The following is a 52,743-nucleotide window of genomic DNA, read 5'->3' on the forward strand; positions in this document are numbered from 1 at the left end:
GGCTGGAAATGCCCCGGCCCGGTGGGCGGCCTCAGCCATGCCGGAGGGGCTGGAAATGCCCCGGCCCGGTGGGCGGCCTCAGCCATGCCGGAGGGGCTGGAAATGCCCCGGCCCGGTGGGCGGCCTCAGTCACGCCGGAGGGGCTGGAAATGCCCGGGCCCGGTGGGCGGCCTCAGCCATGCCGGAGGGGCTGGAAATGCCCCGGCCCGGTGGGCGGCCTCAGTCACGCCGGAGGGGGGTTCGCCCCGCCCGGAACGGCCGGAGGCCGGTGCTCCGCCCCCGAGCGGGGGAGCACCGGCCTCCGGTGGGGACGCGAACGCGTCAGAGGATGCGGACCGCGCCGGAAGGACGGTCCCAGTCCAGGGAGTGCTTGGCCACGCCCGCGGACGGGTTCTGCGCACCGACGTACTGGCCGCCACCCACGTAGATCGCGACGTGGTACGAGTTGCTGCGCCCACCCCAGTAGAGGACGTCGCCCGGCTGCAGGTTGCTCAGCGAGACGGCGGTGCCGCGGGAGGACTGCTCGTACGAGATGCGCGGCAGCGTGATGCCGGCAGCGCGGTACGCGGCCTGCACGAGGCCCGAGCAGTCGTACGCGGACGGACCGGTCGCGCCGCGCACGTAGGCCTTGCCGACCTGCGCCAGGGCGAAGTTGACGATGGAGGCGGCGGTGCCGCCGCCCTTGGAGGCGCTGGCCGCGCCGGAGTCCGTGCGGGTGGCGTCGTCGGCGGAGGACGAGTTGCCGCCGCCGTTGCCGAGGGTGGAGCGGGCGGCACTGCGGGAGGCGCGCTCGGCGTCCTTGCGGTCGGCCTCGGCCTGGCGGGCGGCCTCCTGGGCCTCGACCTCCGCCTTCTCGACGGCGGCGACCTTGGCCTTCTTCGCGTCGGTTGCGGCGCTCTTCTCGGCGCTCGTCTCCAGGGCGGCCAGCTCGGTGTCGAGCGCGCGGGCCTGGGCGGCGTCGGCGGACTGCGTGAGGGCGGACGAGACGTCAGCGGCCAGGTCCATGTTCAGGACCGGCATCTCGAGCGTCTCGGTCACGGGCTCGGACGGCGCGGCGCTCGCCGGCCCGGCCATCGCCAGGGTGCTGAGGACGCCACCGGCAACTCCGGCGCGGACCGCGAGCTTCGAGGCGCTGCGGCGGGGCTTCCGGTGGCTGGGTATGTGAGCGGTATGGGACATAGGGACAACCGCTATCAGGGGGTTGCGGTTCCCTTCAAGAAACGTGGCTTGCGCCACAGTTGCCCTCAGATGGCTTGAACCGGGCGTGCCGCGCGTCTTATTGACGCCGTAACGGGCGAATCGGACAGGCCCTCACAAGGCTGTGATCATGGGGTTTCCGCAATAAGTCCGAATTGACCCGAGGCCTACCACCTGGCCGGGTCGATGGCCAAGCCCGGTTTCGCCGGCCGGGACCAGGGGTGACGCAGGTCACATCGGGGCGCCGCGGGAGTCCACCATTCCGCCATCTGCGCTCCGCTCGTGAACGGATGCACGCGATCAAGCTCCCCCGGGCCCGCCCCGGCTCCGCCCGCATCCGCCCGCCGGCCGTCCACCCTCGTCCCTCCGCTGTCATCCGGTCGGGCGACCCCGGTCCCCTTAGCATCCTGGCCAACCTGTCGCAAATTTGCGTGCAGTGCGCACGATTTGATAGTGCGATCACCCTCCGACCTGCGGTAACACCCCCGGATGTCACCTTTGGTGATCACATGCGCGCTTCACGTATGAAGATCACCGCTCATCGGACTTCATGATCGTTCGTCAGGTGGTGGAGATCACAAAGTCGTTGTCGTTACCCGTGTCGCAGATCACAGATGGACAGGCATAGGATGCGGGGCAGTCCGGCTTGTGAACTGCCTCACATGTGCACGATCTTCGCGAGGCGGGACATGCGCCCGGAGATCACGCGGTCCAACGGTCAAGGACGACTGGAAGGAGCGAGGAGCGTGAATGCCTACGCACCCATCCTCGTGCTCGGCGCCCTCGGGGCAGGGTTTGCGATCTTTTCCGTGGTCATGGCCACGCTAATCGGTCCCAAGCGGTACAACCGGGCCAAGCTCGAAGCGTACGAGTGCGGCATCGAGCCCACTCCCACGCCGGCCGGCGGCGGTCGCTTCCCCATCAAGTACTACCTGACGGCGATGCTCTTCATCGTCTTCGACATCGAGATCGTCTTCCTCTACCCCTGGGCCGTCACCTTCGACGCCCTGGGGATCTTCGGGCTCGTCGAGATGCTGCTCTTCGTGCTCACCGTCTTCGTTGCCTACGCGTACGTGTGGCGGCGCGGCGGCCTGGAATGGGACTGAGGGGCTGGATTCCATGGGACTCGAAGAGAAGCTGCCGAGCGGCTTTCTGCTGACCACCGTCGAACAGGCCGCGGGCTGGGTGCGCAAGGCCTCGGTCTTCCCGGCCACGTTCGGCCTGGCCTGCTGCGCCATCGAGATGATGACCACCGGCGCCGGCCGCTACGACCTGGCCCGCTTCGGCATGGAGGTCTTCCGCGGCTCGCCGCGGCAGGCCGACCTGATGATCGTGGCCGGCCGGGTCAGCCAGAAGATGGCGCCGGTCCTGCGGCAGGTCTACGACCAGATGCCCGAACCCAAGTGGGTCATCTCCATGGGCGTCTGCGCCTCCTCCGGCGGCATGTTCAACAACTACGCGATCGTCCAGGGCGTCGACCACATCGTCCCGGTCGACATCTACCTCCCCGGCTGCCCGCCCCGGCCTGAGATGCTGATGGACGCCATCATCAAGCTCCACCACAAGATCCAGTCCTCCAAGCTCGGCGTGAACCGGGAAGAGGCGGCCCGCGAGGCGGAGGAGGCGGCCCTCAAGGCGCTCCCCACCATCGAGATGAAGGGGCTCCTCCGGTGAGCGACACCCCCGACACCCCTGCCGGCAACAACGTCCCCGCCCCCCGCACCGACCGGGGCGGCGAGGTCATCGGCGTCCGCACCGGCATGTTCGGCGCGAACAACGGCGGCGACACCAGCGGCTACGGCGGCCTGGTGCGGACCGTGGCCCTGCCCGGCCCGGCCACCCGCCCCTACGGCTCGTACTTCGACGAGGTCGCCGACGAACTCGAAGGCGCCCTGGAAGAACAGGGACTGGTCCCCGAGAACGCCATCGAGAAGACGGTCGTCGACCGCGGCGAGGTCACCTTCCACATCGCCCGCGAGCACCTGGTCCGGGTGGCGTCCACCCTCCGCGACGACCCGGCGCTCCGCTTCGAGCTGTGCACCGGCGTCTCCGGCGTCCACTACCCCGGCGACAAGGGCCGCGAGCTGCACGCCGTCTACCACCTGCGCTCGCTGACGCACGGCCGGCTGATCCGGCTGGAGGTCTCGGCCCCCGACGGCGACCCGCACGTGCCCTCGCTCGTCACGGTCTACCCGACCAACGACTGGCACGAGCGCGAGGCCTACGACTTCTTCGGCCTGGTCTTCGACGGCCACCCCGCCCTCACCCGGATCATGATGCCGGACGACTGGCAGGGCCACCCGCAGCGCAAGGACTACCCCCTCGGCGGCATTCCCGTCGAGTACAAGGGCGCCCAGATCCCGGCTCCCGACCAGCGGAGGTCGTACAGCTGATGTCCACTTCCCCCAACCCGGCCTCCCACGCAGCCTCCCGGGAGACCACCGAAGGCACCGTCTACACCGTCACCGGCGGCGACTGGGACGAGATCGTGCAGTCCGCGGTCAAGGCGGACGACGAGCGGATCGTCGTCAACATGGGTCCGCAGCACCCCTCCACCCACGGAGTGCTCCGCCTGATCCTGGAGATCGACGGCGAGACGGTCACCGAGGCCCGCTGCGGAATCGGCTACCTGCACACGGGCATCGAGAAGAACCTCGAATTCCGCACCTGGACGCAGGGCACCACCTTCGTCACGCGCATGGACTACCTGACGCCGTTCTTCAACGAGGCCGCCTACTGCCTCGGCGTGGAGAAGCTCCTCGGCATCACCGACCAGATCCCGGACCGCGCCTCCGTCATCCGGGTCCTGCTCATGGAGCTCAACCGGCTCTCCTCCCACCTGGTGTGCATCGCCACCGGCGGCATGGAGCTGGGCGCCACCACGATCATGATCTACGGCTTCCGCGACCGCGAACTGATCCTCGACATCTACGAGCTGATCACCGGCCTGCGCATGAACCACGCGTTCATCCGCCCCGGCGGCCTCGCCCAGGACCTGCCCCCGGGCGCCGTCGACCAGCTCCGCGACTTCGTCAAGACCATGAAGAAGAACCTGCCGGAGTACGACAAGCTCGCCACCGGCAACCCCATCTTCAAGGCCCGCATGCAGGACGTCGGCTACCTCGACCTCGCCGGCTGCATGGCCCTCGGCGCCACCGGCCCGATCCTGCGCTCCGCCGGCCTCCCGCACGACCTGCGCAAGTCCGACCCCTACTGCGGCTACGAGACGTACGAGTTCGACGTGCCGACCGCCGACAGCTGCGACTCGTACGGCCGGTTCCTCATCCGGCTGGAGGAGATGCGGCAGTCGCTGCGGATCGTCGAGCAGTGCCTGGAACGCCTGGAGCCCGGGCCGGTCATGGTCGCCGACAAGAAGATCGCCTGGCCGGCGCAGCTCGCCCTGGGCCCCGACGGCCTCGGCAACTCGCTCGACCACATCAAGAAGATCATGGGCACCTCCATGGAGGCCCTGATCCACCACTTCAAGTTGGTCACCGAAGGCTTCCGGGTCCCGCCCGGCCAGGCCTACGCGGCCGTCGAGTCCCCCAAGGGCGAACTCGGCGTCCACGTCGTCTCCGACGGTGGCACCCGCCCCTTCCGGGTCCACTTCCGCGACCCGTCCTTCACCAACCTGCAGGCCATGGCCGCGATGTGCGAAGGCGGCCAGGTCGCCGACGTCATCGTCGCCGTCGCCTCCATCGACCCCGTGATGGGAGGCGTCGACCGATGACCGAGCAGATCAGCCTGGGGATGCCGCAGCTCCCCGCCCCCGAGTTCCCGGCCGAGGTCCAAGGCCGGCTGGCGGCGGACGCACGGGAGGTGATCGCCCGCTACCCCGACAGCCGCTCCGCGCTGCTGCCGCTGCTGCACCTCGTGCAGTCCGAAGAGGGCCACGTCTCGCGCACCGGCATCCGGTTCTGCGCCGAGACGCTCGGCCTGACCACCGCCGAGGTCACCGCGGTCGCCACCTTCTACACCATGTACCGCCGCAAGCCCTCCGGCGACTACCAGGTCGGCGTCTGCACCAACACCCTGTGCGCGGTCATGGGCGGCGACGCCATCTTCGACGAACTCAAGGCGCACCTGGGCGTCGGGAACAACGAGACCACCGACGACGGCAAGGTCACGCTGGAGCACATCGAGTGCAACGCGGCCTGCGACTTCGCCCCCGTCGTGATGGTCAACTGGGAGTTCTTCGACAACCAGACCCCCGAGTCGGCGAAGGCCCTCGTGGACGACCTGCGGGCGGGCCGGCCGGTGGAGCCCACCCGCGGCGCCCCGCTGTGCACGTACAAGGAGACCGCCCGGATCCTCGCCGGCTTCCCCGACGAGCGCGAGGGCGCGGTCGAGGCGAGCGGCGGCGCCGGACCCGCCTCCCTGACGGGCCTGAAGATCGCCCGCGGCGAGACGCCGCACACCACGATCGTGCACCCGCGCGGCGAGGCCGGCACCGAGGGAGGGGAGTGATGACCGTGACCTCCGAACTCAACGACGGGGGACCCGGCCGGCCCGGCGCCGGCGGGACCGGCCCCGAGAAGCTGCTCGCGCCCGTCCTGTCGGCGTTCTGGGACGACCCCCGGTCGTGGACCCTGGACACCTACCGCCGGCACGGTGGCTACGAGGGCCTGCGCAAGGCGCTCGCGATGACCCCGGACGACCTCATCGCGTACGTCAAGGACTCCGGACTGCGCGGCCGCGGCGGCGCCGGCTTCCCCACCGGGATGAAGTGGCAGTTCATCCCGCAGGGCGACGGCAAGCCGCACTACCTCGTCGTCAACGCCGACGAATCGGAGCCGGGCACCTGCAAGGACATCCCGCTCCTCTTCGCCAACCCGCACTCCCTCATCGAGGGAATGATCATCGCCTGCTACGCGATCCGCTCCCAGCACGCCTTCATCTATCTGCGCGGCGAGGTCGTGCCCGTCCTGCGCCGGCTGCACGAGGCGGTCCGCGAGGCGTACGAGGCGGGCTACCTCGGCGAGGACGTCCTCGGCAGCGGCCTGAAGCTCGACATCACCGTGCACGCCGGCGCCGGCGCGTACATCTGCGGTGAGGAGACCGCCCTCCTCGACTCCCTCGAAGGCCGGCGCGGCCAGCCCCGGCTGCGTCCTCCGTTCCCCGCGGTGGAAGGCCTCTACGCCTGCCCCACCGTGGTGAACAACGTGGAGTCCATCGCCTCGGTTCCCGCGATCCTGGCCAAGGGCAAGGACTGGTTCAAGTCGATGGGGACCGAGAAGTCCCCCGGCTTCACCCTCTACTCCCTGTCCGGACACGTCGCCAGTCCCGGCCAGTTCGAGGCCCCGCTCGGGATCACGCTGCGCCAGCTCCTCGACATGAGCGGCGGGATGCGGCCCGGGCACCGGCTGAAGTTCTGGACCCCGGGCGGCTCGTCCACCCCGATGTTCACCGACGAGCACCTCGACGTGCCCCTCGACTACGAGGGCGTCGGAGCGGCCGGGTCCATGCTCGGCACCAAGGCGCTCCAGTGCTTCGACGAGACCACCTGCGTGGTCCGCGCCGTCACCCGCTGGACCGAGTTCTACGCCCACGAGTCCTGCGGCAAGTGCACCCCCTGCCGCGAAGGCACTTACTGGCTGGTCCAGTTGCTCCGCGACATCGAAGCGGGCAAGGGCGTGATGTCCGACCTCGACAAGCTCAACGACATCGCCGACAACATCAACGGCAAGTCGTTCTGCGCCCTCGGCGACGGCGCCGCCAGCCCCATCTTCTCCTCGCTCAAGTACTTCCGCGCGGAGTACGAGCAGCACATCACGGGCAAGGGCTGCCCCTTCGACCCGGCGAAGTCGACCCTCTGGGCCGACACGGAGGTGACCGCATGACCGTGACCACACCGGCCGCCGGCGGCGGGGCACCCCTTCCGCCCGAGGACCTGGTATCTCTGACCATCGACGGCGTCGAACTGTCGGTGCCCAAGGGCACCCTCGTCATCCGCGCCGCCGAACAGCTCGGCATCGAGATCCCGCGCTTCTGCGACCACCCGCTGCTCGACCCGGCCGGCGCCTGCCGCCAGTGCATCGTCGAGGTGGAGGGCCAGCGCAAGCCGATGGCCTCCTGCACCATCACCTGCACCGACGGCATGGTGGTCCGCACCCAGCTCACCTCGCCGGTGGCCGACAAGGCCCAGCGCGGCGTGATGGAGCTCCTGCTGATCAACCACCCGCTGGACTGCCCGGTCTGCGACAAGGGCGGCGAATGCCCCCTGCAGAACCAGGCGATGTCCCACGGGAACGCCGAATCCCGCTTCGAGGGCCGCAAGCGGACGTACGAGAAGCCGGTGCCGATCTCCACGCAGGTGCTGCTCGACCGCGAGCGGTGCGTGCTGTGCGCGCGCTGCACCCGGTTCTCCAACCAGGTCGCCGGCGACCCGATGATCGAACTCGTCGAGCGCGGCGCCCTCCAGCAGGTCGGCACCGGCGAGGGCGACCCGTTCGAGTCGTACTTCTCCGGCAACACCATCCAGATCTGCCCGGTCGGCGCCCTCACCTCGGCCGCCTACCGGTTCCGCTCCCGCCCCTTCGACCTCGTCTCCACCCCGAGCGTGTGCGAGCACTGCTCCGGCGGCTGCGCCACCCGCACCGACCACCGGCGCGGGAAGGTGCTGCGGCGGCTCGCCGCCGAGGACCGCGAGGTCAACGAGGAGTGGATCTGCGACAAGGGCCGGTTCGGCTTCCGGTACGCCCAGCGGCCCGACCGGCTCACCACCCCGCTGGTACGCGGCGCCGACGGCGTGCTGGCACCGGCGAGCTGGCCGGAGGCGCTGGCCGCCGCCGCCCGCGGGCTGGCCGCCGCGCACGGCCGGGCCGCCGTCCTCACCGGCGGCCGCCTGACCGTCGAGGACTCCTACGCCTACGCCAAGTTCGCCCGGGTCGTCCTCGGCACCAACGACATCGACTTCCGGGCCCGCGTGCACAGCGCGGAGGAGGCCGACTTCCTCGCCGCCACGGTCGCCGGCCGCGGCCACGACCTGTCCGGCACCGGGGTCACGTACACCGCGCTGGAGCAGGCTCCCGCCGTGCTGCTGGCCGGCATCGAGGCCGAGGAGGAGGCCCCCGGGGTCTTCCTGCGGCTCCGCAAGGCGCACCGCAAGCGCAAGCAGCGGACCTTCGCCCTCGCCCCGTTCGCCACCCGCGGCCTGGAGAAGGCGGGCGGCACCCTGCTGCCCGCCGCCCCCGGCACCGAACCCGAGTGGCTCGACGCCCTCGCCTCCCGCACCGGCCTCGAAGAGGGCGGGCACGCGGCGGCCGAGGCGCTGCGGGCCGCCGGCTCCGTCATCGTCGTCGGCGAGCGGCTGGCCGCCGTGCCCGGCGCACTGACCGCCGCCGTCCGGCTCGCCGCCGCCTCCGGCGCGCAGCTGGTGTGGATCCCGCGGCGGGCCGGCGAGCGCGGCGCCGTCGAGGCCGGTGCGCTGCCGTCGCTGCTGCCGGGCGCCCGCCCGGCCACCGACCCGCGGGCCCGCGAGGAAGTCGCCGAGGCCTGGGGCCTGGCCGAACTCCCGCACCGCTACGGCCGCGACACCGGCCAGATCCTGGCGGCCGCCGCCAGCGGCGAGCTGGGCGCGCTGGTCGTCGCGGGCGTGGAGCCCGCCGACCTGCTGGACCCGGCGCGCGCCCGGGTCGCCCTCGACGAGGCGTTCGTCGTCTCGCTGGAGCTGCGTCCCGGCGAGGTCACCGACCGGGCCGACGTGGTCCTGCCGGTGGCCGCGGTCGCCGAGAAGGCCGGCGCGTTCATCAACTGGGAAGGCCGGCTCCGCCCGTTCGAGGCGGCGCTCAAGCCCGACCAGATGACCCGCCGGCTGGCCCCCGCCGACGCCCGCGTGCTGCACATGCTCGCGGACGCCGTCGCCGAGGAGACCGGCAACTCCGCCCGCCTGCTCGGCCTCCCCGACCTGCCCGCCGTACGGGCCGAGCTCAACCGGCTGGGCCACTGGACCGGAGAGCGGGCCTCCGAGCAGTCCGCCCACCGGCAGCCGGCACCCCGCCCCGCGGCCGGCGAGGCGGTCCTCGCCGGACACCGGCTGCTCCTCGACCAGGGCCTGCTCCAGCAGGGCGACGACGCGCTGGCCGGCACCCGGCACGCGGCGGACGCCCGGCTGTCGGCCGCCACCGCCGCCGAGACCGGGGTGAAGAACGGCGACGTCCTCGCCGTCACCGGCCCCGCCGGCAGCGTGGAACTCCCGCTGCGGATCACGGAGATGCCCGACCGGGTGGTCTGGCTGCCGCTGAACTCGGCGGGCGGCGGGGTCCTCTCGGACATGGGCGCCCGGCCGGGCGACCTGGTCCGCATCGGCCCGGCGGTACCGCCGGCCGACGTCAGCGACACGACGCCGGAGGTGCGCGCGTGAACCCGGCACACAGTCACTTCGTACAGACGGCCGCCGAGGACCTCTCCCTGTTCGGGCGCGACGTCTGGTGGCTCGTCGTCATCAAGGCGGTGTTCTGCTTCGCCTTCCTGATGGTGACCGTGCTGTTCTCCATCGTGTGGGAGCGCAAGGTCGTCGCCTGGATGCAGCTGCGCATCGGCCCCAACCGGCACGGCCCCTGGGGCTTCCTCCAGTCCCTCGCCGACGGCGTCAAGCTGATGCTGAAGGAAGACGTCATCGTCAAGCGGGCGGACAAGGTCGTCTACGTGCTGGCGCCGATCGTCGCCGCGATCCCCGCCTTCATGGCGATCGCGGTGATCCCGTTCGGCCCGGCCGGCAACGAGGTCTCGATCTTCGGCCAGCGCACCACGATGCAGCTGACCGACCTGCCGATCGCGATGCTGTACGTCCTCGCGGTCGCCTCGGTCGGCATCTACGGCATCGTCCTCGCCGGCTGGTCCTCCGGATCCACGTACCCGCTGCTCGGCGGCCTGCGGTCGTGCGCGCAGATGATCTCGTACGAGATCGCCATGGGTGCGGCCTTCGCCTCGGTGTTCCTCTACTCCGGGTCGATGTCCACGTCGGCGATCGTCGAGGCCCAGCAGGACCGCTGGTTCATCGTGCTGCTGCCGGTGTCCTTCATCATCTACGTGATCACCATGGTCGGCGAGACGAACCGGGCGCCGTTCGACATGCCGGAGTCCGAGGGCGACCTGGTCGGCGGCTTCAACACCGAGTACTCGTCGATCAAGTTCGCGATGTTCATGCTGGCCGAGTACGTCAACATGGTCACCGTCTCGGCCGTCTCGGTCACCCTCTTCCTGGGCGGCTGGCGGGCCCCGTACCCGATCAGCACCTTCTGGGAGGGCGCCAACCACGGCTGGTGGCCGCTGCTCTGGTTCGTCATCAAGGTGCAGCTGCTCCTCTTCTTCTTCATCTGGCTGCGCGGCACCCTGCCCCGGGTCCGCTACGACCAGCTGATGAAGCTGGGCTGGAAGGTCCTCATCCCGGTCTCCGTGCTGTGGCTGATGCTCGTCGCGAGCGTCCGCGCCCTGCGGAACGAGAACTACGACTTCCAGTCGATCGTGCTCTACGTCGGCGGGGCCGTCGTCGCCATCCTGCTGATCTCCCTGGTCGCGGACGTGTTCCGGGACCGCCGGGCCGGAAAGGCCGGGGCCGCGGCCGCCGCGGAACCCGAGTTCGACCCGATGGCGGGCGGCTTCCCGGTGCCGCCGCTGCCCGGCCAGACCCTTCCGCCGGTACCGCGCCGACGGCCCCGCCACGAGCGGGAGCTGATCGCCAGCGGCGGTTCCAACTCCGACAGCGACCGAGAGGAGGGTGCTGGGAATGCCTGAATCCGAGGAGAAGTGGCAGAACCCGGTGGCCGGCTTCGGCGTGACCTTCAAGGCCATGTTCAAGAAGCGGCTCACCGAGCAGTACCCGGAGCAGCAGAAGACCACCGCTCCGCGCTTCCACGGCCGGCACCAGCTCAACCGCCACCCCGACGGCCTGGAGAAGTGCATCGGCTGCGAGCTGTGCGCGTGGGCCTGCCCCGCCGACGCCATCTACGTCGAGGGCGCCGACAACACCGAGGAGGAGCGGTACTCCCCGGGTGAGCGGTACGGCCGCGTCTACCAGATCAACTACGCCCGCTGCATCCTGTGCGGGCTGTGCGTCGAGGCCTGCCCGACCCGCGCGCTGACGATGACGAACGAGTTCGAACTCGCCGACTCCAGCCGCGAATCGCTGATCTACACCAAGGAGCAGCTGCTCGCCGGTCTCACCGAGGGCATGGTCGAAGCCCCGCACGCGATGGTCCCCGGCACCGACGAGGGGGACTACTACCGCGGCCTGGTGACCGGCGCCGCCCCCGGTACGGAGCGGCAGCAGGCGGTGTCGAAGGGCGAGGAGCCCGCGGACGCCGAGGGGGTGGGGGCATGAGCGCCACCGCCGCCGCCTCGCTCACCTCGACGGGTGAGGCCGTCCAGTTCTGGGTGCTGGGCATCACCGCCGTCATCGGCGCGCTGTGCACGGTCCTGATGAAGAAGGCGGTGCACAGCGCCCTGTGCCTGGCCGGGACGATGATCATCCTGGCCGTCTTCTACCTCGCCAACGGCGCGTACTTCCTCGGCGTGGTGCAGATCATCGTCTACACCGGCGCGATCATGATGCTGTTCCTCTTCGTGGTCATGCTCGTCGGCGTCACCGCGGCGGACTCCCTCACGGAGACCCTCAAGGGGCAGCGCTGGCTCGCCGCCCTCTGCGGCCTCGGCTTCGGCATCCTGCTGATCGCCGGCATCGGGAACGCCGGGCTGAAGACCTTCAACGGACTCGGCCGGGTCAACTCCGGCGGGCACGTGGAGGCCCTCGCCGCACTGATCTTCACCAAGTACGTCTTCGCCTTCGAGATCACCGGCGCGCTGCTCATCACCGCCGCCGTCGGCGCGATGGTGCTGACGCACAAGGAGCGCACCGAACGGGCCGCCACCCAGCGCGAGCTGGCCGAGCGCCGGGTCCGCGAGGGCGTCCAGCTGCCGCCGCTCCCCGCGCCCGGCGTGTACGCCCGGCACAACGCGGTGGACGTCCCCGGCCTGCTGCCGGACGGCACCCCGTCCGACCTGACCGTCAGCAAGACGCTGCGCGCCCGCGGCCAGGTCCGCGACGTGTCCGCCGAGGCCATCGAGGACCTGAAGGCGCTGGAGCAGCGCTCGGCGGAGCGGCTCGGCCGTGAGGAGGCGGCGAAGTGAATCCGGTCAACTACCTTTACCTGGCCGCCCTGCTGTTCACCATCGGCGCGTCCGGGGTGCTGATCCGGCGGAACGCGATCGTGCTGTTCATGTGCGTGGAGCTGATGCTCAACGCCTGCAACCTCGCGCTCGTCGCCTTCTCACGGATGCACGGCAACCTCGACGGCCAGATCATCGCGTTCTTCACGATGGTCGTCGCCGCCGCGGAGGTCGTGGTGGGCCTCGCGATCATCGTGTCGCTGTTCCGTACCCGCCACTCGGCCTCGGTCGACGACGCCAGCCTGATGAAGCTGTAAGGGGTCGCTGTGGAGAACCTGATCGCGCTGCTCGTCGCAGCGCCACTGCTCGGAGCGGCGGTGCTGCTCTGCGGCGGCCGCCGCCTCGACAAGGCCGGGCACTGGCTCGGCACCCTGCTCGCGGGCGCCTCGTTCGCCGTCGGCCTCGCCCTGTTCGCCGACATGCTGGGCCGGGACGCCGACGACCGGCTGATGACCCAGCACCTGTTCAGCTGGATCCCGGTCGAGGGCTTCCAGGCGGACCTCGCCTTCCACCTCGACCAGCTGTCGATGACGTTCGTCCTGCTGATCTCCGGGGTGGGCACGCTCATCCACATGTACTCGATCGGGTACATGGAGCACGACGAGCGCCGCCGCCGCTTCTTCGGCTACCTGAACCTGTTCCTCGCGGCCATGCTGCTGCTGGTCCTCGCCGACAACTACCTGCTGCTGTACGTCGGCTGGGAGGGCGTCGGCCTCGCCTCGTACCTGCTGATCGGCTTCTGGCAGCACAAGCCCAGCGCGGCCACCGCCGCGAAGAAGGCCTTCCTGGTCAACCGGGTCGGCGACATGGGCCTGTCGATCGCGATCATGCTGATGTTCACGACGTTCGGCACCTTCGCCTTCGGGCCGGTGCTGGGCGCCGCGGACGAGACGAGCGAGGGCCGGCTGACGGCCATCGGCCTGATGCTGCTGCTCGCCGCCTGCGGCAAGTCGGCCCAGGTGCCGCTGCAGTCCTGGCTCGGCGACGCGATGGAGGGCCCGACCCCGGTCTCCGCCCTCATCCACGCCGCCACCATGGTCACCGCCGGCGTCTACCTGATCGTCCGGTCCGGCGCGATCTTCAACGGGGCGCCGGACGCCCAGCTGGCCACGGTCGTGGTCGGCGCCGTCACGCTCCTCTTCGGTGCGATCGTCGGTTGCGCGAAGGACGACATCAAGAAGGCCCTGGCCGGCTCGACCATGTCGCAGATCGGGTACATGGTGCTGGCCGCGGGCCTCGGCCCGATCGGCTACGTCTTCGCGATCATGCACCTGGTGACCCACGGCTTCTTCAAGGCCGGGCTCTTCCTCGGCGCCGGCTCGGTCATGCACGGCATGAACGACGAGGTCGACATGCGCAAGTACGGCGCCCTGCGCAAGCACATGCCGGTTACCTTCGTCACGTTCGGCCTCGGCTACCTCGCCATCATCGGCTTCCCGGGCCTGTCCGGCTTCTTCTCCAAGGACAAGATCATCGAGGCGGCGTTCGCCAAGGGCGGCACCGAGGGCTGGATCCTCGGCGGCGCGGCCCTGCTGGGCGCCGGCATCACCGCGTTCTACATGACCCGCGTGATGGTCCTGACCTTCTTCGGCGAGAAGCGCTGGCAGCCCGACGCAGACGGCCACGCGCCGCACCCGCACGAGTCGCCCAGGAGCATGACCGTCCCGATGGTCCTGCTGGCCTTCGGCTCGGTGTTCGCCGGCGGGTTCTTCAGCATCGGCGACCGCTTCCTCGGCTGGCTGGAGCCCGTCACCGGCTACACCCACGGGCACCCGCCGGTCAGCGCCCTGACGGTCACCCTGGCCACCATGGTGGTCCTCGCGACCGGCGTCGCCATCGCCTGGGCCATGTACGGGCGCAGGCCGGTCCCGGTCACCGCCCCGCGCGGCTCGCTGCTCACCCGGGCTGCCCGCCGCGACCTCTTCCAGGACGACTTCAACCACGTCGTGCTGGTGCGCGGCGGCGAGCACCTGACCCGCTCGCTCGTGTACGTGGACCACACGCTGGTCGACGGGGTGGTCAACGGGACGGCCGCCTCGGTCGGCGGCCTCTCCGGCCGGCTGCGCAAGCTGCAGAACGGCTACGCCCGCAGCTACGCGGTCTCGATGTTCGGGGGCACGGCGATCCTGATCGCCGCGACCCTGCTGATGAGGGCGGTGTGAAATGAGTTTCCCGCTTCTGACGGCCACGGCCGCAGTGCCCGCGGTCGGCGCGATCCTGACGGCGGCCGTCCCGGCCGCCCGCCGGACCGCCGCCAAGTGGCTCGCGCTGCTCTTCTCGCTGGCCACCCTGGCCCTCGCGGCCGTGGTCGCCGTCCGATTCGAACCCGGCGGCGACCGCTACCAGCTCACCGAGTCGCACGCCTGGATCAAGGACTTCGGCGTCCGCTACGAACTCGGCGTCGACGGCATCGGGGTGGCGCTGATCGCGCTGACCGCGCTGCTCATCCCGTTCGTCATCGGCGCCGGCTGGCACGACGCCGACCCCCTGGAGACGCACTCCTCCCGGTGGCGGCCCACCCAGGGCTTCTTCGCCCTGATCCTCATGGTCGAGGCCATGGTGATCATCTCGTTCGAGGCCACCGACGTCTTCCTCTTCTACATCTTCTTCGAAGCCATGCTCATCCCGATGTACTTCCTCATCGGCGGCTTCGGGGACCGGGCGCACACCGGCACCGACGAGAACGCGGCCGCCCAGCGCTCGTACGCGGCGGTCAAGTTCCTCCTCTACAACCTCGCCGGCGGCCTGATCATGCTGGCCGCCGTCATCGGGCTGTACGTGGTGGCCGGAAGCTTCTCCCTCCAGGAGATCACCGCCGCCCGCGCCGCGGGCACCCTCGACATCGCGACCAACACCGAGCGGCTGCTGTTCCTCGGCTTCTTCTTCGCCTTCGCGGTGAAGGCGCCGCTGTGGCCGCTGCACACCTGGCTGCCCAACGCGATGGGCGAGGCCACCGCTCCGGTGGCCGTGCTCATCACCGCGGTGGTCGACAAGGTCGGCACCTTCGCGATGCTCCGGTTCTGCCTGGGCCTGTTCCCCGAGGCCAGCAAGTGGGCCACCCCGGTGGTCCTGGTCCTCGCCCTGATCAGCATCGTCTACGGCGCGCTGCTCGCGGTCGGCCAGCGGGACATCAAGCGCCTGGTGGCCTACGCCTCGATCTCGCACTTCGGCTTCATCATCCTGGGCATCTTCGCGATGACCTCCCAGGGCCAGTCCGGCGCCACGCTCTACATGGTCAACCACGGCCTGAGCACCGCGGCGCTGATGCTGGTCGCCGGCTTCCTGATCTCCCGCCGCGGCTCCCGGCTCATCGCGGACTACGGCGGCGTGCAGAAGGCGGCGCCGGTGCTCGCCGGCACCTTCCTGATCGGCGGCCTCGCCACCCTGTCGCTGCCCGGACTCGCCCCGTTCGTCAGCGAGTTCCTGGTGCTGGTCGGCACCTTCGCCCGGTACCCGGTGGCCGGCATCGTCGCCACCCTCGGCATCGTGCTGGCCGCGCTCTACACCCTGGTGCTGTACCAGCGCACCATGACCGGGCCCGTCAAGGACGAGTCGATCCGCACGATGCCCGACCTGAAGTTCCGTGAACTGCTCGTGGTGACCCCGCTGATCGTGTTCCTGATCGGCCTGGGCGTCTACCCGAAGCCGCTCACGGAGATCGTCAACCCGGCCGTCGAGCACACGATGTCCGATGTGAAGCAGCACGACCCCGAGCCCGAAGTGGAGGCGGCGAAGTGAGCTCCCTGACTGCTGTCCACGGCCTGTGGGCGGTGGCCGCCGACCCCGTCGAGCGGATCCCGGCCCCGCACATCGAGTACGCCCAGCTCGCGCCCACGCTGATCGTGGTGGGCGCGGCCATCCTGGCCGTCCTCGTGGAGGCGTTCGTCCCCCGCACGTCCCGTTACTACGTCCAGGTGTTCCTGTCGGTCGCCGCGCTCGCCTCGGCCTTCGCGGCCGTGGTGGCGCTGGCCGCCGGCGGCTACGGCTCCACCAAGGCGCACATCGCCGCGATGGGCGCCATCGCCGTGGACGGTCCCGCACTGTTCCTCCAGGGCGTGATCATCCTGGCCGCCGCGGTCTCCGTGTTCACGTTCGCCGAGCGGCGGCTCGACCCCGCGGCACACGGCAACCGCGTGGACTCGTTCGCCGCGCAGGCGGCCTCGGTGCCCGGCAGCGACAGCGAGCGGGCCGCCGTCAAGGCGGGCTTCACCACCACCGAGGTGTTCCCGCTGGCGCTGTTCGCGGTCGCCGGCATGCTGATCTTCCCGGCGGCCAACGACCTGCTGACCCTGTTCGTCGCCCTGGAGGTCTTCTCCCTCCCGCTGTACCTGCTGTGCGCCGTCGCCCGCCGGCAGCGGCTGATGTCGCAGGAGGCGGCCGTGAAGTACTTCCTCCTCGGCGCGTTCTCCTCTGCGTTCCTGCTCTTCGGCATCGCCCTGGTCTACGGGTACGCGGGCTCGGTCTCGTACGCCCGGATCGCCGACGTCGTCGACGGCACGGTCACCTCCGTGGACCCGGCGCTCGCCGGCACGATGGGCAACGACGCGCTGCTGCTGATCGGCGGCGCGCTGATCCTGATGGGCCTGCTCTTCAAGGTCGGCGCGGTGCCGTTCCACATGTGGACCCCGGACGTCTACCAGGGCGCGCCGACCCCGGTGACCGGCTTCATGGCGGCCGCCACCAAGGTCGCCGCGTTCGGCGCGCTGCTGCGCCTGCTGTACGTGGTGCTGCCGGGGCTGCGCTGGGACTGGCGGCCGGTGATGTGGGGCGTCGCGATCGTCACCATGCTGGCCGGTGCGGTGATCGCCGTGACCCAGACCGACGTCAAGCGGCTGCTCGCGTACTCGTCGATCGCGCACGCCGGGTTCATCCTGGCCGGTGTGATCGCCACGTCGGAGGAGGGCGTTTCGTCCGTCCTCTTCTACCTGCTGGCCTACTCGTTCGTGACGATCGGCGCGTTCGCCGTGGTCACGCTGGTGCGGGACGCGGGCGGCGAGGCCACCCACCTGTCGAAGTGGGCGGGACTGGGGCGGCGTTCGCCGCTGACCGCGGCGGTGTTCGCGGTGTTCCTGCTGGCGTTCGCGGGCATCCCGCTGACCTCCGGCTTCTCCGGCAAGTTCGCCGTGTTCAAGGCGGCGGCGGAGGGCGGTGCCGGGGCGCTGGTCGTGGTCGGTGTGATCTCGTCGGCGATCGCCGCGTTCTTCTACATCCGGGTGATCGTCCTGATGTTCTTCAGTGAGCCGAAGGCGGACGGTCCGACCGTGACCGTGCCCTCGCCGCTGACGATGACGGCCATCGCGGTGGGCGTGGCGGTCACGGTGGTGCTGGGCGTGGCGCCGCAGTACTTCCTGGATCTGGCGGGGCAGGCGAGCACGTTCGCCCGCTGATCCCGCTGATCCCGTCGGCACGTCGAAAGGCCCGGTCTCCCCTCCGCGGGGAGGAGACCGGGCCTTTCGGTGTCCGTACGGGTCAGACCGCGGGGGTGATGCGGCCGGTGACCTCGCCGAGGGCGAGGCGGGTGCCGTCCGGGCCGGGGGCCCAGGCGGTCATGGTGACCTCGTCCCCGTCCTCCAGGAAGGTCCGCTTGCCGGCGGCGAGTTCGAGCGCGTCGCGGCCGTTCCAGGTGAGCTCCAGCAGGGAGCCGCGCTGGCCGGTCTCGGGGCCGGAGACGGTGCCGGAGCCGAAGACGTCGCCGGTGCGCAGGGAGGCGCCGTTGACGGTCATGTGGGCGACCTGCTGGGCCGCGGTCCAGTACATGGTGGCGAACGGCGGGGCGGCGACCTCCTCGCCGTTGATCGCCACGGAGATCCGCAGGTCGAAGCCGCCCGGGCGGGCGTCGGCGTCGTCGAGGTAGGGCAGCAGCGGGAAGTCGCGGGCCGGCGGGGCGGTGCGGGCGGCGTCGAGGGCCTCCAGCGGGGTCACCCACGCGGACACCGAGGTCGCGAAGGACTTGCCGAGGAACGGGCCGAGCGGCACGTACTCCCAGGCCTGGAGGTCGCGGGCGGACCAGTCGTTCAGCAGGAACAGTCCGAAGACGTGGTCCTCGAAGGCGCCCAGCGGGACCGGGGTGCCCATCGTGGACGGCGTGCCGACGACGAAGCCGACCTCGGCCTCGATGTCCAGCTTGATGCTCGGGCCGAAGACCGGCGCCGGGTCGGCGGGGGCCTTGCGCTGCCCGGAGGGGCGGACGACGTCGGTGCCGGAGACCACGAGGGTGCCGGAGCGGCCGTGGTAGCCGATCGGGAGGTGCTTCCAGTTCGGGGTCAGCGGCTCGCCGTCCGGGCGGAAGATCCGGCCCACGTTGGTGGCGTGGTGCTCGCTCGCGTAGAAGTCGACGTAGTCGGCGACCTCGTACGGCAGGTGCATGACCGCCTCGTCGAGGGGGACGAGCAGCGGCTCCACGGCGGCGCGGTGCGCGGGCTCGGTCACCCAGGCGGTGAGCGCGGCGCGGACCTCGGTCCACACCGGGCGGCCGGCGGCGAGCAGCGGGTTCAGGGAGGGTGCGGCGAGCAGGTCCGCGTGCGCGGAGCCGAGGGCGGCCGCCGCGGCGCCGGCGTCCAGCACGTGGCCCCCGATGCGCACGCCGATGCGCCGGCGCTGCGGCTCGGCCGCGGTCGTGAAGACGCCGTAGGGGAGGTTGTGCGGCCCGAACGGGTCGCCCTCGGGGAGGTCGAGGGGGCTCTGCTGCGGCATGGGGTGCTGCCTCGCTTCCATCAGGTCGACGGTGGTCGCCGTGCCGGCGGGGCGCCGGGTTCCGGGGCGTCCCGGGGATTCCTGTGCAAGACCATAGGTTACGGGGCGGGCGGGGTGTGCGGGAGGCCGGATTCGCGCCCTATTTATAGGACTTGTACCGGCGGGTCCGGATCTCCGTCCGTATCCTTGGCGGGTGTCATACGCCTTGATCGCCACCGACCTCGACGGCACCCTGCTCCGCGCCGGAGACACCGTCTCACCCCGCTCGCACCGGGCGCTCGCGCGGGCGCGCGCGACGGGCGCACAGCACGTCGTGGTCACCGGGCGGCCGGTCCCGCAGGTCCGCCACGTGCTCGACGGACTCGGCTACCGGGGGCTCGCCGTGTGCGGTCAGGGGGCGCAGGTCTACGACGCGGCGACGGGGCGGATGCTGCACTCCGTGCCGATGGACCGGGAGCTGGCGGACGTCGCCCTCGGCAAGATCGAGGCGGAGATCGGGGAGGTGTACGCGGCGGTCAACCAGGAGGGGCTGGACGCGGAGATGCTGATAGGGCCGGGGTACCGGATGTGGCACCCGCACCTGCCGACCGTGCGGGTGCCGCGGCGGGCCGATCTGTTCTCCGCGCCGATCAACAAGGTGCTGCTGCAGCACCCCGTGCTCGACGACGACGCGCTGACGCGGGTGGCGCGGGCGGTGGTGGGGGACCTGGTGAACGTGACGATGTCCGGGGAGCACACGGTGGAGCTGCAGCCGCCGGGGATCGACAAGGCGGGTGGCCTGGCGCTGGCCGCCGCCGCCCTCGGCCTGTCGGCCGACACCGCGATCGCCTTCGGTGACATGCCGAACGACATTCCCATGTTCGCCTGGGCGGCGCACGGTGTGGCCATGGCCAATGCGCATCCGGAACTGCTGGCCGTCGCCGACGAGGTGACCCTCTCCAACGAAGCCGACGGCGTGGCCACGGTCCTGGAACACCTCTACCCCTGACCGTGCTCCCCACGGGAACGGGGCTCCGCCCCGGACCCCGCGCCTGGCCCTGCCCGGACTCCGGCCGAGGGCTGGATGCTGCGGGGCAAAATCCAGCCTCGCCGGCGATTGAGGCGCGGGGTCCGGGGCGGAGCCCCGATCCTTGAGCCGCGCCGGTCATCGAGGCGGCCATCGAGGCGACTAGCGCTCGCGGGGGATGCGCCGCTCCCACGTGCGGTGGAAGACGATCTCGGCCCCGTCCCGGCAGACGAGCTCGTCCGAGGTCAGGAACGCACCCCCGTCGCAGCGGATCTCCGACCGGGACTCGACACGCGTGTCCCACCCCCGGTCGGGCCGGTGGAGGCGGATGCGCCACTCGGAGCGGGTCCGGGCCGAGACCGGGTCCGACTCCTGGATCTCGTACGTCTCCAGCGCGTCCTCCGTGTACTCCAGCCCGTCCGGATACACCCGCGTGCCGCCGTACTTCGGGTCCACCTCCAGCCGCCACAGCCCGGCCGCCACATCCCGCACGACCACCCGCTCGGGCCGCGGCTCGTCCAGCGTCTCCGGGAAGACCACGCCCAGCGGCTCCGCCTGCTCCGGCGCTTCGAAACCGATCGCGCCGTCGACCTCCGGCTCCGGCGTCCGCACCGGCAGCTCCAGTGCGCTGCCCGCCGGATCCAGCGTCCACCCCGCGTCCGACCCCGGCTGGGGCCACAGCCACGGCCAGTACGCCGACGACAGCGCCAGCCGGATCCGGTGCCCGGGCGGAAACGCGTGCCCGATCCCGTTCAGCTCGAACGACACCTCCTGCACCGCACCCGGCGGCCACGACACCACCCGGTCCCGCCCCGCCCGCGCCGACAGGTTCAGCGCCCCCCGCGTCACCAGCGTGGACGAGCCGTCCGGGGCGACGTCGCACAGCCGGGCCGCGATCTGCCCGTGCGGCACGTCCATCCGCAGCCGCACCACCACCCTCGGCCGCCCCAGCACCTCCACCGGCTCACCGGCCACCGGGAACTCGAAGCACACCGACTTCGCGTCCTCCTCCCGCTGGTCCGGCGGCAGGTCGGCCGCGTTGCCGAACGGGAAGAACCGGCCCGCGTCCAGCCCGGTGTGCTGCGGCGAGGCCACCGGCACCGGCGCGCCCTGGAGCGCGTACCGGACCGGCGTGACGGCGGGGGAGGGCCACGCGGTGTCCCCGGTCCAGCGGCCCGGCAGCCGCTCGTACGTGGTGGCAGGCCGGTGCGAGCCGCTGATCCACGACCGCAGCAGCGGCTCGGCCATGATCCCGGTGTCCTCGCCCTTGAGCCAGTGGTCCCACCAGCGCAGGGTCTCCTGGAGGAAGCCGATCGCCGGCCCCGGCGGCAGCCCGCGGTCCGGGTACTGGTGCGACCAGGGACCGATCAGCCCCCGCACCCGGTCCGCCGGCAGGTGCTCGACCAGCCGCAGCACGGTGTCCCGGTACGGGTCGTGCCAGCCGCCCACCGCCAGCACGGCCGCACCGATCGCCCCGTAGTCCTCGCAGACGCTGCCGTGCCGCCAGTACGCGTCCCGGGTCTGGTGCGCCAGCCAGGTGTGGACGAGCGGCTCCACCGCGTCCAGCCGCGACAGCCACTGCTCCCGCCAGCCCTCGCCCGCGTACTCCGGGTCCGGCGGCCGGGCTGCGAACGCCAGCATGGTGGCCGCCCACGCGTGCATGTCCACCGCCAGCACCGAGCCGCCCAGGTAGTGCACGTCGTTGTCGTACCGGTCGTCGGAGGAGCAGACCGTCACCACCGCCTTCAGCGGCTCCGGGGCCAGCGCCGCGATCTGCAGCGCGTTGAAGCCGCCCCAGGAGATGCCGAACATGCCCACCGACCCCGTGCACCAGGGCTGCGCGGCCAGCCACTCCACCACCGCCACCCCGTCCGCCAGTTCCTGCGCGTCGTACTCGTCGCCCGGCCGCCCCTCGCTGTTGCCGTGCCCGCGCAGGTCGACCCGGACCGAGGCGTAGCCGTGCCCGGCGTACCAGGGGTGGCGCTGCCGGTCGCGCGGCGCCGTCCAGTCGGTCAGCCGGTACGGGAGGTACTCCAGCAGCGCCGGCACCGGAACGTCCGTCACCGGGCGCCAGATCCGCGCGTACAGCCGGGTGCCGTCCGGCAGCGGGATGCGGACGTCCTCGTGGGTGGTCTCGTGGGGGAAGGAGGTGCGGATGATCATCGGCGTCGCCTTCGCGGGGCTGAGGGGGGAGGGGACCCGTCAGTGGACGGGGTGCATCGTGCGCCGCAGCCACGGGGCCGGGGCCGTCACGCCCGGGCCCGCCCGGGTGGCGGCCGAGGTGGGGACGGCCCTCGCGCAGTGGCGGCGGGCGAGGGGGACGCCGCCGCACAGGACCGCGCGGTACGAGCCGGGGATCCGGTCGGCGAGCCAGCCGCCGCCGACGGACACGGGGTGGACCATGGTTCCGTACGCCGCCGGCTCCCCGGGTCCGGTGCCGGTCACTGTTCTCGACAAAACGCTCACTCCCGTAGCTTTCAGCTGTCATCGAACATACCGGGCTCTTCGGGCATTGCGTGTGACCGGGCGCCCGGGCCCTCTCCGTGATCGAAAATGGACCGGATACGCTGACTTGAGTGATGGCAGCGACACATCGACAATCCGTGTGATCGTCAGCAGACAGGAGTACCCCTCGTGACCGTCGTCGGGCCGTTCGGACTGAGCGTGCGGGACCAGGCTCTTGAGACCGATGTCCAGGCCGGACTGGCCGCCGTCGAGGAAGGTCTGCTCGAAGCCACCAAGAGCGACGTGCCCTTCATCACGGAGGCCGCGCAGCACCTGGTCCGCGCCGGTGGCAAGCGCTTCCGCCCTCTGCTGGTGATGCTGGCGTCCCGGTTCGGCGACCCGTACGCGCCCCGGATCGTGCCGTCCGCCGTCGTCGTCGAGCTCACCCACCTGGCCACGCTGTACCACGACGACGTCATGGACGAGGCCGACGTGCGCCGCGGGGTGCCCAGCGCGAACGCCCGCTGGGGCAACTCCGTGGCCGTCCTGACGGGTGACTTCCTGTTCGCCCGCGCCTCGCACATCCTGGCCGACCTCGGCCCGGAGGCCGTACGCATCCAGGCGGAGGCCTTCGAGCGGCTGGTCACCGGCCAGATCCTGGAGACCGCCGGCCCGCGCGACGGCCGCGACCCGGTCGAGCACTACCTCGACGTGATGGCCGGGAAGACCGGCTCGCTGGTCGCCGTCTCCTGCCGGTTCGGCGCCATGATGGCCGGCGCCGACGAGGGCGTCGTCGACACCCTCACCCAGTACGGCGAGCGGCTCGGCGTGGCCTTCCAGCTCGCCGACGACGTCCTCGACATCGCCTCCGACTCCCACGAGTCCGGCAAGACCCCGGGCACCGACCTCCGCGAGGGCATTCCGACGCTCCCGGTGCTGCGGCTGCGCGAAACGGCCGAGCGCGAGGGCCGTCCCGAGGACCTGGACCTGGTCCGGCTGCTCGACGGCGACCTCACGGACGACGCGCGGCACGCCGAGGCGCTGGCCCGGCTGCGGGTCCACCCCGCGCTGGAGCAGGCCCGCAGGGACACCGTCCGGTACGCCGAGGACGCCCGCGCCACGCTGGCCCCACTGCCCGACTGCTTCGCCAAGTCCGCGCTCGTGGAGCTGTGCGACGCGGTGGTGCACCGGGCCGGCTGAAGCCCGCCCGCAGGCAGCCGCCCGCCCGCCGGGGGACGGCCGTCCCCTACGGGAAGGGGAGGGAAACCCCCTCCGGTGTCATCCCTGCGTAGTACGCGGAGTTGAGTCCGCGGTCTGACGCCTTGCGGCGCCCGATTTGGTCAGATGGATACACCATCCCCACCGGATCAGGTGACGCAGGCGGCGCGGGGTGGACGTGTACACGTACATACGGGTAGGCGCCGCCGTACACACATAGGTAGGGCATTCCATGGCAGCGAACGCACAGACCCCCGTCGACGGCCCCGAGGCGGTCGAGGACCTCAGGGCGGGCCGCCGCAAGGCATCCCGGTACGTCGTACCCCTCGCCGTGGCGGGTGTGGCCGCCGCATCCATCGCGGCCGTCCCGGCCCTGGCCAACACCGGCAACCCGGACCTGCCGAAGGTCACCGCGCAGCAGCTGATCGAGAAGGTCGCCGCCTCCGACGTGGAGACGCTGTCCGGCACCGCGAAGATCAGCACCGACCTGGGCCTGCCGTCCCTCACCGAGGGCATGCTCGGCGGGCTGGCCGGCGGCGCCTCCCGCGGCGGTGGCGGCGGCACGGCGAGCCCCGAGCAGAAGCTGACCGAGCTGGCCACCGGCTCGCACACCCTGCGGGTCGCGGCCGACGGCCCGGACCGGCAGAAGCTCACCGTCCTCGACGGCAAGGACGAGTACAGCATCGTCCACAACGGCACCGACGTGTGGGCCTGGGACAGCAAGGCGAACGAGGTCCTCCACGAGCGCACCGAGGCCGCCCCGGCCGGCGGCCACGGCAAGAAGACCGCGGACCGGATGCCGGGCAACCCGGCCGAGATGGCCCAGGAGTTCCTGAAGGCCGCGGGCCCGACCACCGACGTGAAGGTGGGCGACACCGCGCAGGTGGCCGGCCGGGACGCCTACCAGCTGGTCCTGACGCCCAAGCAGAGCGGTTCCACGGTCGGCTCGGTGCAGATCGCGGTGGACGCGAAGAACGGCGTCCCGCTGCGCTTCCGCGTGCTGTCCTCGGGCGGCGGCAAGCCGATCGTCGACGCGGGCTTCACCAAGGTGGACTTCGGCAAGCCGGCCGCGGACACCTTCCGCTTCACCCCGCCCAAGGGCGCCAAGGTGACGGAGGGTCTGGCCGAGGAGGGCAAGGGCGCCGGCCACGAGGAGTGGAAGGGCGCCGGGCCGCTGGAGTCGCTGCCCGGCCTGGACGCGCTGACCGGCGGTGCGGCCGGCGCCGCGGGCCCGGAGGACGTGAAGGTGCTCGGCGAGGGCTGGGCCACCATCGCGAAGATCACCGTGCCCGGCGGCAAGGGCCTGAACGCCGTCGAGGAGAGCAAGGACGTCCCGAAGGAGGCCCAGCAGTTCCTCGACGCGCTCGGCGACAAGGTCTCCGGGAAGTTCGGCGAGGGCCGGGTGTTCTCGACCCGCGTCGTGAACGCCCTGATCACCGACAACGGCACGGTCTACGTGGGTGCCGTCACCAAGGACGCGCTCCTGAAGGCCGCCGACTCGGCCAGGTGATCCGGTCGGCCCGGGGCCTCGCGCCCCGGGCCGCCGCCCCCTGGGACGTCCCCTCCCGCCGTACAGCAGGGCCGCTGTACGGTGGAGGCATGTCGAGACACGTCACCATCCGCCTGGACGAGGAGTTCCACGACCGCCTCAAGGCGCGTGCGGCGGCCCTGGGGACGACCGTCACCGCTCTGATCACCGAGGTCACCGAGCGCGAGCTGGACGAGGACCGCCGGAGCTTCCTCGCCGGGGTCGAGGAGTTCGCCGACCACTGGGGCTACTTCCAGGAGCGGTTCGGGAATTGAAGATCACCATGGAGTGGGCCTGGACCGCTCTGGCCCACCACCTTCCGTCCGACCCGGCCGTGTGGGACCCCTCCGGGGTAGAGGCCGCCGTCGCAAGGCACCAGAGCGACCTGGTGCTCGTACCCGAACAGCCCGCCCCGGACACGGCCTGGCGGGCCGCGGCGTTTCTGCACACCCTCGCGGTCTGCCCGGCGCTGGCCTCGCCGATGAACGAGTTCTACGCGGCCGCCGCCACCCGCTCGTACCTCAGGGTGGCCGGCGCCCGCAACCTGCCCTCGCCGGAGGACCTCGGCGACCTCGTGGAGGCCGCCAAGCTGGGCCACGCCGACATCGCCGCGGTGGCCGAACAGCTCCGCGCCCGGATCCAGGCCCCGGAGCGGGACCCGGACCCGGGCGAGGGGATCCGTAAGTGACGGCGGATCAGGGCGCGCCGCCGGTCGGCGACCGGCGGCGGCCGCGGCTCAGAAGGTGATCTTCCAGCTGTTGATGTAGCCGACGTCCTGGGCGGCCGCGTCGCGGACGCGCAGGTTCCAGGTGCCGTTCGCGACCTCGGAGGAGGCGTTCACGGTGTAGCTCTGGACCAGGTTGTCGGCGCTGCCGCCGCTGCGGTTGTGCAGGTTGTAGACCGAGCCGTCCGGGGCCACCAGGTCGACGATCAGGTCACCGCGGTAGGTGTGGACGATGTTCACGTCCACCTTGGTGGTGGCCGGCGCGTTGCCCGTGACACCGGAGACCGCGATCGGGGAGTTCACCGCGGCCGCGGGGGAGTCCGGGATGTTCACGTCCGTGGTGCTCTCGAAGGACGGGCCGGGCGGGACCGGGGTGGCGAAGCCGAGGTTCCAGATCGCGTAGGCCACCGCGTCGCTGTTGCGGTCCAGCGCGGTGTCGTTGATGTTCGAGGTGTTGTCGCAGGAGGAGTGGTAGCACCGGTCGAAGGACTGGCCGGCGGTGCCGCCCCACTTCTGGGCCTGGGCGCTGGTCTTGGTGTTGCTGGCGCCCGTGAACAGGCCGCCCACCGGGATGCCCACGTTCTTGAACGACGCGTGGTCCGAGCGGCCGTCGCCCTCGGTCTCTATCTCGGTCGGCACGCCTATGCCGGCGAAGTACGTCTTGAAGGTCTGCTCGATCGTGGGGTCGTCGTCGTAGACGAAGTAGCCCGGGTTCGGCGAGCCGATCATGTCGAAGTTCAGGTAGCCGGAGACCTTGGCGCGTTCGGCGGTCGGCAGCTGGTTCACGTAGTACTTCGAGCCGATCAGGCCCAGCTCCTCCGCGCCCCACCAGCCGAACCGCAGGTGCTTGGTGGGCGTCAGGCCGGACCGGGAGACGGCGAGCGCGGTCTCCAGGACGGCCGCCGAGCCGGAGCCGTTGTCGTTGATGCCGGCGCCGGAGCTGACGGAGTCCAGGTGGGCGCCGGCCATCAGCACGGAGTTCGGGTCGCCGCCCGGCCAGTCCGCGATCAGGTTGTAGCCGGTGGCGCCGCTGGAGGTGAAGGTCTGGAGGGTGGTCGTGAAGCCGGCCGCGTCCAGCTTGGCCTTCACGTAGTCGATCGAGGCCTTGTAGCCGGTCCGGCCGTGGGCGCGGTTGCCGCCGTTGGCCTGGGCTATGGACTGGAGCTGCGTCAGGTGCGCCTTGACGTTGGCGACCGGGATGTCCGGCGGGGTGGGCGCCGCGGTGACCGCGGTGGGGGCGGCGAGGGCGCCGGGTGTGGCGGAGGCGAGCAGGCCGGCGGCCGCCAATGCGGCGGCAGCGGCCAGACGCCCGGAAACGGAGAGGCTCATGTGGGGGCTCCGGGATTCCGTACGGGGATGGGAACGGAACGTGCGGGGATAGAGCGTCTGTGCGAGCCCGATGTTCAGTGAGAGCGTGACACTCCGTCAAGGGCGCAATCCGGTCAGGATTGTTCGGCAAACGGACAGTCGCCCGCACCAGTGGTGGTGCGGGCGACTGACGGGGTGTATGAGGCGGTTACGCGGGCTCGTGCGCGGCCGCCGGAGCGGTTCCGGCGGGCTCGGCGGAGGGGTTGGTTCCGGAGGTCGGCCGGGGGAGCGCGGCGGTGGCTCCCGTGGCCGGTGCGGCTGCTGCGGCTTCGGCGGCGGCCGCCCGGGTGCGTCGTACGGTCCGCAAAGCGTCCCAGGTCAGCATCATCAGCGCGGCCCACACGAGCCCGAAGCCGGCCCACCGCTCGGGCGGCATCGCCTCGTGGAAGTACAGGACGCCCAGGCCGAACTGGAAGGCCGGTGCCAGGTACTGGAGCAGTCCCAGGGTGGACAGCGGTACCCGGATCGCGGCGGCCCCGAAGCAGATCAGCGGCACCGCGGTGACCACGCCGGTGGCGGCCAGCAGGGCCAGGTGGCCGGGGCCCTCGCTGGTGAGCGTGGACCGGCCGGCCGCCGACAGCCAGACCAGGTAGCCGAGGGCGGGCAGGAACTGCACGGCGGTCTCGGCGGCCAGTGATTCCAGGCCGCCGATGTTGACCTTCTTCTTGATCAGCCCGTACGTGGCGAACGAGAACGCCAGCACCAGCGAGATCCACGGCAGCCGGCCGGATCCGGCCGCCAGCACGACCACCGCGGCGAAGCCCACGCCGACCGCGGCCCACTGCACCGGCCGCAGCCGCTCGCCGAGGAGCAGCACCCCCATGGCGATCGTGACCAGCGGGTTGATGAAGTAGCCGAGCGAGGCCTCGACCACCTGGCCGGCGTTGACCGCCCAGATGTACAGCCCCCAGTTCACGGTGATCACGGAGGCGGCGAGGGTCAGGTAGGCCAGTTTGCGCGGCTGCCGGAGCAACTCGGGTATCCACGCCCAGCGGCGCACCACGAGCAGTGCCAGGGCCACGAAGCCGAGGGACCAGACCATCCGGTGGGCGAGGATCTCGATCGCACCGGCCGGCTTGAGCAGGGGCCAGAACAGGGGGACCAGCCCCCACATGCCGTAGGCGCCGAAACCGTAGAGCAGTCCGGTCCGCCGCGCTTCGGTGCCTGACTTCACGGGCCCTCCTCGGACGACTTCAAGCCAACCTGACGACCGTAGCGCCGCAGAACCTGTCCTGTCATGCCCAAACCAGCGAGATACTCATGACACTTTCGGGTCCCGCTCAAGCACCGGCCGCCTTCTCAAGCGCCGGCCGCCGTGGGGGCCGCTGCCGCTCAGGCGTTCAGGGCCGCGGTGATCGCGTCGCCCACCGGCGTGGTCGGGCGGCCGATCAGCCGGGCCAGGTCCCCGCCGGTGGCGGCGAGCCGGCCGCGCGCGATCGCCGCGTCCACGTCCACCAGCACCGCCGCGAACGGCTCGGGCACCCCGGCGCCGGTCAGCACCGAGAGGTGCGCCTCGGCGGGCAGGTCCCGGTACGCGACCTCCCGGCCGGACCGGGCCGCGACCTCGGCCGCGTACTCCGCCAGGCTCCAGGCGGTGTCCCCGCTCAGCTCGTACACCCGGCCCAGGTGGCCCTCGCCGGTCAGCACCTCGGCCGCCGCGGCCGCGTAGTCGGCGCGCGCCGCGGAGGCGATCCGGCCCTCGCCCGCACTGCCGACGACGGTGCCGTGCTCCAGCACCTGACCCAGCTGGGCGGTGTAGTTCTCGTGGTACCAGCCGTTGCGCAGGAAGGTGTGGGGGAGGCCGGAGTCGAGGACGGCCTGCTCGGTGGCCTTGTGCTCGGCGGCCAGGTCGAAGTCGGCCGCGGGCCCGCCGAGGATGCCGGTGTAGGCGAGCTGTGCCACCCCGGCCGCCCGGGCGGCCGCGATCACCGCGGTGTGCTGCGGGATGCGGCGGCCGACCTCGCTGCCGGAGATCAGCAGCACCCGGTCGCCGGCCCGGAAGGCGCCGGCCAGCGAGGCCGGGTCGTCGTAGTCCGCGATCCGCAGCTCCACGCCCCGCGCGGCGAGGCCTGCCGCCTTCTCCCGGTCCCGCACGACGGCGGCGACCTGCTCGGCGGGAACCCGGGTCAGCAGCTCCTCGACGACGAGGCGGCCGAGGGCTCCGGTGGCTCCGGTGACGACGATGCTCATGGCAGTGCTCCGTTTCGACGGGGGTGCGGCGCTACGACGGGTGCGACGGCCGCGGCGGGTCCGGCGGCAGGGCGGTCGGGCGCCGGGTCGGGCATGACACGAGCATATAGAAAGCGCTAACCGTTTGAAAGTGCAACCGGGGTCCCGTCCGGCCCGGCGGGCGGAAGGGGCACCCGCAGGCACGCGAAAGGGCCCGGACCTCCTCGTGGAGATCCGGGCCCTCGGGCGCTGCGCCGGCAGGTCAGCCGACGACGGTCCAGGTGTCGTTGCCCGTGAGCAGCCGGCCCAGGTCGCCCTTGCCGTTCTGCTCGATGGCGGCGTCCAGCTGGTCCGCCATCTGCGTGTCGTACACCGGCCGCTCCACGCTCCGGAACACGCCGATCGGCGTCCGGTGCAGGGTGTCCGGGTCGGCCAGCCGGGACAGCGCGAACGCGGTCGTCGGGCTGGCGGAGTGCGCGTCGTGCACGAGGATCCGGGACTCGTTCTCCGGGGTCACCTCGACCACCTGGAGGTCGCCGGTGGCCGGGTCCCGCACCACGCCCTTGTGCCCGCCGGCGCCGAACCGGATCGGCTGCCCGTGCTCCAGCCGGATCACGGCCTCCTGCGCCGTCTCGCTGTCCTTCAGGGCGTCGAACGCGCCGTCGTTGAAGATGTTGCAGTTCTGGTAGATCTCCACCAGCGCCGTGCCCGGGTGCGCGGCGGCCTGCCGCAGCACCTCCGTCAGGTGCTTGCGGTCCGAGTCCACCGTCCGGGCCACGAACGAGGCCTCGGCGCCGATCGCCAGCGACACCGGGTTGAACGGCGCGTCCAGCGAGCCCATCGGCGAGGACTTGGTCAGCTTGCCGACCTCCGAGGTCGGCGAGTACTGGCCCTTGGTCAGACCGTAGATCCGGTTGTTGAACAGCAGGATCTTCAGGTTCACGTTCCGGCGCAGCGCGTGGATCAGGTGGTTGCCGCCGATGGACAGCGCGTCGCCGTCACCGGTGACCACCCAGACGCTCAGGTCGCGCCGCGAGGACGCCAGGCCCGTCGCGATCGCCGGGGCGCGGCCGTGGATCGAGTGCATGCCGTACGTGTTCATGTAGTACGGGAAGCGGGAGGAGCAGCCGATGCCGGAGACGAAGACGATGTTCTCCTTGGCGAGCCCCAGCTCGGGCATGAAGCCCTGGACCGCCGCGAGCACCGCGTAGTCACCGCAGCCGGGGCACCAGCGGACCTCCTGGTCCGACTTGAAGTCCTTCATCGACTGCTTCCCCTCGGCCTTGGGCACGAGGGAGAGCAGGGAGTGGTGGGAGGCGGGTTGCGCCGTCGTCTCAGACATCGATGGCCTCCTTGAGAACCGTGGCGAGCTGCTCCGCCTTGAACGGCATGCCGTTGACCTGGTTGTACGACTGTGCGTCGACCAGGTACTTCGCCCTGATCAGGGTGGCGAGCTGGCCGAGGTTCATCTCGGGAACCACTACCTTCTCGTAACGCTTCAGGACCTCGCCCAGATTCCGCGGGAACGGGTTGAGGTGGCGCAGGTGGGCCTGCGCGATGGGCACCCCGGCGACCCGCAGCCGGCGCACGGCCGCGGTGATCGGGCCGTACGTCGAGCCCCAGCCGATGACCAGGGTCTTCGCACCGTCCGGGTCGTCGACCTCCAGGTCCGGGACCTCGATGCCGTCGATCTTGGCCTGCCGGGTGCGGACCATGAAGTCGTGGTTGGCCGGGTCGTACGAGATGTTGCCCGTGCCGTCCTGCTTCTCGATGCCGCCGATCCGGTGCTCCAGCCCCGGGGTGCCGGGCACCGCCCACGGGCGGGCCAGGGTCTGCGGGTCGCGCTTGTACGGCCAGAAGACCTCGGTGCCGTCCGCCAGCTCGTGGTTCGGGCCGGTCGCGAACTGGACGCGCAGGTCCGGCAGGTCCTCCGGGTCCGGGATCCGCCAGGGCTCGGAACCGTTGGCCAGGTAGCCGTCCGACAGCAGGAACACCGGCGTCCGGTACGTCAGCGCGATCCGCGCCGCGTCCAGCGCCGCGTCGAAGCAGTCGCCCGGGGTCTTCGGCGCGACCACCGGGACCGGAGCCTCGCCGTTGCGCCCGTACATCGCCTGCAGCAGGTCGGCCTGCTCGGTCTTGGTGGGCAGACCGGTCGACGGGCCGCCGCGCTGGATGTCCACGATCAGCAGCGGCAGCTCCAGGGAGACCGCGAGGCCGATCGCCTCCGACTTCAGGGCCACACCCGGGCCGGAGGTGGTGGTCACCGCGAGGGCGCCACCGAAGGCCGCGCCGAGCGCGGCGCCGATGCCGGCGATCTCGTCCTCGGCCTGGAAGGTCCGGACGCCGAAGTTCTTGTGCTTCGACAGCTCGTGCAGGATGTCCGAGGCCGGGGTGATCGGGTACGAGCCCAGGTAGAGCGGCAGGTCGGCCTTCTGGCCGGCCGCGATCAGTCCGTAGGACAGCGCCAGGTTCCCGGAGATGTTGCGGTACGTGCCCGTAGGGAACGCGCGGGTGGCCGGGGCCACCTCGTAGGAGACGGCGAAGTCCTCCGTGGTCTCGCCGAAGTTCCAGCCCGCCCGGAAGGCCGCCACGTTCGCCTCGGCGATGTCCGGCTTCTTCGCGAACTTCTGCCGCAGGAACGCCTCGGTGCCCTCGGTCGGCCGGTGGTACATCCAGCTCAGCAGGCCCAGCGCGAACATGTTCTTGCTGCGCTCGGCCTCCTTGCGGGTCAGGCCGAACTCCTTGAGCGCCTCGACCGTCAGCGTGGTGAGCGGCACCGGGTGGACGTTGTACGCCTCCAGCGAGCCGTCCTCCAGCGGGGAGGTCTCGTAGCCCACCTTGGCCATCGGCCGCTTGGTGAACTCGTCCGTGTTGACGATGATCTCCGCGCCCCGCGGGACGTCGCCGATGTTCGCCTTCAGGGCCGCCGGGTTCATCGCGACCAGCACGTTCGGCGCGTCGCCCGGGGTGAGGATGTCGTGGTCGGCGAAGTGCAGCTGGAAGGAGGAGACGCCGGGCAGGGTGCCGGCAGGCGCCCGAATCTCGGCGGGGAAGTTCGGCAGCGTCGACAGGTCGTTGCCGAACGATGCGGTCTCCGAGGTGAAGCGGTCACCGGTGAGCTGCATACCGTCACCCGAGTCACCCGCGAAGCGGATGATCACGCGGTCGAGGCGGCGGACTTCCTTCGCCCCCGAACCTGCGGGCGTGCGCTGCTCGCCGACTACAGCCCCTGCTGCCCCGTCGGCCTGATCGGCTGGGGTACTGACCTGGCTGGTCACTGAACTGGACCTCCTTCGAGGCGTACGCGTCCCAAAAACCACCCTACGTCGGTAAGGGTGGCCTACCCCGGGCCGCTCACATTCCGGACTGCACTTTGAGATGTTGTGCCTCAGGGAGCGGCGGTGGGTTTGTGCCATGCCACAGCTGACAGGGTGTCAGGCGGCTAAGAATTGAGATAGGTGAGCACGGCGAGCACCCGCCGGTGATCCCCGTCACTCGGCGACAGACCGAGCTTCATGAAGATGTTGCTGACGTGCTTCTCGACCGCCCCGTCACTGACGACCAGCTGCTTCGCCACCGCCGAATTGGTCCGGCCCTCGGCCATCAGGCCCAGTACCTCGCGCTCCCGGGGGGTCAGCCCCGCCAGCACGTCCTGCTTGCGGCTGCGCCCCAGCAGCTGGGCCACGACCTCCGGGTCCAGTGCGGTGCCGCCCCGGGCGACCCGCACCACCGCGTCCGTGAACTCACGTACATCGGCTACCCGGTCCTTGAGGAGGTACCCCACGCCCGTGCTGGACCCGGCCAGCAGTTCGGTGGCGTACTGCTCCTCCACGTACTGCGACAGCACCAGCACGCCGACACCGGGGTGCACGGCCCGCAGTCGCACCGCGGCGCGCACCCCCTCGTCGGTGTGCGTGGGCGGCATGCGCACGTCGGCGACGACCACGTCCGGCAGCGCATCCTCGGCCGCCAGCTCTTCTATCGTCTTGAGCAGGGCTTCCGCATCGCCCACACCCGCGACGACGTCGTGCCCCCGGTCGGTCAGCAGCCGGGTCAGGCCCTCTCTGAGCAGCACTGAATCCTCGGCGATGACGACCCGAACCCTGTCCTCCACGATCCCGTGCCCCGCATTCGCTCGTCTCTTGCCTGGTACAGCCAAGCATTCCAGCCTCAAGGTGAGATGGAGTGCAGATCGACCCACCGGAACCGGCCACCGTGCCGGAACGCGCCAGGGCCCCGCCGTGTCCCCGGGGAGCCGGGGACACGGCGGGGCCGTGGGGCCGAAGGATCAGCGGCGGCCGCCGGGGCCGCCGGGGCCGGCGGGCCGGACGCGCCAGGGCAGCTCGGCCGTGACACGGGTGCCGCCGGCCGGCGGCGAGTCCACGATCAGGACGCCGTCCACGGCCCCGATCCGCTCGGCCAGCCCGGCGAGCCCGCTGCCCGGGGCGGCCTGCGCCCCGCCGCGCCCGTCGTCCACGACCTGGATCAGCAGCCGGTCCGCCGCCCGCCACACGTCCACCGCCGCGGTCCGGGCCCGCGCGTGCTTGCCGATGTTGGCCAGCAGCTCGGAGACCGTGAAGTACGCGATCCCCTCGATCGCCTCGGCCGGCCGCTCCGGCAGGTCCACCGAGACGGCGACCCCGCCCGGCACCGGACACCGGGAGGCGATGGCCGACAGCGCCGCGTCGAGGCCGCGGTCGGTCAGGATCGCCGGGTGGATGCCCCGGGCGAGGTCCCGCAGCTCCTGGAGGGCGATCTTCACCTCGCCGTGCGCCTCGTCCACCATGCGGGCCGCGGCCTGCGGGTCCTCGGCCAGCTTCTCCTTCGCCAGCCCCAGGTCCATGGCCAGCGCGACCAGCCGGGCCTGCGCCCCGTCGTGCAGGTCCCGCTCGATGCGGCGCAGGTCGGCGGCGGCGGTGTCCACCACCACCCCGCGGTCCGACTCCAGCTCCGTCACCCGGGCCGCCATCCGCGACGGACCCAGCAGCCCGCGGATCAGGCCCCGGTCCACCGCCGCGAAACCGCGCACCAGCCACGGCGTGACCAGCACGAGGAGCAGCCCGGCCACCGAGGTCAGGGCGATCCGCAGCGGGGAGTCCAGATAGAAGGTGTGGTCGCCGTTTTGGAACAGCTGGAGCCCCGGCATGTCCGTGAACGCCGGGAACACCCAGAACCACAGCGGGTACAGCAGCGCCGCCCAGCCGTAGACCACGAACACCAGCGACACCGTGAACGTGAACACCGCCCACGGGAAGTGGACGAGCGAGTACAGCATGTGCCGCCAGGAGGCCCCGCTCTTCAGCATCGCGACCATCCAGCCGAGCGCCCCGCCCCGGGCCGCCCGCACCGGCTCCGGATCCGCCACCTCCGTGCCCAGCAGCATCCGGGCCCGTCCCCGCTCCACCGCGCCGAAGCCGCGGCACATCGCGAGTGCGGCCGCGAGAACCGGGACGCCGAGGAAGGTCACCAGCAGGCCGGCGCCCAGGGAGAGGCCGGTCAGGGCGAAGGCGAAGTAGAGGCTGCTCAGCGGCAGCCCGAGCATCAGATGCCCGAACTCGCGCCAGGTCCGCGCCTCGAACGGGGCCCGGAGCGCCGGGGGGAGCCGCCGGCGGGTCGCGCCGCCCGTGCTGGTGTCCATGTCTGAGTCCGTCCTGCGGGGGTCGTGGAGTGGTGCCTTCAGTTTCACGGCCGGGTGGGTGCCGGGGCCATGGAGCGCTCCGGCGTCCCGGACGGGGGTTATCCCCACCCTGGGGACGGGGGCGGGCGATGCGGGTACGGCGGGGGATCGGGGCAGGTCAGGGGGCAGGGGAGAAGCGGAACCGGCCGCGCCTGCCGCGCCTGCCGCGCCGGAGGCGAGCACGGCGGCGGTGTCAGTCAGGCCGTGGCCGGGCGGTCGCGCCACGGAAGCTCCGCCGTGACCACCGTGCCCCCGCCCGCCGGCGACTCCACGCGGAACACGCCGTCCACCGCGCCCAGCCGCTCCGTCAGCCCGGCCAGCCCCGAACCGCCGTCCGGCCGCGCCCCGCCGCGCCCGTCGTCCGCGACCCGGATCAGCAGCCGCGTCCCGGAGCGCCGCACCACGACGGAAGCAGTGCTCGCGCGCGCATGCTTGCTGACGTTGGTCAGCAGCTCGGAGACCGTGAAGTACGCGATCCCCTCGATCGCCTCGGCTGGCCGCCCCGGCAGGTCCACCGACACCGTCACCCCGCCCGGCACCGCGCACCGGGAGGCGATGGCCGACAGCGCCGCGTCGAGACCGCGGTCGGTCAGGACCGCCGGGTGGATGCCCCGGGCGAGGTCCCGCAGCTCCTGCAGGGCGATCTTCACCTCGCCGTGCGCCTCGTCCACCATGAGGGCCGCCGCGTCCGGGTCCTCCAGCAGCTTCTCCTTCGCCAGCCCCAGCCCCATCGCGAGGGCCACCAGCCGGGCCTGCGCCCCGTCGTGCAGGTCCCGCTCGATGCGGCGCAGGTCGGCGGCGGCCGTGTCCACCACCACCCCGCGGTCCGACTCCAGCTCGGCGATCCGCCGTTCCAGCTCGTCCGACGGCGACAGCAGGCCGCGGACCATCGCCCGGTCCACGTACGCCATGGCCCGCACCAGGTAGGGGAGCACCGGCCAGAGGACGAACACCGCCACGGTCACCAGCGTGAAGGTCAGCACCCCCCACGGCAGTCGGACCGCATGGAACAGCACGGTCCGCCAGGCCACCGGGTCCTTCAGGCTCGTCCACAGCCAGGGGAAGAAGCCGCCCGCCCGGCCGCTCGCCGGGATCGGCGTCGGCTCGTCGACCCGCAGACCGAGCAGCCACCGCGCCCGGGCTCGTTCGGCCTTGCCCAGCTGCCGTGCCCCGAAGAGGCCGAAAGCGAGCAGCGGAAGACCGATCGCCGTCACCGACAGACCGCCGGCGACACCGACCATGACAACTACGTAAACAAATCCGATGATCGTGAACGGCAGGTTCGTCAGCAGGTACGCCATCTCCCGCACGGTCACCGCCGCGAGCACCGGTCGTACCGGCGGCGGCCGGTCGTCCTGCCGGTCGTCGGGGGCGGCACCGGGGCCGGCGCCGGGAACAGGGGTGGTCGTGGTCATGCCCGACAGCCTGCCGGGTGCCGCACCGCCCGTGCCATGGGCCGGCCAGGAGGCGGTGAACGGGGGATAACCCCACCCCGTGTGAGGCAGGCCCTAGACTCCCGTCCGTAACAGATCGTGGACAGAGGTCAGGGAGCGAGGAGCGGACGTGCCGGACGACCCGACGGTTTCGACCGTCACGGTGCTCGCAGCCGAATATTTCCGGAGCTATTCGGTCGTCGGACTGCTCGCTGTGGTCGGCGTGCTCTTCGTCGCCGTGGCCTTCGGCGCCGGCCGGCTGCTGCGGCCGATGGTGCCGACCCCCGAGAAGCTCCTGACGTACGAGTGCGGCGTGGACCCCGTCGGCGAGGGCTGGGCGCACACCCAGGTCCGCTACTACGTGTACGCGTTCCTCTACGTCATCTTCGCCGTGGACTCGATCTTCCTGTTCCCGTGGGCGACGGTGTTCGCCGCTGCCGGATACGGCGCCACGACCCTGGTCGAGATGTTCGTCTTCCTGGGCTTCCTGGCCGTCGGCCTGCTCTACGCATGGAAGAAGGGCGTCCTCGAATGGACGTGACACCGGACGTGACCCCGGGCGCCGCACCGGAACTGCTGCCCGAGCCCAGGCGGCTGGGGGTGCTCTCCCGGCTCGCCCCGGAGCCGATGAAGGTGGTCCTCAACTGGGGCCGCCGTTACAGCCTGTGGGTCTTCAACTTCGGACTCGCCTGCTGCGCGATCGAGTTCATCGCCGCCTCCATGGCCCGGCACGACTTCATCCGGCTCGGCGTGATCCCCTTCGCGCCCGGCCCCCGCCAGGCCGACCTGATGATCGTCTCCGGCACCGTCACCGACAAGATGGCCCCCGCCGTCAAGCGGCTGTACGAGCAGATGCCCGAGCCGAAGTACGTGATCTCCTTCGGCGCCTGCTCCAACTGCGGCGGCCCGTACTGGGACTCGTACTCCGTCACCAAGGGCGTCGACCAGATCATTCCGGTCGACGTCTACGTGCCCGGCTGCCCGCCCCGTCCCGAGGCGCTGCTCCAGGGAATCCTCAAGCTCCAGGAGAAGATCGCCCGGGAGTCGCTCGACGAGCGCTACAGCTCCCCGAGGCCGTCCACCACCGCCCTGACGAGCGGTCTGGTCACCCCGCCGCCCGCCCCCGAGACCGCGGAGGACCGGGCGTGAACGCGTACGACGGACTGCCCGGCAACGTCGCCGAGCTCTTCGGCGCCGAGGCCACCGCCGAAGCCGCCTACGACCTGCTGACCGTGGACGTGCCGGCCGGCGACTGGATCGCCGCCCTCGAAACCGCCCGCGACAAGCTGGGCTGCACGTACTTCGACTGGCTGAGCGCCGTGGACGAGCCGGGCACCGGCTTCCGCGTGTGCGCGCACGTCGCCGCCCTCGAAGGCGGCCGGGTCCGCCGGCTCCTGCTGCGCACCACCGTGCCGCACGCGGCGGCCGTGCTGCCGACCGCGATCCCCGTGTACGCGGGCGCCGCCTGGCACGAGCGCGAGACGCACGAGATGTTCGGGGTCTCCTTCACCGACCACCCGCACCTGGTGCCGCTGCTGCTGCCGGAGAACTTCGAAGGCCACCCGCTGCGCAAGGACTTCGTCCTGGCCGCCCGCGTGGCCAAGGCCTGGCCGGGCGCCAAGGAGCCCGGCGAGGGCGCCGACCACGGCGGCCCCAAGCGCCGCCAGATGCTCCCGCCGGGCGTCCCCGACCCCAACGACTGGGGTCCCATGAAGGGCCAGCTCCCGCCGGCCCCGGCCCGCCCGGCCCGCACCCCCCGCGCCGCGGGCGAAGGCCCGGCCCGCACCCCGCGCGCCGCAGGTGAAGGCCCGGCACGCGCCCCCCGCGCCCCCGGCGAGGCCCCGGCCCGCCGCACCCGCAGCGTGACGGAGGGCTCCGCAAGCCAGGCCGCGGACCCGGCGGCGGCTCCGGCCGCCGGCCCGGAGACCCCGGCCCGCCCGGTACGCCGCAGCCGCTCCGCTTCGGACGGCTCGGCCAGCCAGGCCACGCCGGCCACGGACGCGGCGCCCACGGACACCACGCCCGCGCAGCCGGAGACCCCGGCCCGCCCGGTACGCCGTAGCCGCTCGGCCGCCGACGGCTCGGCGAGCCAGGCCCAGTCCCCGGCCGCCGCACCCGCCCGCCCGGCCCCCCGCAGCGCGGACGCCCCCTGGCACCACGCCCGCCCGGCCTTCGACGAACCGGCCGCCGGGCCGGCAGCCGAAGAGGCCGCCGGGCCGACGGCCGAACCGGCAGCCGAAGAGGCCGCCGAGCCGGCCCCGAAGCCGGAGGCAGAGTCCGCCCGCGCCGCGGACCGCGAGACCGGGAAACCCGAGACCCCCCGGCCGGACCCGGCCGAGACCGCCGACACCCCCCACGAGACCGACAACGGAGGCACCGCGTGAACGACGTCCTCGACGTCGCGCTGCGACTCATCGTCGTCTTCGCGGTCTTCCTCGTGATGCCGCTCGTCATCGGGCAGACCGAGCACAAGGTCATGGCCCACATGCAGGGCCGCCTCGGCCCCATGTACGCCGGCGGCTTCCACGGCTGGGCCCAGCTCGTCGCCGACGGCGTGAAGTTCGCGCAGAAGGAAGACATCGTCCCGGCCAACGCCGACCGCCGCGTCTTCCAGCTCGCCCCCGCCGTCGCCCTGCTGCCGTACCTCCTCGTCCTGCTGGTGATCCCGGTCGGCCGCGGCGAAGGCGCCGTCGGCCAGGTCATCGACGCCGGCGTGTTCTTCGCGCTCGCCGTCATGGGCGTGGGAGTCCTCGGCAGTCTGATGGCCGGCTGGGCCTCCGCCAACAAGTTCTCCCTGCTCGGCGGCCTCCGTACGGCCGCCCAGCTGCTCGCGTACGAGCTGCCCATGCTGCTCGCCGCCGCCTCCGTCGCCATGGCCGCCGGCACCGTCTCCCTGCCCGGCATCGTCGAGGCCTTCGAATGGTGGTGGCTGCCCTGGCAGATCACCGGCGCCCTGGTCTTCTTCGTCGCCGGCCTCGCCGAACTCCAGCGCCCGCCCTTCGACATGCCGGTCGCCGACTCCGAGATCATCTTCGGCGCGTACACCGAGTACACCGGCCTGCGCTTCGCCCTGTTCCTGCTCGCCGAGTACGCCGGCATCGTCGTGCTCTGCGCCCTGACCACCGTCCTCTTCCTCGGCGGCTGGCACGGCCCGTTCGGCGGCGACGGACTCGGCTGGGTCTGGACCCTCCTGAAGATCGCCCTCCTCGCCTTCGCCGTCATCTGGCTCCGCGTCACCTACCCGCGACTGCGCGAGGACCAGCTCCAGAAGCTCGCCTGGACCACACTCATCCCGCTCGCGCTCGCTCAGATCGCGCTCACCGGCATCGTGAAGGTGGCGATCGGATAATGCCCATCCCCGGATCCGGCCTGGCCAAGGGCCTCGCCGTCACCCTGCGGACGATGACCCGCCGCTCCCACACCGCCCAGTACCCCGACGTCCAGCCCGACCTCCCGCCGCGCAGCCGCGGCGTCATCGGCCTGTTCGAGGAGAACTGCACCGTGTGCATGCTGTGCGCGCGCGAGTGCCCCGACTGGTGCATCTACATCGACTCCCACAAGGAGACCGTGCCCGCCGCCGCCCCCGGCGGCCGCGAGCGCAGCCGCAACGTCCTCGACCGCTTCGCGATCGACTTCTCGCTCTGCATGTACTGCGGCATCTGCATCGAGGTGTGCCCCTTCGACGCCCTCTTCTGGTCGCCGGAGTTCGAGTACGCGGAGACGGACATCCGCGACCTCACCCACGAGCGCGACAAGCTCCGCGAGTGGATGTGGACCGTCCCGGCCCCGCCCGCCCTCGACCCCGCGGCCGAGGAGCCCAAGGAGGTCGCGGCCGCCCGCAAGGCCGTCGAGAAGCTGGAGGCGGCCGCCGCCCAGGCCGACACCCCGACCGACCCCGCCCCCGAGGGAGGTGCAGGCGCATGAGCGCGCTCACCCTCGCCGCCGGCGCAGACCCCGGCTTCCTCTCCCCGACCGGGGTCGAGATCGCCTTCGTGCTCGTCGGCATCGCCACCCTCGGCGCCGCCCTCGTCAGCGTCACCACCAAGCAGCTCGTGCACGCCGCCCTCTGGCTGGTCGTCACCCTCGGCGGGATCGCCGTGGAGTACCTCCTGCTGACCGCCGAGTTCATCGCCTGGGTCCAGGTACTGATCTACGTCGGCTCCGTGGTCGTCCTCCTCCTCTTCGGCCTCATGCTCACCAGGGCGCCCATCGGCCGCTCCCCGGACGCCGACTCCGGCAACCGGTGGGCCGCCCTCGCCGTCGCCCTCGCCTCCGCAGCCGCCCTGGTCTGGGTGGTCGTCGACGCCTTCCGCACCACCTGGATCGACCTCGACGGGCCGGCCCAGGGCAGCACGAAGGTGTCCGGCGAGATCCTCTTCCGCCACTGGGTGCTGCCCTTCGAAGCGCTCAGCGTCCTGCTGCTGGCCGCCCTCGTCGGCGCGATCGTCCTGTCCCGCCAGAGCCCGGCCGACGCACCCGCCGGCCCCGACGCACCCGCCGGCCCCGGCGCATCCGCCGGCTCCGACAAGGAGCACCGCTGATGCACCTCGCCTACCCCGCGGTCCTCGCGGCCCTCCTCTTCTGCACCGGCCTCTACGGAGTCCTCGCCCGCCGCAACGCCATCCTGGTCCTGATGTCCGTCGAGCTGATGCTCAACGCCGTCAACCTCAACCTGGTGGCCTTCGACGTCTGGCTCCGCGACACCCTGCACGCCGGCCAGGCCCTCACCCTCTTCACCATCGCCATCGCCGCCGCCGAGATCGGCATCGGCCTCGCGATCGTGCTGATGGTCTACCGCAACCGCGGCACCGCCGACATCGACCGGCTGCGGGACACCGCCGAAGGCCACGAGCCCGCTCCGACCACCGACGCCGCCCCGACCGCGGACCGCGCCACCGGAGCCGCCGCGTGAGCACCACGACCCTCGCCGTCCTCGTCCCCCTCCTCCCCTTCCTGGGAGCCGTGGCCGGACTGCTGCTCGGCCGCACCGCCCCCGGCTTCGTCCGGCCGCTGGCCCTGCTGCCCACCCTGGCGGCCGCCGCCCTCGCCGTGACCGTCGCCGTCCGCCAGGGCGGCGGCAAGGCCGTCGACGCCGCCACCGAGCTGACCCCGACCGGCTCCGTCCCCGTCGAGCTCGCCCTGCACCTCGACGGCTTCGCCGTGCTCGCCGCCGTCCTCGTCGGCATCGTCGCCACCTGCGTCCAGCTGTACTCGACGGCGTACCTCCGCGAGGACCCGCGCTACCCCTCGTACGCGGCCCTGGTCTCGCTGTTCACCTCCGCCATGCTGCTCGTCGTCTACTCCGGCGACCTGATGGTGCTGCTGGTCGGCTGGGAGATCATGGGCATCTGCTCGTACTTCCTGGTCGGCCACTACTGGGAGACCGAGGCCGCCCGGTCCGCCTCCCTCAAGGCCTTCCTCGTCACCAAGCTCGGCGACGTCCCGTTCCTCATCGGCATGTTCGCGCTCGCCGCCGACGCCGGCTCCTTCCGGATCACGAAGATCCTCGGCGCCGTCGCCGCCGGCGGACTCGACCACCCGACGCTGATCGCCCTGCTCCTGCTCGCCGGAGTCGCCGGCAAGTCGGCGCAGTTCCCGCTCCACACCTGGCTCCCGGACGCCATGGCCGGCCCCACCCCGGTCTCCGCGCTCATCCACGCGGCGACCATGGTCGCCGCCGGCGTCTACTTCATCGCCCGCCTCCTCCCCGTCTTCACCGCCTCCGCGGCCGCCCTCGTGGTCATGGCCGTGATGGCCGCCGTGACGATGGTCGGCTCGGCGCTCGCCGCCCTCGCCCAGGACGACATCAAGCGCGTCCTCGCCTACTCGACGATCGGCCAGCTCGGCTACATGACCGGCGCCCTGGCCGTCGCCGACCGCGGCGCCGCCGTTTTCCACCTCCTGTCCCACGGGTTCTTCAAGGCCCTGCTCTTCCTCGGCGCCGGCGCCGTCATCCACGCCGCCGGCACGAACTCCCTGACCGCCATGTCCCGCATGGGCGGCCTCACCCGGCGCATCCCGGACGCGTTCTGGACGATGACGGTCGCACTGCTCGCCCTCGCCGCCCTGCCGCCGTTCGCCGGCTTCTTCTCCAAGGAAGCCGTCCTCGTCGCCGCCGAGCAGGCCGCCGCCGGCCACAGCGAGCTCGCCCCGACCGCCGCCGGCTGGACCGTCCTGACCGCCGGCGTCCTGACCGCCCTGCTCACCGCCGCGTACGCCACCCGGCTGTGGCTGATGGCCTTCCGCGGCACCGGTGAGCCGGCCCCCGACCACGGCCGCCAGCCGGTCGCCATGACCGGTGTCCTGTGGGTGCTCGCCGTCCCGACCGTCGCCTTCGGCCTCGCCTCCGACGTCATCGGCGACTGGTTCGACGGCGGACAGTTCCTCCCGACGCTGCTCACCTCCGTCCTCGGCACCGGCGCCGCCCTCCTCGGCGCCGTCCTCACGTACGGCCTCTGGCAGCGCGCCTCGGCCCCCGCCCCGCGCGTCCCCGCCGGGACTGCCGCGACCGCCGCGACGCCCGGGACCGCCGGCACGCCCCGGTCCGGCGAGACCGCACAGGTCCCCGCCGCCCGCCCGGTCGCCGACCCCGGCCGCACCCTGCTCGGCCCCCTGCACCCGCACGCCGCCGCCGGCTTCCACCTCGACGCCTGCTACGCCGCGCTCTTCGTACGCCCCGTGCAGGCCGCCGCCGGACTCGTCCGCTTCCTCGACCGCGAGGTCGTCGACACCTACGTCCGCGGCGCCGGCACCGGAACCCGCCTGCTCGGCACCCTCGTCCGCCGCGCCCAGACCGGCAACGTGCAGACCTACCTGAGCGCCCTGCTCGCCGGAACCGTGGTCCTCGCGGTCGCCGTCGCCGTCCTTGCCAACGTCAACGCCGGATCGTGAGCCGTGAGTCAGCCGTGATTGATATCAGCGCATCCGTGATGCAGTACCTTCTGGCGTTCACCGTGGCCGCACCCCTGCTCGGCGCCGCCGCGGCCCTCCTCCCGGCCCCGCCCGGGCTGAAGGGCCGCAGCCCCGGACAGGCCGTCCTGCGGCACGGCGTCACCGTCACCGGCGCCGTCCTCGCGGCCGCCGTCGTCCTCGCCCTCGGCTTCGACCACGACGCACCCGCCCGCTTCCAGGCGACCACCGACATCAGCTGGATCCAGGCACTCAACGTCCGGATCCACCTCGGCATCGACGGCATCTCGCTCCCCCTCCTCGTGATGACCGCGCTGCTCTTCTTCCTGTGCGCGCTGTACAGCTACTTCAAGCTCCCCGCCGGCCCGTCCCCCAAGGCCTTCGTGGCGCTCCTGCTCGTCCTGGAGTCCGGCACCCTCGCCACCTTCGCCGTCCTCGACCTGCTGCTGTTCTTCCTCGCGTTCGAGATGGTGCTCATCCCGATGTACTTCCTCATCGCCCGCTGGGGCGGTGACCAGCGCCGCGCCGCCGCCTGGAAGTTCATCCTCTACACGCTGCTCGGCTCCGTGGTCATGCTGCTCGGCCTGCTGCTCATCGGACTGAACGCGGGTACGTTCGACATGGTGGCACTCGCCACCGACAACGGCCGCGAACTCACCCACACCACCCAGATCCTGGCCGTCCTCGCCATCGGCACCGGCCTCGCCGTGAAGACCCCGATGTGGCCCCTGCACAGCTGGCTGCCCGCGGCCCACACCGCCGCCCCGACCGTCGGCTCGGTGCTCCTCGCCGGCGTCCTGCTGAAGATGGGCACGTACGGGTTCGTGCGCATCCTGCTCCCCGTCACCCCCGACGGCATGCGGACCTTCGCCCCGTACCTGGGCGCCTTCGCCGCCGTCGGCATCGTCTACGGGTCCCTCGCCTGCCTCGCCCTCGCCCGCAAGGGGTCCAAGGGCGACCTCAAACGGCTGATCGCGTACTCGTCCGTCGGCCACATGGGCTTCGTGCTGCTCGGCATCGCCACCATGACCCCCACCGGCGTCAACGGCGCACTGTTCGCGAACATCGGCCACGGCCTGATCACCGGCCTGCTCTTCTTCCTGGTCGGCGCCCTCAAGGACCGCTACGGAACCAGCGACCTCGACACCCTCGCCGGGGCCACCGGCGCCGCCCTCTACGGCCGCGCCCCCCGCCTCGGCGCCCTGCTCGCCTTCGCCGCCGTCGCCTCCCTCGGCCTGCCCGGCCTCGCCGGGTTCTGGGGCGAGATGCTGGCCCTGTTCGGCGCGTTCGACCCGGCCGACGGTCTCAGCAGGCCCGCGTTCCTCACGTACATGGCGATCGGCGGCTTCGGCACCCTGCTCACCGCCGCCTACCTGCTGATCGTCGTCCGCCGCGTCTGCATGGGCGAGCACCTGCCGGCCGACCCCGAGGCCCACCCCGAGGCCCGGCCGGACCACCTGCCCGCCCCGCTCGCCGACGTCCACGGCTACGAGTTCGCCGCCTGGACCCCGCTCGTCGCACTCACCGTCCTCGCCGGCCTGTGGCCCGCGGTCCTCCTCGGCCTCACCGATCCGGCCGTCCAGAAGCTCCTCGCAGGAGGCAACGCATGACGGCCCAGCCCCTGGCCGCCGCCGACCTGGTCCAGTCCGTCGACTGGGCGGCCATCGCGCCGCCGCTGATCGCGGCCGCCGTCGGCCTCGCCGTCCTGGTCGCCGACCTCTTCGTCGCCGACCGCAAGAAGGCGCTCCTCGGCCGGCTCGCCACCGCCGGCCTGGCCGGCGCGCTCGTCGCCCTGCTGCCCCTGCGCGCGGGCGACCGCAGCACGTTCTGCCTGACCACCGACCCGGCCGCGTGCAGCTACGTCGCCGACGACTTCACCCTCGTCGTCCAGTTCCTGGTCCTCGCCGGCGCCCTGGTCACCGCCCTGCTGTCGGTCACCCTCGCCGAAGAGGGCCGGCTGCCCGCCGGCGAGTACTGGTTCCTGCTGCTCTCCGCGACCGCCGGCGCCGCCCTGCTGCCCGCCTCCCGCGACCTCGCCACCCTCATCGTGGCCCTCGAAGTCGCCTCGCTGCCCGCCTTCGCCCTCGTCGGCATGCGCCGCGGCGACCGGATGTCCTCCGAGGCCGCCCTCAAGTTCTTCCTGTCCTCGGTCACCGCCACCGCCGTCTCCCTGCTCGGCGTCAGCTTCGTCTACGCGGCCACCGGCAGCATGCACCTGGGCCGCATCGCCGACGGCCTGGAGCACGTGCCGGCCGCCCTCGACACCCTCGCCATGGCGGGCGTCGCGCTCACCCTGATCGGCTTCGCCTTCAAGACGGCCGCCGTCCCCTTCCACTTCTGGGTCCCCGACACCTACGTCGGCGCGCCGCTGCCCGTCGCCGCCTACCTGTCGGTGGTCGGCAAGGCCGTCGGCTTCACCGGCCTGGTCCTGGTGACCGTCCTCGCCTTCCCCGCGTACTCCGATGTCTGGGGCCCCGCCCTCGCCGTCCTCGCCGCGCTCACCATGACCCTCGGCAACGCCGCCGCCCTCCGCCAGGCCACCGGCCGCCGGCACAGCGCCGTCCGCCTGCTCGCCTGGTCCTCCGTCGGGCAGGCCGGCTACCTGCTGGTCCCGATCGCCGCCGCCGCGTACGGGGGCCGCGACCAGATCGGCTCCACGGTCGCCTACGCGCTCATGTACGCCGCCGTGAACCTCGGCGCCTTCGCCGTCGTCGCGCTCGTCGCCCGCAGCGCCCCGGGCAACCGGATCGACGACTACCGCGGCCTGTACGCCCGGCGCCCGTTCGCCGCGCTGTCCCTGGCCTTCTTCCTGCTCTGCCTGGCCGGTCTGCCGCCGGGCATCGTGGGCCTGTTCGCGAAGGTCGCCGTCTTCCGCTCCGCGGTCGACGCGGGCCTCGGCTGGCTGGCCGTGGTCATGGCGGTCAACGTGGTCGTGGCGCTCTACTATTACCTCCAGTGGACGGCGGTCCTGTTCCGCGCCCCGGAGCCGGACGCAGAGCAGACCGAAGCGTCCGATTCCGCTCCGGCGGCCCCGGGCCCGCGCATCCCGGTCCCGGTCCCGGTCACCGTCGCCGTCGCCCTCACCGCCGCCGTCGCCGTCGCCCTCTCCGGCGCCCCCCAGCTCATCCTCCGCTTCGCCACGGGCACCCTCTTCCCGCAGTAGCGGGCAACCTCCGGCAGGTACGGCAGCCTGACCGCCGGCAGGGCAACCTCCGGCCCCGCCGGCGTTCGAGGCGCGGGTCCGGGGCGGAGCCCCGGTCTTCCTGCCCCGCCCCGTCGCCCGTACGGCGTAACGCCGCCCGCCCCACCCCCGCCGCCCCAGGGGCAGCGACAGGGAACCCCCGGTCCTCGCGTGGCGTTGACCAGGAAGGGAGGGTCCACTGGACCGTGGACCCTCGCCAGGGTCCCCCTGCCGCACCACTTGGAGGGCGTACCGTGCACCGCCGGCACAACGGGCTGAAGACCGCCGTACTCCTCGGCGGACTGTCCGCACTCATCATCGTCATCGGAAGCTTCTTCGGGCGCGGCGGCCTGATCGTCGCCGTCCTCGTCGCCCTCGGCACGAACGCGTACGCGTACTGGAACAGCGACAAGCTGGCCCTCCGCGCCATGCGCGCCCGCCCCGTCAGCGAATTCGAGGCCCCCGCCCTCTACCGCATGGTCCGCGAGCTCTCCACCGCCGCCCGCCAGCCCATGCCCCGCCTCTACATCTCCCCGACCGAAGCCCCCAACGCCTTCGCGACGGGCCGCAACCCCCGCAACGCCGCCGTCTGCTGCACCGACGGGATCCTCCGCATCCTCGACGAACGCGAGCTGCGCGGCGTCATCGGCCACGAGCTGAGCCACGTCTACAACCGCGACATCCTCATCTCCTCCGTGGCGGGCGCGCTCGCCTCCATCGTCATGTTCCTCGTCAACTTCGCCTGGCTGATCCCGGTCGGCCGGTCCAGCGACGACGAGGGCCCCGGCCTCCTCGGCATGCTGCTGATCATGATTCTGGGGCCGGTGGCCGCCTCGATCATCCAGCTGGCCGTCAGCCGCTCCCGCGAGTACGAGGCCGACGCCTCCGGCGCCCAGCTCACCGGCGACCCGCTGGCCCTCGCCGACGCCCTCCGCAAGCTCGACGCGGGCACCAAGCAGCTGCCGCTGCCGCCCGAACCGCGGCTGGAGGCGGCGAGCCACCTGATGATCGCCAACCCGTTCCGGCCCGGACAGGGCCTCTCCAAGATGTTCTCCACCCACCCGCCGATGGCCGAGCGGATCGCCCGCCTCGAACAGATGGCGGGCCGTCAGCACTGAGCACCGCGGCCCTGCCCCGGTTCCGTCGTAAAGCCGTCACAGTCCCGTCGCCCAGGCCCTTCGAGCGGCCCCCACCAGGGAAGATGGACCGATGAAGACAATCCTGAACGTCATATGGCTCGTGCTCAGCGGCTTCTGGCTGTTCCTCGGCTACTGCCTCGCGGGCCTGCTGCTGTGCATCACGATCATCGGCATCCCGTTCGGCATCGCCGCGTTCCGCATCGCGGTGTACGCGCTCTGGCCGTTCGGCTACACGACCGTGGAGCGCCACGACGCCGGCGCCCCGTCCTTCGTGGGCAACATCTTGTGGCTCCTGCTGGCCGGCTGGTGGCTGGCCCTCGGCCACATCTTCACGGGCATCGCCCTCTGCATCACGATCATCGGGATCCCGTTCGGCATCGCGAACTTCAAGATGATCCCCATCTCTCTGCTCCCGCTGGGCCGCGAAATCGTCCGCACGGACGCCCCCTTCGCCTCCCGCTGACCCGGCATCGGGCCCGTCCGGCCGTGCCCCGCAGGCCGGACCCCGGCCCGTCAGCCGGGCCCGGGCAGGTCCTCGCCGCCGGCGTCCGCGGGCCCGGCCCGGTCGGCCGTACCCACCCCGCCGGGACCCCGGACGCCCCCGCCCGCCGGCCCGTCGAGAGCACCCACGGGGGTCCGCACCGCCCCCGCGTGCTGCCGCTCCCAGGCCTCCAGCGCCGTCAGGCAGGCGTGGTCGAGGTGGCGCAGCCCGTTCAGGTCGAGGTGGACCGGGCGGCCCCCCGGCAGGGCCTCCAGGGCGTCGAGCAGCCGGGGCAGGCGCAGGAACGTCGCATGGCCCAGCACCCGCACCCGCAGGACCTCCCCGTCCGGACCGGGCTCCACCACCGTCTCGATGTGCACGTGCGACGTCTCCCATGCCGACTTCGCCACCGCCAGCCCCAGCCCCACCAGCACCCCGTCGAACAGGTCCGTCGCCACGATCGCCGCCGCCGTCACCACCAGCACCACGGCCTCCCCGCGATGGCTGTCCCACAGCGCACGCACCGCCCGGACCGGCAGCAGCTTCCACCCCGCGTGCAGCAGCACCCCGGCCAGCGCCGCGAGCGGCACCACCTCCAGCGTCTGCGGCAGCAGTACGGCGAACAGCAGCAGCCACAGCCCGTGCAGCACCCGCGCCGCCCGAGTCCGCGCCCCCGCCTCCACGTTGGCCGCACTGCGCACGATCACCGCCGTCATCGGCAGTGCCCCGAGCAGCCCGCACAGGGTGTTCCCGACCCCCTGGCCGACCAGCTCGCGGTCGTAGTCCGTACGCGGCCCCTCGTGCAGCCGGTCCACCGCCGCCGCACTGAACAGCGTCTCCGCCGACGCGATCAGCGCCAGCGCGAGCACCGTCGCCAGCGCCCCCGGCGACCACAGCGCGGCCAGCTCCGCCGACCCCGGCGGCGCGATCGTCGCCAGCACGCCGGTGACCTCCACCTTCGCAACCGGCAACGCGAAAACCGCGCTGACCGCGGTCGCCGCCGCCACCCCCGCCAGCGCCCCCGGCACCGCCCGCGCCGCCCCCGCAGGCAGCCGCCGCCATCCCACGGTCACCGCGATCGTGCCCGCGCCCAGCGCCACCGCCGCCCAGTCCAGCTGCCCGCCGAGCCGGACCAGCCCGGCCAGCTTGTCGAGCGTCCGGCCCGGCGCGGCCACATCGCCGAGCGCGTACAGCTGCCCGGAGATCAGCACCAGCCCGATCCCCGCCAGCATGCCCTGCACCACCGCCACCGAGATGGCCCGGAACCACCGCCCGAGCCGCAGCGCCCCCATGCCCAGCTGCACCACCCCGGCCGCGCACACCAGCGCGCCCAGCACCCGTACCCCGTACGCCTGCACCGCCTCGTACACGAGCACCGTGAGACCGGCCGCCGGGCCGCTGACCTGCAACGAGCTGCCCCGGAACCAGCCGGTCACCAGCCCTCCGACCACCCCGGTCACCAGCCCCAGCTCGGCCGGCACCCCGGAGGCGACGGCCACCCCCACGCACAACGGCAGCGCCACCAGCGCGACGACCACCGAGGCACCGAAATCGGCGCGCAGCGTGCCTGCCCCGGGCATGTGAAACCCCCTGTCCACGCAATGACGGATGTCACCAAGCGTGGTGGGCGCACGGCCCACGGCCCAAGGGCCCACAGGGGGTGGTTCACGGTTCACACGCCGCACGCGCGCCGCACACGTCCCCCCTGCGCCGGGGGCGCACCCGGGGGGCGTACGACAAGCGTCCGGACGGACTAGCGGTAGTTCACGAACTGGATCGCGAAGTCCAGGTCCTTGCCCTTGAGGAGCTGCTGGACGGCCTGGAGGTCGTCGCGGCTCTTGGAGCTGACGCGCAGCTCGTCGCCCTGGACCTGGGCCTTGACGCCCTTGGGGCCCTCGTCGCGGATGATCTTCGCGACCTTCTTGGCGTTCTCCTGGGAGATGCCCTCCTCGATCGAGGCGAAGATCTTGTACTCCTTGCCGGAGAGCTGCGGCTCGCCGGCGTCCAGCGCCTTCAGCGAGATCCCGCGCTTGACCAGCTTGGTCTCGAAGACGTCGAGGACGGCCTTCACGCGCTCCTCGGAGTTCGCCTCCATCAGGATCTTGTCCCCGGACCAGGCGATCGACGCGCCGGTGCCCTTGAAGTCGTAGCGCTGCGAGAGCTCCTTGGCGGCCTGGTTGAGGGCGTTGTCGACCTCCTGCCGCTCGACCTTCGAGACGATGTCGAAACTGGAGTCGGCCATGTCCTGTGGCTCCTTGATGTCGGCTGTGATTGCTCAGAGGGGTGCGGCCCGGACCGTGCCGGACCACCCGCCAAAGCCTAGCCACCGGCGACGCCCGAAGTGCTGATCAATCCGGTGGCGAAGCACCCCGGAGCATCGGGTATTGTTTACGTCGTTGCCAGGGAACACCGCGCAAGCGGCCCACCGAAGCAACATTCCCATGGCGGTGTGCCCGAGTGGCCAATGGGAGCGGACTGTAAATCCGTCGGCTTAGCCTACCCAGGTTCGAATCCTGGCGCCGCCACGCGAGAGAAGTCCCCCTGACCTGCGGAAACGCGGTCAGGGGGACTTCTTCGTTGTTCGAGCGCAGGCCGTCACTGTCTCGCCGTGTCTCGCTCAATCCCGCTCTCTACCAGGGGTTCTGGACGAGACGTGGACGGGATTCAGGGCGAGGCCGGGCCGCCGGCGCCGTGCTGGTTCAGGCGGGCCGAGATCTTGGCGTTCGCCGCGTCGTCGCCGCCCTTGAGGAACTTCGCGTACACCCGGAAGAGGACGGCCACGGAGTGACCGGCCCGCTGGGCGACGAGCTGCGGTTCCACGCCGGCGCTGAGCCAGGCGGAGACGCCCGCGGCGCGAAGGTCGTACGCCCGCTTGGCGAGTTTCTGCTCATCCCCGACCCAGGCCAGGTATGCCTGCTGGCTCTCTTCACGCATCCGCTCTGCCTCTCGTGTGAGGAAGCTCTCACGTGCGAGAGCCCAGACCGCGCCGTATCCGCTCTCCTGCACCATGCCGCCGCGGGCCGTCCGGAAGAGCCGGCCGTCGTCTGCCACGCCGTACGCGTCCACGTGCCGACGGAGCATGGCCACCAGCTCCGGCGGGATCGGGACGCGCCGGACGGTCTTACGCGGCCGGTGCTTGAGCCCCCGCCGGTCGTGCGCCTCCCCGGAGTCGGTCCACGCCCGCCCGGAACGGGCCCGGCTCTCGCTGAGCCGGAGCAGTCCCCACCCTTGCTCGGGGAGGTCGCAGTCCTTGAGCCGAAGGCCCACGACTTCCCCCGGCCGGGCCGCCGCGTAGTAGATGCAGCCGAAGAACGCCTGCAGGTGCTCCCCGCGCTGTCCCTGCCGCCGGACGGCCGCCAGCAGCCCGGCCGCCTGCTCCGGGTTCGGGACGGCCTCGGGGTCTACTTCCTCGTCCACCTTCTCCGGCGCCTTCCACTTGATGGTGGAGACGGGGTTCTCGCTCAGCAGCTCGGCTTCCACGGCGTAGCCGACGGCCTGGTGGAAGATGGCGCGCTTCCGGGCGATGACCGCGCCGGACGAAGTCGCACCGTCCAGCCGGCGGGCGCACGCGTCCAGCGTGCGCCGCACAAGCATCCGGTCGGCCAGCTGCGACGTCGGCACGGACTTCCGCTCGATCCAGGCGAGCATCGAGGCGACGTCCGCCGGCGGTTCCTCCTTCCAGCGGTGCACGTTGAAGCCCCAGGTGTAGAGCGCCCGGCGGACGGCCTTGTGGTCGGCCATCCCGTTCGTGTCCTTTACTAGCGCGAGCGTCACGGTGGCCATGGCCTCGGCAAGGTTCCGGCGGGTGGAAGCGGGGGAGTGGTCCCACTTCATCTCCACGTAGTTCCTGGCGTGCTGGTACCAGGAGATGTCCTTGGCCCTCTGGACCATCGACTTCGGCAGGCCGCTGTCGACGTCCCACGGCTCGCCCTCACGGCTCGCGGTGATGAACTGCGCCCGCCTGCTCTCGGCCAGCCCGAGCGTCAGGAAGGACTCGGAGAAGGGCTGCGTGCCCACCTGCCAGCGGAGCTGGTACGGCTTCCGGTACGGCCGCTTGCGGATGCTCCAGATCCGCACGGTGTAGCTCCAGTTGGTCACGCGGTCTCCAGTTCGTTCTTGAACGCGTCGAGCGCGCGGCGACTGATGCGCAGGCGCCCGTTCGGTAGGCGCTGCATCTCCGGGGCATAGCCGCGGTTGCGCCAGCGGTAGTACGTGGCTCGGGTGATGCTGAGTTCGGTGAGTACGGCCTCCAGCGGGAGCAATTCGTCGGCGGGCTGGCGGCGGGTGGTGGTGCGTGCCATCTGGTCCCCTCCTCGGGGTGTCAGGCGGAGCGGGGTTCCGAGGTATCGCGGTGGAGCGGTCCTGTCCGACGTCCGGATTTCTGCGTCACCGTGTCACTTGCGTCATTC

At 71.9% G+C, this 52,743-nt stretch carries 47 protein-coding genes and 1 tRNA gene; 32 read left to right on the plus strand and 16 right to left on the minus strand.

What is annotated here, in order from left to right; translation table 11 throughout:
• Nucleotides 1-321: 321 nt before the first annotated feature.
• The gene (locus LG634_RS28335) at nt 322-1,179 is read right to left on the minus strand and encodes a C40 family peptidase (protein WP_226737738.1); all 858 of its coding nucleotides are present in this window, start codon (nt 1,177-1,179) and stop codon (nt 322-324) included.
• 764 nt (nt 1,180-1,943) lie between these two features.
• Between LG634_RS28335 and LG634_RS28340 the strand changes: the two genes are divergently transcribed.
• Genes LG634_RS28340 through nuoN form a run of 14 tightly spaced genes read left to right on the plus strand, consistent with a single transcriptional unit; the run spans nt 1,944 to nt 17,750 of the window.
• Nucleotides 1,944-2,303 carry an NADH-quinone oxidoreductase subunit A gene (locus tag LG634_RS28340; protein WP_003992243.1) on the plus strand — a complete coding sequence of 120 codons (360 nt, stop codon included), beginning with the start codon at nt 1,944-1,946 and terminating at the stop codon, nt 2,301-2,303.
• Nucleotides 2,304-2,316: 13 nt separating this feature from the next.
• Nucleotides 2,317-2,871, plus strand: coding sequence for a NuoB/complex I 20 kDa subunit family protein (locus LG634_RS28345; RefSeq protein ID WP_226737740.1), 555 nt, complete (start codon nt 2,317-2,319; stop codon nt 2,869-2,871).
• Nucleotides 2,868-3,590, plus strand: a complete 723-nt coding sequence (locus tag LG634_RS28350) for an NADH-quinone oxidoreductase subunit C (RefSeq protein WP_226737743.1) — start codon at nt 2,868-2,870, stop codon at nt 3,588-3,590. The genes LG634_RS28345 and LG634_RS28350 overlap by 4 nt, the downstream gene beginning before the upstream one ends.
• Nucleotides 3,590-4,927, plus strand: a complete 1,338-nt coding sequence (locus tag LG634_RS28355) for an NADH-quinone oxidoreductase subunit D (RefSeq protein ID WP_226737745.1) — start codon at nt 3,590-3,592, stop codon at nt 4,925-4,927. Before LG634_RS28350 ends, LG634_RS28355 begins: the two co-directional genes overlap by 1 nt.
• Nucleotides 4,924-5,664 (plus strand): NADH-quinone oxidoreductase subunit NuoE, encoded by a 741-nt coding sequence (gene nuoE / locus LG634_RS28360; protein ID WP_226737747.1) that lies wholly within the window; start codon nt 4,924-4,926, stop codon nt 5,662-5,664. Before LG634_RS28355 ends, nuoE begins: the two co-directional genes overlap by 4 nt.
• A complete protein-coding gene (nuoF, locus tag LG634_RS28365; RefSeq protein ID WP_226737749.1) occupies nt 5,664-7,037 on the plus strand; it encodes an NADH-quinone oxidoreductase subunit NuoF in 1,374 nt (457 codons plus the stop codon). Before nuoE ends, nuoF begins: the two co-directional genes overlap by 1 nt.
• Entirely contained in the window at nt 7,034-9,559 is a 2,526-nt protein-coding gene (locus tag LG634_RS28370) for an NADH-quinone oxidoreductase subunit G (protein WP_226737750.1), read from the plus strand. The genes nuoF and LG634_RS28370 overlap by 4 nt, the downstream gene beginning before the upstream one ends.
• Nucleotides 9,556-10,932 carry an NADH-quinone oxidoreductase subunit NuoH gene (gene nuoH / locus LG634_RS28375; protein ID WP_226737752.1) on the plus strand — a complete coding sequence of 459 codons (1,377 nt, stop codon included), beginning with the start codon at nt 9,556-9,558 and terminating at the stop codon, nt 10,930-10,932. The genes LG634_RS28370 and nuoH overlap by 4 nt, the downstream gene beginning before the upstream one ends.
• Nucleotides 10,925-11,518 carry an NADH-quinone oxidoreductase subunit NuoI gene (gene nuoI, locus LG634_RS28380; protein ID WP_226737754.1) on the plus strand — a complete coding sequence of 198 codons (594 nt, stop codon included), beginning with the start codon at nt 10,925-10,927 and terminating at the stop codon, nt 11,516-11,518. Before nuoH ends, nuoI begins: the two co-directional genes overlap by 8 nt.
• Nucleotides 11,515-12,324 (plus strand): NADH-quinone oxidoreductase subunit J, encoded by an 810-nt coding sequence (locus LG634_RS28385; RefSeq protein WP_226737756.1) that lies wholly within the window; start codon nt 11,515-11,517, stop codon nt 12,322-12,324. Before nuoI ends, LG634_RS28385 begins: the two co-directional genes overlap by 4 nt.
• Nucleotides 12,321-12,620, plus strand: a complete 300-nt coding sequence (gene nuoK, locus LG634_RS28390) for an NADH-quinone oxidoreductase subunit NuoK (protein ID WP_226737757.1) — start codon at nt 12,321-12,323, stop codon at nt 12,618-12,620. Before LG634_RS28385 ends, nuoK (LG634_RS28390) begins: the two co-directional genes overlap by 4 nt.
• A 9-nt stretch (nt 12,621-12,629) precedes the next feature.
• Nucleotides 12,630-14,525 carry an NADH-quinone oxidoreductase subunit L gene (gene nuoL, locus LG634_RS28395; RefSeq protein ID WP_226737759.1) on the plus strand — a complete coding sequence of 632 codons (1,896 nt, stop codon included), beginning with the start codon at nt 12,630-12,632 and terminating at the stop codon, nt 14,523-14,525.
• A 1-nt stretch (nt 14,526) separates the two neighbouring features.
• A complete protein-coding gene (locus tag LG634_RS28400; protein WP_226737761.1) occupies nt 14,527-16,101 on the plus strand; it encodes an NADH-quinone oxidoreductase subunit M in 1,575 nt (524 codons plus the stop codon).
• Nucleotides 16,098-17,750: an NADH-quinone oxidoreductase subunit NuoN gene (gene nuoN, locus LG634_RS28405; RefSeq protein ID WP_226737763.1), complete on the plus strand. Its 1,653-nt coding sequence runs from the start codon at nt 16,098-16,100 to the stop codon at nt 17,748-17,750. The genes LG634_RS28400 and nuoN overlap by 4 nt, the downstream gene beginning before the upstream one ends.
• 82 nt (nt 17,751-17,832) lie before the next feature.
• On the opposite strand, the gene fahA is transcribed toward nuoN, so the two are convergent.
• Nucleotides 17,833-19,056, minus strand: a complete 1,224-nt coding sequence (gene fahA, locus LG634_RS28410) for a fumarylacetoacetase (RefSeq protein WP_226737816.1) — start codon at nt 19,054-19,056, stop codon at nt 17,833-17,835.
• Between the two features lie 193 nt (nt 19,057-19,249).
• Here fahA and LG634_RS28415 point away from each other — a divergent pair, with 193 nt between their 5' ends.
• Nucleotides 19,250-20,044 (plus strand): HAD family hydrolase, encoded by a 795-nt coding sequence (locus LG634_RS28415; RefSeq protein WP_226737765.1) that lies wholly within the window; start codon nt 19,250-19,252, stop codon nt 20,042-20,044.
• Between the two features lie 180 nt (nt 20,045-20,224).
• On the opposite strand, the gene LG634_RS28420 is transcribed toward LG634_RS28415, so the two are convergent.
• Nucleotides 20,225-22,225, minus strand: a complete 2,001-nt coding sequence (locus tag LG634_RS28420) for a CocE/NonD family hydrolase (protein WP_226737767.1) — start codon at nt 22,223-22,225, stop codon at nt 20,225-20,227.
• 39 nt (nt 22,226-22,264) lie between these two features.
• Nucleotides 22,265-22,519, minus strand: a complete 255-nt coding sequence (locus LG634_RS28425) for a hypothetical protein (RefSeq protein WP_443729023.1) — start codon at nt 22,517-22,519, stop codon at nt 22,265-22,267.
• Nucleotides 22,520-22,696: 177 nt separating this feature from the next.
• On the opposite strand from LG634_RS28425, the gene LG634_RS28430 reads away from it, so the two are divergent.
• The 4 genes from LG634_RS28430 to LG634_RS28445 all read left to right on the plus strand — a co-directional run bounded on the left by LG634_RS28430 (nt 22,697) and on the right by LG634_RS28445 (nt 25,941).
• Entirely contained in the window at nt 22,697-23,707 is a 1,011-nt protein-coding gene (locus LG634_RS28430) for a polyprenyl synthetase family protein (RefSeq protein WP_226737769.1), read from the plus strand.
• Between the two features lie 250 nt (nt 23,708-23,957).
• Nucleotides 23,958-25,235, plus strand: a complete 1,278-nt coding sequence (locus tag LG634_RS28435) for a LolA family protein (protein WP_226737771.1) — start codon at nt 23,958-23,960, stop codon at nt 25,233-25,235.
• Nucleotides 25,236-25,324: 89 nt separating this feature from the next.
• Nucleotides 25,325-25,528: a hypothetical protein gene (locus tag LG634_RS28440; RefSeq protein WP_226737773.1), complete on the plus strand. Its 204-nt coding sequence runs from the start codon at nt 25,325-25,327 to the stop codon at nt 25,526-25,528.
• Nucleotides 25,525-25,941 carry a hypothetical protein gene (locus LG634_RS28445; RefSeq protein ID WP_226737775.1) on the plus strand — a complete coding sequence of 139 codons (417 nt, stop codon included), beginning with the start codon at nt 25,525-25,527 and terminating at the stop codon, nt 25,939-25,941. The genes LG634_RS28440 and LG634_RS28445 overlap by 4 nt, the downstream gene beginning before the upstream one ends.
• Before the next feature lie 48 nt (nt 25,942-25,989).
• Here the strand turns inward: LG634_RS28445 and LG634_RS28450 are convergent, their stop codons facing one another.
• The 8 genes from LG634_RS28450 to LG634_RS28485 form a co-directional block, all read right to left on the minus strand.
• Nucleotides 25,990-27,306, minus strand: coding sequence for a M28 family metallopeptidase (locus LG634_RS28450; RefSeq protein WP_226737777.1), 1,317 nt, complete (start codon nt 27,304-27,306; stop codon nt 25,990-25,992).
• A gap of 187 nt (nt 27,307-27,493) precedes the next feature.
• Nucleotides 27,494-28,459: an EamA family transporter RarD gene (gene rarD / locus LG634_RS28455; RefSeq protein ID WP_372482508.1), complete on the minus strand. Its 966-nt coding sequence runs from the start codon at nt 28,457-28,459 to the stop codon at nt 27,494-27,496.
• Between the two features lie 218 nt (nt 28,460-28,677).
• The gene (locus tag LG634_RS28460; RefSeq protein WP_226737781.1) at nt 28,678-29,535 is read right to left on the minus strand and encodes an NAD(P)H-binding protein; all 858 of its coding nucleotides are present in this window, start codon (nt 29,533-29,535) and stop codon (nt 28,678-28,680) included.
• A 241-nt stretch (nt 29,536-29,776) separates the two neighbouring features.
• Entirely contained in the window at nt 29,777-30,856 is a 1,080-nt protein-coding gene (locus LG634_RS28465) for a 2-oxoacid:ferredoxin oxidoreductase subunit beta (protein WP_226737783.1), read from the minus strand.
• Nucleotides 30,849-32,792, minus strand: coding sequence for a 2-oxoacid:acceptor oxidoreductase subunit alpha (locus tag LG634_RS28470; RefSeq protein WP_226737784.1), 1,944 nt, complete (start codon nt 32,790-32,792; stop codon nt 30,849-30,851). The genes LG634_RS28465 and LG634_RS28470 overlap by 8 nt, the downstream gene beginning before the upstream one ends.
• A 164-nt stretch (nt 32,793-32,956) precedes the next feature.
• A complete protein-coding gene (locus tag LG634_RS28475; protein ID WP_226737786.1) occupies nt 32,957-33,628 on the minus strand; it encodes a response regulator transcription factor in 672 nt (223 codons plus the stop codon).
• Between the two features lie 174 nt (nt 33,629-33,802).
• Entirely contained in the window at nt 33,803-35,152 is a 1,350-nt protein-coding gene (locus tag LG634_RS28480) for a sensor histidine kinase (RefSeq protein WP_226737787.1), read from the minus strand.
• Between the two features lie 236 nt (nt 35,153-35,388).
• Nucleotides 35,389-36,606: a sensor histidine kinase gene (locus LG634_RS28485; protein ID WP_226737789.1), complete on the minus strand. Its 1,218-nt coding sequence runs from the start codon at nt 36,604-36,606 to the stop codon at nt 35,389-35,391.
• Between the two features lie 148 nt (nt 36,607-36,754).
• Between LG634_RS28485 and LG634_RS28490 the strand changes: the two genes are divergently transcribed.
• From LG634_RS28490 to LG634_RS28545, 12 genes are all read left to right on the plus strand, one after another.
• Nucleotides 36,755-37,165 carry an NADH-quinone oxidoreductase subunit A gene (locus LG634_RS28490; protein ID WP_226737791.1) on the plus strand — a complete coding sequence of 137 codons (411 nt, stop codon included), beginning with the start codon at nt 36,755-36,757 and terminating at the stop codon, nt 37,163-37,165.
• The gene (locus LG634_RS28495) at nt 37,156-37,773 is read left to right on the plus strand and encodes an NADH-quinone oxidoreductase subunit B (protein WP_226737793.1); all 618 of its coding nucleotides are present in this window, start codon (nt 37,156-37,158) and stop codon (nt 37,771-37,773) included. The genes LG634_RS28490 and LG634_RS28495 overlap by 10 nt, the downstream gene beginning before the upstream one ends.
• Nucleotides 37,770-39,008 (plus strand): NADH-quinone oxidoreductase subunit C, encoded by a 1,239-nt coding sequence (locus tag LG634_RS28500; RefSeq protein ID WP_226737795.1) that lies wholly within the window; start codon nt 37,770-37,772, stop codon nt 39,006-39,008. The genes LG634_RS28495 and LG634_RS28500 overlap by 4 nt, the downstream gene beginning before the upstream one ends.
• Complete coding sequence (locus LG634_RS28505) at nt 39,005-39,973, plus strand: complex I subunit 1/NuoH family protein (protein WP_226737797.1); 969 nt, start codon at nt 39,005-39,007, stop codon at nt 39,971-39,973. The genes LG634_RS28500 and LG634_RS28505 overlap by 4 nt, the downstream gene beginning before the upstream one ends.
• Nucleotides 39,970-40,548 carry a NuoI/complex I 23 kDa subunit family protein gene (locus LG634_RS28510; protein ID WP_226737818.1) on the plus strand — a complete coding sequence of 193 codons (579 nt, stop codon included), beginning with the start codon at nt 39,970-39,972 and terminating at the stop codon, nt 40,546-40,548. The genes LG634_RS28505 and LG634_RS28510 overlap by 4 nt, the downstream gene beginning before the upstream one ends.
• Complete coding sequence (locus LG634_RS28515; protein WP_226737798.1) at nt 40,545-41,165, plus strand: NADH-quinone oxidoreductase subunit J family protein; 621 nt, start codon at nt 40,545-40,547, stop codon at nt 41,163-41,165. Before LG634_RS28510 ends, LG634_RS28515 begins: the two co-directional genes overlap by 4 nt.
• The gene (nuoK, locus tag LG634_RS28520) at nt 41,165-41,536 is read left to right on the plus strand and encodes an NADH-quinone oxidoreductase subunit NuoK (protein ID WP_226737800.1); all 372 of its coding nucleotides are present in this window, start codon (nt 41,165-41,167) and stop codon (nt 41,534-41,536) included. Before LG634_RS28515 ends, nuoK (LG634_RS28520) begins: the two co-directional genes overlap by 1 nt.
• A complete protein-coding gene (locus tag LG634_RS28525) occupies nt 41,533-43,515 on the plus strand; it encodes an NADH-quinone oxidoreductase subunit 5 family protein (RefSeq protein ID WP_226737802.1) in 1,983 nt (660 codons plus the stop codon). The genes nuoK (LG634_RS28520) and LG634_RS28525 overlap by 4 nt, the downstream gene beginning before the upstream one ends.
• Before the next feature lie 38 nt (nt 43,516-43,553).
• The gene (locus LG634_RS28530) at nt 43,554-45,143 is read left to right on the plus strand and encodes a complex I subunit 4 family protein (protein ID WP_226737819.1); all 1,590 of its coding nucleotides are present in this window, start codon (nt 43,554-43,556) and stop codon (nt 45,141-45,143) included.
• Nucleotides 45,140-46,696 carry an NADH-quinone oxidoreductase subunit N gene (locus tag LG634_RS28535; RefSeq protein ID WP_226737804.1) on the plus strand — a complete coding sequence of 519 codons (1,557 nt, stop codon included), beginning with the start codon at nt 45,140-45,142 and terminating at the stop codon, nt 46,694-46,696. The genes LG634_RS28530 and LG634_RS28535 overlap by 4 nt, the downstream gene beginning before the upstream one ends.
• Nucleotides 46,697-46,968: 272 nt before the next feature.
• Nucleotides 46,969-47,832 carry a zinc metalloprotease HtpX gene (gene htpX / locus LG634_RS28540; protein WP_226737806.1) on the plus strand — a complete coding sequence of 288 codons (864 nt, stop codon included), beginning with the start codon at nt 46,969-46,971 and terminating at the stop codon, nt 47,830-47,832.
• A 91-nt stretch (nt 47,833-47,923) separates the two neighbouring features.
• Nucleotides 47,924-48,316 (plus strand): YccF domain-containing protein, encoded by a 393-nt coding sequence (locus LG634_RS28545; RefSeq protein ID WP_226737808.1) that lies wholly within the window; start codon nt 47,924-47,926, stop codon nt 48,314-48,316.
• Between the two features lie 50 nt (nt 48,317-48,366).
• Here LG634_RS28545 and LG634_RS28550 read toward each other — a convergent pair whose 3' ends face one another.
• Complete coding sequence (locus LG634_RS28550) at nt 48,367-49,914, minus strand: SulP family inorganic anion transporter (protein ID WP_226737810.1); 1,548 nt, start codon at nt 49,912-49,914, stop codon at nt 48,367-48,369.
• Between the two features lie 173 nt (nt 49,915-50,087).
• Nucleotides 50,088-50,576, minus strand: a complete 489-nt coding sequence (locus tag LG634_RS28555) for a YajQ family cyclic di-GMP-binding protein (RefSeq protein WP_226737811.1) — start codon at nt 50,574-50,576, stop codon at nt 50,088-50,090.
• 201 nt (nt 50,577-50,777) lie between these two features.
• Between LG634_RS28555 and LG634_RS28560 the strand changes: the two genes are divergently transcribed.
• A tRNA-Tyr gene (locus LG634_RS28560) sits at nt 50,778-50,859 on the plus strand.
• Nucleotides 50,860-50,998: 139 nt separating this feature from the next.
• Here LG634_RS28560 and LG634_RS28565 read toward each other — a convergent pair.
• Together LG634_RS28565 and LG634_RS28570 are read right to left on the minus strand one after the other, a co-directional pair.
• A complete protein-coding gene (locus LG634_RS28565; protein ID WP_226737813.1) occupies nt 50,999-52,432 on the minus strand; it encodes a tyrosine-type recombinase/integrase in 1,434 nt (477 codons plus the stop codon).
• Nucleotides 52,429-52,635, minus strand: coding sequence for a helix-turn-helix transcriptional regulator (locus LG634_RS28570; protein WP_226737815.1), 207 nt, complete (start codon nt 52,633-52,635; stop codon nt 52,429-52,431). The genes LG634_RS28565 and LG634_RS28570 overlap by 4 nt, the downstream gene beginning before the upstream one ends.
• Nucleotides 52,636-52,743: the final 108 nt, after the last annotated feature.

Origin of the sequence: Streptomyces bambusae, assembly GCF_020532645.1 — a bacterium.
GTDB lineage: Bacteria > Actinomycetota > Actinomycetes > Streptomycetales > Streptomycetaceae > Streptomyces > Streptomyces bambusae.

What these genes read in the sequence shown, in the direction of transcription:
- LG634_RS28335 (WP_226737738.1), bottom strand. Translation starts at nt 1,179, where the DNA reads ATGTCCCATACCGCTCACATACCCAGCCACCGGAAGCCCCGCCGCAGC.
- LG634_RS28345 (WP_226737740.1), top strand. Translation starts at nt 2,317, where the DNA reads ATGGGACTCGAAGAGAAGCTGCCGAGCGGCTTTCTGCTGACCACCGTC.
- LG634_RS28355 (WP_226737745.1), top strand. Translation starts at nt 3,590, where the DNA reads ATGTCCACTTCCCCCAACCCGGCCTCCCACGCAGCCTCCCGGGAGACC.
- nuoE (WP_226737747.1), top strand. Translation starts at nt 4,924, where the DNA reads ATGACCGAGCAGATCAGCCTGGGGATGCCGCAGCTCCCCGCCCCCGAG.
- nuoF (WP_226737749.1), top strand. Translation starts at nt 5,664, where the DNA reads ATGACCGTGACCTCCGAACTCAACGACGGGGGACCCGGCCGGCCCGGC.
- LG634_RS28370 (WP_226737750.1), top strand. Translation starts at nt 7,034, where the DNA reads ATGACCGTGACCACACCGGCCGCCGGCGGCGGGGCACCCCTTCCGCCC.
- nuoI (WP_226737754.1), top strand. Translation starts at nt 10,925, where the DNA reads ATGCCTGAATCCGAGGAGAAGTGGCAGAACCCGGTGGCCGGCTTCGGC.
- LG634_RS28385 (WP_226737756.1), top strand. Translation starts at nt 11,515, where the DNA reads ATGAGCGCCACCGCCGCCGCCTCGCTCACCTCGACGGGTGAGGCCGTC.
- LG634_RS28400 (WP_226737761.1), top strand. Translation starts at nt 14,527, where the DNA reads ATGAGTTTCCCGCTTCTGACGGCCACGGCCGCAGTGCCCGCGGTCGGC.
- fahA (WP_226737816.1), bottom strand. Translation starts at nt 19,056, where the DNA reads ATGCCGCAGCAGAGCCCCCTCGACCTCCCCGAGGGCGACCCGTTCGGG.
- LG634_RS28420 (WP_226737767.1), bottom strand. Translation starts at nt 22,225, where the DNA reads ATGATCATCCGCACCTCCTTCCCCCACGAGACCACCCACGAGGACGTC.
- LG634_RS28435 (WP_226737771.1), top strand. Translation starts at nt 23,958, where the DNA reads ATGGCAGCGAACGCACAGACCCCCGTCGACGGCCCCGAGGCGGTCGAG.
- LG634_RS28440 (WP_226737773.1), top strand. Translation starts at nt 25,325, where the DNA reads ATGTCGAGACACGTCACCATCCGCCTGGACGAGGAGTTCCACGACCGC.
- LG634_RS28450 (WP_226737777.1), bottom strand. Translation starts at nt 27,306, where the DNA reads ATGAGCCTCTCCGTTTCCGGGCGTCTGGCCGCTGCCGCCGCATTGGCG.
- rarD (WP_372482508.1), bottom strand. Translation starts at nt 28,459, where the DNA reads ATGTGGGGGCTGGTCCCCCTGTTCTGGCCCCTGCTCAAGCCGGCCGGT.
- LG634_RS28460 (WP_226737781.1), bottom strand. Translation starts at nt 29,535, where the DNA reads ATGAGCATCGTCGTCACCGGAGCCACCGGAGCCCTCGGCCGCCTCGTC.
- LG634_RS28465 (WP_226737783.1), bottom strand. Translation starts at nt 30,856, where the DNA reads ATGTCTGAGACGACGGCGCAACCCGCCTCCCACCACTCCCTGCTCTCC.
- LG634_RS28480 (WP_226737787.1), bottom strand. Translation starts at nt 35,152, where the DNA reads ATGGACACCAGCACGGGCGGCGCGACCCGCCGGCGGCTCCCCCCGGCG.
- LG634_RS28485 (WP_226737789.1), bottom strand. Translation starts at nt 36,606, where the DNA reads ATGACCACGACCACCCCTGTTCCCGGCGCCGGCCCCGGTGCCGCCCCC.
- LG634_RS28495 (WP_226737793.1), top strand. Translation starts at nt 37,156, where the DNA reads ATGGACGTGACACCGGACGTGACCCCGGGCGCCGCACCGGAACTGCTG.
- LG634_RS28515 (WP_226737798.1), top strand. Translation starts at nt 40,545, where the DNA reads ATGAGCGCGCTCACCCTCGCCGCCGGCGCAGACCCCGGCTTCCTCTCC.
- nuoK (WP_226737800.1), top strand. Translation starts at nt 41,165, where the DNA reads ATGCACCTCGCCTACCCCGCGGTCCTCGCGGCCCTCCTCTTCTGCACC.
- LG634_RS28530 (WP_226737819.1), top strand. Translation starts at nt 43,554, where the DNA reads ATGCAGTACCTTCTGGCGTTCACCGTGGCCGCACCCCTGCTCGGCGCC.
- LG634_RS28535 (WP_226737804.1), top strand. Translation starts at nt 45,140, where the DNA reads ATGACGGCCCAGCCCCTGGCCGCCGCCGACCTGGTCCAGTCCGTCGAC.
- LG634_RS28545 (WP_226737808.1), top strand. Translation starts at nt 47,924, where the DNA reads ATGAAGACAATCCTGAACGTCATATGGCTCGTGCTCAGCGGCTTCTGG.
- LG634_RS28550 (WP_226737810.1), bottom strand. Translation starts at nt 49,914, where the DNA reads ATGCCCGGGGCAGGCACGCTGCGCGCCGATTTCGGTGCCTCGGTGGTC.
- LG634_RS28555 (WP_226737811.1), bottom strand. Translation starts at nt 50,576, where the DNA reads ATGGCCGACTCCAGTTTCGACATCGTCTCGAAGGTCGAGCGGCAGGAG.
- LG634_RS28570 (WP_226737815.1), bottom strand. Translation starts at nt 52,635, where the DNA reads ATGGCACGCACCACCACCCGCCGCCAGCCCGCCGACGAATTGCTCCCG.